Source organism: Acinetobacter sp. FY731 (genome assembly GCF_059515905.1).
In genome coordinates, this window is the sequence record NZ_JCAKNB010000003.1 from 230424 (window position 1) to 288094 (window position 57671).

Annotated in this window: 56 protein-coding genes and 1 tRNA gene (1 of these 57 only partly in view); 17 read left to right on the forward strand and 40 right to left on the reverse strand. The window is 38.2% G+C overall.

All coding sequences use genetic code 11. The annotated features are described in order from the left end of the window. The 14 genes from upp to ndhC form a co-directional block, all read right to left on the reverse strand. Positions 1-620, reverse strand: the 5' portion of a protein-coding gene (gene upp / locus AC5YC8_RS05245) for a uracil phosphoribosyltransferase (protein WP_496116509.1). 16 nt of this gene lie to the left of the window's left edge; only the first 620 of its 636 coding nucleotides appear in the window; its start codon is at positions 618-620; its stop codon lies off the left edge, out of view. Between the two features lie 120 nt (positions 621-740). Then, positions 741-2234, reverse strand: coding sequence for an NADH-quinone oxidoreductase subunit NuoN (nuoN, locus tag AC5YC8_RS05250; protein WP_496116510.1), 1494 nt, complete (start codon positions 2232-2234; stop codon positions 741-743). A 3-nt stretch (positions 2235-2237) separates the two neighbouring features. Then, the gene (gene nuoM / locus AC5YC8_RS05255) at positions 2238-3845 is read right to left on the reverse strand and encodes an NADH-quinone oxidoreductase subunit M (RefSeq protein WP_496116600.1); all 1608 of its coding nucleotides are present in this window, start codon (positions 3843-3845) and stop codon (positions 2238-2240) included. Between the two features lie 7 nt (positions 3846-3852). Then, a complete protein-coding gene (gene nuoL, locus AC5YC8_RS05260; protein WP_496116511.1) occupies positions 3853-5748 on the reverse strand; it encodes an NADH-quinone oxidoreductase subunit L in 1896 nt (631 codons plus the stop codon). Further along, positions 5745-6053: an NADH-quinone oxidoreductase subunit NuoK gene (gene nuoK, locus AC5YC8_RS05265; RefSeq protein WP_154772525.1), complete on the reverse strand. Its 309-nt coding sequence runs from the start codon at positions 6051-6053 to the stop codon at positions 5745-5747. The genes nuoL and nuoK overlap by 4 nt, the downstream gene beginning before the upstream one ends. After that, positions 6053-6571, reverse strand: a complete 519-nt coding sequence (gene nuoJ, locus AC5YC8_RS05270; protein WP_496116601.1) for an NADH-quinone oxidoreductase subunit J — start codon at positions 6569-6571, stop codon at positions 6053-6055. The genes nuoK and nuoJ overlap by 1 nt, the downstream gene beginning before the upstream one ends. Beyond that, positions 6571-7113 carry an NADH-quinone oxidoreductase subunit NuoI gene (nuoI, locus tag AC5YC8_RS05275; RefSeq protein ID WP_496116512.1) on the reverse strand — a complete coding sequence of 181 codons (543 nt, stop codon included), beginning with the start codon at positions 7111-7113 and terminating at the stop codon, positions 6571-6573. Before nuoI ends, nuoJ begins: the two co-directional genes overlap by 1 nt. Positions 7114-7131: 18 nt before the next feature. Continuing rightward, positions 7132-8148, reverse strand: coding sequence for an NADH-quinone oxidoreductase subunit NuoH (nuoH, locus tag AC5YC8_RS05280; protein ID WP_496116513.1), 1017 nt, complete (start codon positions 8146-8148; stop codon positions 7132-7134). Positions 8149-8151: 3 nt separating this feature from the next. Further along, positions 8152-10833 (reverse strand): NADH-quinone oxidoreductase subunit NuoG, encoded by a 2682-nt coding sequence (nuoG, locus tag AC5YC8_RS05285; RefSeq protein WP_496163795.1) that lies wholly within the window; start codon positions 10831-10833, stop codon positions 8152-8154. Between the two features lie 11 nt (positions 10834-10844). Continuing rightward, positions 10845-12173: an NADH-quinone oxidoreductase subunit NuoF gene (gene nuoF, locus AC5YC8_RS05290; protein WP_496116515.1), complete on the reverse strand. Its 1329-nt coding sequence runs from the start codon at positions 12171-12173 to the stop codon at positions 10845-10847. Next, positions 12170-12679, reverse strand: coding sequence for an NADH-quinone oxidoreductase subunit NuoE (gene nuoE, locus AC5YC8_RS05295; RefSeq protein WP_496116517.1), 510 nt, complete (start codon positions 12677-12679; stop codon positions 12170-12172). The genes nuoF and nuoE overlap by 4 nt, the downstream gene beginning before the upstream one ends. A gap of 14 nt (positions 12680-12693) precedes the next feature. Then, the gene (gene nuoC, locus AC5YC8_RS05300) at positions 12694-14481 is read right to left on the reverse strand and encodes an NADH-quinone oxidoreductase subunit C/D (protein WP_496163796.1); all 1788 of its coding nucleotides are present in this window, start codon (positions 14479-14481) and stop codon (positions 12694-12696) included. 86 nt (positions 14482-14567) lie between these two features. Next, a complete protein-coding gene (locus AC5YC8_RS05305; protein ID WP_496116519.1) occupies positions 14568-15245 on the reverse strand; it encodes a NuoB/complex I 20 kDa subunit family protein in 678 nt (225 codons plus the stop codon). Between the two features lie 6 nt (positions 15246-15251). Beyond that, positions 15252-15800, reverse strand: coding sequence for an NADH-quinone oxidoreductase subunit A (gene ndhC, locus AC5YC8_RS05310; RefSeq protein WP_496116520.1), 549 nt, complete (start codon positions 15798-15800; stop codon positions 15252-15254). A gap of 476 nt (positions 15801-16276) precedes the next feature. Here ndhC and AC5YC8_RS05315 point away from each other — a divergent pair, with 476 nt between their 5' ends. Next, entirely contained in the window at positions 16277-16633 is a 357-nt protein-coding gene (locus tag AC5YC8_RS05315; RefSeq protein WP_496116521.1) for a hypothetical protein, read from the forward strand. A gap of 71 nt (positions 16634-16704) precedes the next feature. Here the strand turns inward: AC5YC8_RS05315 and AC5YC8_RS05320 are convergent, their stop codons facing one another. Together AC5YC8_RS05320 and prpF are read right to left on the reverse strand one after the other, a co-directional pair. After that, on the reverse strand, positions 16705-17613 hold the full coding sequence (locus AC5YC8_RS05320; protein WP_496163797.1) for a polyprenyl synthetase family protein: 909 nt from the start codon (positions 17611-17613) through the stop codon (positions 16705-16707). A 207-nt stretch (positions 17614-17820) separates the two neighbouring features. After that, positions 17821-19011: a 2-methylaconitate cis-trans isomerase PrpF gene (gene prpF / locus AC5YC8_RS05325; protein ID WP_496163798.1), complete on the reverse strand. Its 1191-nt coding sequence runs from the start codon at positions 19009-19011 to the stop codon at positions 17821-17823. Positions 19012-19328: 317 nt separating this feature from the next. Here prpF and AC5YC8_RS05330 point away from each other — a divergent pair, with 317 nt between their 5' ends. The 4 genes from AC5YC8_RS05330 to AC5YC8_RS05345 all read left to right on the forward strand — a co-directional run bounded on the left by AC5YC8_RS05330 (position 19329) and on the right by AC5YC8_RS05345 (position 23873). Beyond that, positions 19329-20681, forward strand: coding sequence for an amino acid permease (locus AC5YC8_RS05330; RefSeq protein ID WP_496116526.1), 1353 nt, complete (start codon positions 19329-19331; stop codon positions 20679-20681). Between the two features lie 63 nt (positions 20682-20744). Further along, a tRNA-Arg gene (locus tag AC5YC8_RS05335) sits at positions 20745-20820 on the forward strand. 399 nt (positions 20821-21219) lie between these two features. Then, complete coding sequence (locus AC5YC8_RS05340; RefSeq protein ID WP_496163799.1) at positions 21220-22425, forward strand: OmpP1/FadL family transporter; 1206 nt, start codon at positions 21220-21222, stop codon at positions 22423-22425. Between the two features lie 308 nt (positions 22426-22733). Further along, positions 22734-23873: an OmpP1/FadL family transporter gene (locus AC5YC8_RS05345; protein ID WP_496163800.1), complete on the forward strand. Its 1140-nt coding sequence runs from the start codon at positions 22734-22736 to the stop codon at positions 23871-23873. A 56-nt stretch (positions 23874-23929) separates the two neighbouring features. Here the strand turns inward: AC5YC8_RS05345 and thrH are convergent, their stop codons facing one another. After that, the gene (thrH, locus tag AC5YC8_RS05350; protein WP_496163801.1) at positions 23930-24547 is read right to left on the reverse strand and encodes a bifunctional phosphoserine phosphatase/homoserine phosphotransferase ThrH; all 618 of its coding nucleotides are present in this window, start codon (positions 24545-24547) and stop codon (positions 23930-23932) included. Positions 24548-24744: 197 nt separating this feature from the next. Here thrH and AC5YC8_RS05355 point away from each other — a divergent pair, with 197 nt between their 5' ends. Beyond that, complete coding sequence (locus AC5YC8_RS05355; protein WP_496116531.1) at positions 24745-25479, forward strand: phosphoadenylyl-sulfate reductase; 735 nt, start codon at positions 24745-24747, stop codon at positions 25477-25479. Between the two features lie 175 nt (positions 25480-25654). Beyond that, complete coding sequence (locus AC5YC8_RS05360) at positions 25655-27031, forward strand: WS/DGAT/MGAT family O-acyltransferase (protein WP_496163802.1); 1377 nt, start codon at positions 25655-25657, stop codon at positions 27029-27031. A 43-nt stretch (positions 27032-27074) separates the two neighbouring features. Here AC5YC8_RS05360 and AC5YC8_RS05365 read toward each other — a convergent pair whose 3' ends face one another. From AC5YC8_RS05365 to AC5YC8_RS05390, 6 genes are all read right to left on the reverse strand, one after another. After that, positions 27075-27245 (reverse strand): PA1571 family protein, encoded by a 171-nt coding sequence (locus AC5YC8_RS05365; RefSeq protein WP_496163803.1) that lies wholly within the window; start codon positions 27243-27245, stop codon positions 27075-27077. Positions 27246-27380: 135 nt separating this feature from the next. Then, on the reverse strand, positions 27381-28835 hold the full coding sequence (gene rng, locus AC5YC8_RS05370) for a ribonuclease G (RefSeq protein WP_496163804.1): 1455 nt from the start codon (positions 28833-28835) through the stop codon (positions 27381-27383). A 39-nt stretch (positions 28836-28874) separates the two neighbouring features. After that, the gene (locus tag AC5YC8_RS05375; RefSeq protein ID WP_496163805.1) at positions 28875-29441 is read right to left on the reverse strand and encodes a Maf family nucleotide pyrophosphatase; all 567 of its coding nucleotides are present in this window, start codon (positions 29439-29441) and stop codon (positions 28875-28877) included. Continuing rightward, on the reverse strand, positions 29429-29920 hold the full coding sequence (gene mreD / locus AC5YC8_RS05380; protein WP_496116537.1) for a rod shape-determining protein MreD: 492 nt from the start codon (positions 29918-29920) through the stop codon (positions 29429-29431). The genes AC5YC8_RS05375 and mreD overlap by 13 nt, the downstream gene beginning before the upstream one ends. After that, complete coding sequence (gene mreC / locus AC5YC8_RS05385) at positions 29907-30764, reverse strand: rod shape-determining protein MreC (protein WP_496163806.1); 858 nt, start codon at positions 30762-30764, stop codon at positions 29907-29909. The genes mreD and mreC overlap by 14 nt, the downstream gene beginning before the upstream one ends. A 15-nt stretch (positions 30765-30779) precedes the next feature. Continuing rightward, positions 30780-31826, reverse strand: coding sequence for a rod shape-determining protein (locus AC5YC8_RS05390; RefSeq protein ID WP_496116540.1), 1047 nt, complete (start codon positions 31824-31826; stop codon positions 30780-30782). A 134-nt stretch (positions 31827-31960) separates the two neighbouring features. On the opposite strand from AC5YC8_RS05390, the gene gatC reads away from it, so the two are divergent. From gatC to gatB, 3 genes are read left to right on the forward strand one after another with little or no spacing between them, the layout of a single operon-like run. Continuing rightward, positions 31961-32275 carry an Asp-tRNA(Asn)/Glu-tRNA(Gln) amidotransferase subunit GatC gene (gatC, locus tag AC5YC8_RS05395; RefSeq protein WP_496116542.1) on the forward strand — a complete coding sequence of 105 codons (315 nt, stop codon included), beginning with the start codon at positions 31961-31963 and terminating at the stop codon, positions 32273-32275. Positions 32276-32323: 48 nt separating this feature from the next. Next, positions 32324-33802 (forward strand): Asp-tRNA(Asn)/Glu-tRNA(Gln) amidotransferase subunit GatA, encoded by a 1479-nt coding sequence (gene gatA, locus AC5YC8_RS05400; RefSeq protein ID WP_496116543.1) that lies wholly within the window; start codon positions 32324-32326, stop codon positions 33800-33802. Then, positions 33802-35277 carry an Asp-tRNA(Asn)/Glu-tRNA(Gln) amidotransferase subunit GatB gene (gene gatB, locus AC5YC8_RS05405; protein WP_496163807.1) on the forward strand — a complete coding sequence of 492 codons (1476 nt, stop codon included), beginning with the start codon at positions 33802-33804 and terminating at the stop codon, positions 35275-35277. Before gatA ends, gatB begins: the two co-directional genes overlap by 1 nt. Positions 35278-35306: 29 nt before the next feature. Here gatB and AC5YC8_RS05410 read toward each other — a convergent pair whose 3' ends face one another. From AC5YC8_RS05410 to sbmA, 3 genes are all read right to left on the reverse strand, one after another. Continuing rightward, positions 35307-36518 carry a GTP pyrophosphokinase gene (locus tag AC5YC8_RS05410; protein ID WP_496163808.1) on the reverse strand — a complete coding sequence of 404 codons (1212 nt, stop codon included), beginning with the start codon at positions 36516-36518 and terminating at the stop codon, positions 35307-35309. 229 nt (positions 36519-36747) lie between these two features. Next, on the reverse strand, positions 36748-37254 hold the full coding sequence (locus AC5YC8_RS05415) for a hypothetical protein (RefSeq protein WP_496163809.1): 507 nt from the start codon (positions 37252-37254) through the stop codon (positions 36748-36750). Between the two features lie 102 nt (positions 37255-37356). Beyond that, a complete protein-coding gene (gene sbmA, locus AC5YC8_RS05420; RefSeq protein WP_496163810.1) occupies positions 37357-38562 on the reverse strand; it encodes a peptide antibiotic transporter SbmA in 1206 nt (401 codons plus the stop codon). A 276-nt stretch (positions 38563-38838) separates the two neighbouring features. Between sbmA and AC5YC8_RS05425 the strand changes: the two genes are divergently transcribed. Further along, positions 38839-39045 carry a hypothetical protein gene (locus AC5YC8_RS05425; RefSeq protein WP_496116553.1) on the forward strand — a complete coding sequence of 69 codons (207 nt, stop codon included), beginning with the start codon at positions 38839-38841 and terminating at the stop codon, positions 39043-39045. A 44-nt stretch (positions 39046-39089) separates the two neighbouring features. Here AC5YC8_RS05425 and lysM read toward each other — a convergent pair whose 3' ends face one another. From lysM to AC5YC8_RS05455, 6 genes are all read right to left on the reverse strand, one after another. Next, positions 39090-39560, reverse strand: coding sequence for a peptidoglycan-binding protein LysM (gene lysM / locus AC5YC8_RS05430; protein WP_496163811.1), 471 nt, complete (start codon positions 39558-39560; stop codon positions 39090-39092). Between the two features lie 174 nt (positions 39561-39734). Then, positions 39735-39971 (reverse strand): acyl carrier protein, encoded by a 237-nt coding sequence (gene acpP, locus AC5YC8_RS05435; RefSeq protein ID WP_171501244.1) that lies wholly within the window; start codon positions 39969-39971, stop codon positions 39735-39737. A gap of 83 nt (positions 39972-40054) precedes the next feature. Beyond that, a complete protein-coding gene (gene fabG, locus AC5YC8_RS05440) occupies positions 40055-40789 on the reverse strand; it encodes a 3-oxoacyl-ACP reductase FabG (protein ID WP_496116556.1) in 735 nt (244 codons plus the stop codon). Further along, positions 40786-41772, reverse strand: coding sequence for an ACP S-malonyltransferase (fabD, locus tag AC5YC8_RS05445; RefSeq protein ID WP_496163812.1), 987 nt, complete (start codon positions 41770-41772; stop codon positions 40786-40788). The genes fabG and fabD overlap by 4 nt, the downstream gene beginning before the upstream one ends. A 189-nt stretch (positions 41773-41961) precedes the next feature. Further along, positions 41962-42144, reverse strand: coding sequence for a 50S ribosomal protein L32 (gene rpmF / locus AC5YC8_RS05450; protein ID WP_004279227.1), 183 nt, complete (start codon positions 42142-42144; stop codon positions 41962-41964). Positions 42145-42221: 77 nt separating this feature from the next. After that, on the reverse strand, positions 42222-42779 hold the full coding sequence (locus tag AC5YC8_RS05455) for a YceD family protein (protein ID WP_496116558.1): 558 nt from the start codon (positions 42777-42779) through the stop codon (positions 42222-42224). A 98-nt stretch (positions 42780-42877) separates the two neighbouring features. Between AC5YC8_RS05455 and AC5YC8_RS05460 the strand changes: the two genes are divergently transcribed. The 5 genes from AC5YC8_RS05460 to rluB all read left to right on the forward strand — a co-directional run bounded on the left by AC5YC8_RS05460 (position 42878) and on the right by rluB (position 47193). Further along, positions 42878-43540, forward strand: coding sequence for an elongation factor P hydroxylase (locus tag AC5YC8_RS05460; RefSeq protein WP_496116559.1), 663 nt, complete (start codon positions 42878-42880; stop codon positions 43538-43540). Positions 43541-43904: 364 nt separating this feature from the next. Beyond that, on the forward strand, positions 43905-44522 hold the full coding sequence (locus AC5YC8_RS05465; RefSeq protein ID WP_496163914.1) for an L-threonylcarbamoyladenylate synthase: 618 nt from the start codon (positions 43905-43907) through the stop codon (positions 44520-44522). Positions 44523-44766: 244 nt separating this feature from the next. Beyond that, entirely contained in the window at positions 44767-45561 is a 795-nt protein-coding gene (locus AC5YC8_RS05470) for a segregation and condensation protein A (RefSeq protein WP_496163813.1), read from the forward strand. Beyond that, positions 45558-46148: an SMC-Scp complex subunit ScpB gene (gene scpB, locus AC5YC8_RS05475; protein WP_496116563.1), complete on the forward strand. Its 591-nt coding sequence runs from the start codon at positions 45558-45560 to the stop codon at positions 46146-46148. The genes AC5YC8_RS05470 and scpB overlap by 4 nt, the downstream gene beginning before the upstream one ends. Before the next feature lie 40 nt (positions 46149-46188). After that, a complete protein-coding gene (rluB, locus tag AC5YC8_RS05480; protein WP_496116564.1) occupies positions 46189-47193 on the forward strand; it encodes a 23S rRNA pseudouridine(2605) synthase RluB in 1005 nt (334 codons plus the stop codon). A gap of 68 nt (positions 47194-47261) precedes the next feature. Here rluB and bioD read toward each other — a convergent pair whose 3' ends face one another. From bioD to AC5YC8_RS05505, 5 genes are all read right to left on the reverse strand, one after another. Then, positions 47262-47900, reverse strand: a complete 639-nt coding sequence (gene bioD, locus AC5YC8_RS05485) for a dethiobiotin synthase (protein ID WP_496163814.1) — start codon at positions 47898-47900, stop codon at positions 47262-47264. Next, on the reverse strand, positions 47901-48665 hold the full coding sequence (gene bioC / locus AC5YC8_RS05490) for a malonyl-ACP O-methyltransferase BioC (RefSeq protein WP_496163815.1): 765 nt from the start codon (positions 48663-48665) through the stop codon (positions 47901-47903). It abuts the gene before it with no gap. Beyond that, positions 48662-49819, reverse strand: a complete 1158-nt coding sequence (locus tag AC5YC8_RS05495; protein ID WP_496163816.1) for an 8-amino-7-oxononanoate synthase — start codon at positions 49817-49819, stop codon at positions 48662-48664. The genes bioC and AC5YC8_RS05495 overlap by 4 nt, the downstream gene beginning before the upstream one ends. Next, complete coding sequence (gene bioA / locus AC5YC8_RS05500; RefSeq protein ID WP_496163817.1) at positions 49816-51111, reverse strand: adenosylmethionine--8-amino-7-oxononanoate transaminase; 1296 nt, start codon at positions 51109-51111, stop codon at positions 49816-49818. The genes AC5YC8_RS05495 and bioA overlap by 4 nt, the downstream gene beginning before the upstream one ends. A gap of 89 nt (positions 51112-51200) precedes the next feature. Beyond that, a complete protein-coding gene (locus AC5YC8_RS05505; protein WP_496163818.1) occupies positions 51201-51941 on the reverse strand; it encodes a YqiA/YcfP family alpha/beta fold hydrolase in 741 nt (246 codons plus the stop codon). Between the two features lie 156 nt (positions 51942-52097). Between AC5YC8_RS05505 and phoA the strand changes: the two genes are divergently transcribed. Further along, the gene (gene phoA / locus AC5YC8_RS05510; RefSeq protein ID WP_496163819.1) at positions 52098-53516 is read left to right on the forward strand and encodes an alkaline phosphatase; all 1419 of its coding nucleotides are present in this window, start codon (positions 52098-52100) and stop codon (positions 53514-53516) included. Positions 53517-53568: 52 nt separating this feature from the next. Here phoA and ftn read toward each other — a convergent pair whose 3' ends face one another. From ftn to ligA, 3 genes are all read right to left on the reverse strand, one after another. Then, positions 53569-54033 (reverse strand): heteropolymeric bacterioferritin subunit Ftn, encoded by a 465-nt coding sequence (gene ftn, locus AC5YC8_RS05515; RefSeq protein ID WP_496163820.1) that lies wholly within the window; start codon positions 54031-54033, stop codon positions 53569-53571. A 384-nt stretch (positions 54034-54417) separates the two neighbouring features. After that, the gene (rlmF, locus tag AC5YC8_RS05520; RefSeq protein ID WP_496163821.1) at positions 54418-55380 is read right to left on the reverse strand and encodes a 23S rRNA (adenine(1618)-N(6))-methyltransferase RlmF; all 963 of its coding nucleotides are present in this window, start codon (positions 55378-55380) and stop codon (positions 54418-54420) included. A gap of 227 nt (positions 55381-55607) precedes the next feature. Next, positions 55608-57647, reverse strand: coding sequence for an NAD-dependent DNA ligase LigA (gene ligA / locus AC5YC8_RS05525; RefSeq protein WP_496163822.1), 2040 nt, complete (start codon positions 57645-57647; stop codon positions 55608-55610). Between the last annotated feature and the right edge of the window lie 24 nt (positions 57648-57671).

Below are 57671 nucleotides of genomic sequence, written 5' to 3' on the forward strand. Positions count from 1 at the left end.
GAACCAAAGATTTTATCGCCTGCATCACCAAGACCAGGAACGATATAACCATTTTCATTTAAACCATCATCAATAGAAGCAGTAAACATCACAACATCTGGATGAGCTTCTTCAACACGCTTAATACCTTCTGGTGCTGCAACAAGAACCATAACGCGAATATCTTTACAGCCACTTGCTTTCAACACATCAATTGCAGCAACTAAAGATGAACCTGTTGCTAACATTGGATCAATGATCATTGCAATACGGTTTTGAACATCTGGTACTAATTTTTTATAATATGTACGTGCTTCTAAAGTTTCTTCATCACGCTCTAAGCCAAGAACAGAAACTTTAGCACTTGGAATTAAGTTTAAGAAACCATCTAACATGCCAATACCAGCACGTAAAATTGGCACAACTGTAATTTTTTTACCTGCAATACGCTGAGTTGTTACTGGACCAGCCCAACCTTCAATTTCATGATCACACATTGGTAAGTCTTTTGTTGCTTCATAAGTTAGCAACATTGTTACTTCTTGAGCAAGCTCACGGAAGTTTTTAGTGCTAATTTCAGCACGTCGAAGCAAACCAAGTTTATGTCGAATTAATGGATGTTGAATTTCATGGATAGCCACGGGAGAACACCTAAAATGGTAAATAAATTTTTACCATTATAAAGGCATTTTGTCTTAGGAAAAAATAAAAAAGCCCCCAATTTGGAGGCTTTTTTTAATTATGTCGATCTTTTACGTAGATTAACGTGAACTCATCATCATATGTAATGGAGAAAGAATCTCAGATTGTACAGCCAAGCTAATAATTGGATCAGGATAAATACCAATCACCAATACAGCTAGAGTCGCTAACAATACCATGATGCCACCCACTTTTTGACCCCAGTGATCTACAGCATCAATACGTGGGTTTTCTGGTGGAGTCATGTACATTACGATAATTACACGTAAGTAGTAGTACAAGCCAATACCTGAACCCACAATGATCATTGCAGCAAGGAACCAATGTTGAGCTGTTACCGCAGCCATAACAACTAAGAACTTACCAATGAAGCCCGCAGTTAATGGAATACCTGCTAGTGATAACATCATTACTGTTAATACAGCAGTTAATACTGGACGACGCCAGAATAAACCACGGTACTCAGCAAGACTTTCAGCCTCATCTGTATTGTTATATGGGCTAGACATAAGCGCTACCGCACCAAACGCACCAATTGTTGTTAATACATAAGTAATAACATAAACAGATACGTTACCAAGGCTAGCAAACGTTAAGCTAATTAAACCAATTAACAAGTAACCAAAATGAGCAATTGAAGAGTAAGCTAAAATACGTTTTAAGTTCACTTGACGAACTGCAAGGAAGTTACCTACAAGAATAGATAACACAGCAATAATAGTTAATAGTGTAACTACTGATTGAACTGCAATTGCGCCTGAAGAAAGTAAGTAACGTACAAACAAACCAATTGTGGCAACTTTCGCAGCTGTTGCTAAGAATGTTGCAATTGGTGCTGGAGCACCTGCATAAACATCTGGTGTCCATTTATGGAATGGAGCAAGAGATAATTTAAATGCAACAGCAAAGATAATGAATGCGATACCAATCAACACAAGTGGTTGATGTAGATTTTGCAATAATGTTTGTACAGAATCATAGAATGATAATGAACCTGTGTAGGCATAAATATACGCCATACCCATTAACAACATTGCAGAAGCTGTAGCTGAAAGTACAAGATACTTCACACCTGCTTCTAAAGATTTAGAACGCTGATGCGTATACGCCAATAAGCCGTATACAGGAATCGACATTAACTCAAGGCTAATGAAGAACGAAGCATAGTTTGAACTTGCAACCATCAACATTGCGCCCGTTACCGAGCCCAACATTAAGATATAGAGTTCTTCACGTTGATCTTTATAAGTCTCAATATAAGCATGAGATAAAGTACAACAAGCAAGTGCTGCAATTAAAATTAACAATTGATAAAGCATCGTAAATGGATCAACCATAAACATGCCCATCACGTTTGATGGCGCAAATGAGCCACCAAACATTGTGAATAAAATTAAAACTACAGCAAGGTTTAAACCGACCACTGAAGCTGTCGCAATTAAATCATGATTACGTTTAATTGCGGTGAGAATCATCACGACGATCATAGTCAACGCTACGATCATCACAGGAGCCAATGGCATAAGCTCAGAAAATGACATTGTGAAGTTCATGACTTATTGGATCCCCACATTTTCAAGTTGAATAGTTGTTTGCTCAACAACTTCAACGACTTCTTGAACTGGGATATAGCTATTAGCTAACCACGCCATGCTTGAATTTGAAATATCAAGGAATGTTTGTGGGAAGAGACCAAGCCATACAAGACCAAGAGCACATACTAGAAGAATAACAACTTCACGCGCATTTAAGTCTTTTAACGGACTTGCATAATGTTGTTTCTGCTCTTCATTTGGCGTACCAAATAATGCTTTGTGAATCAGGATTAAACCGTAAAGACCTGCAAACACTAAACTTATAGCAGCAATAATTGTGAATACTGGGAACTTAGCAAATGAACCCATAAGAATCAGGAATTCACCGATAAAGTTACCTAAACCTGGAATACCCACAAGTGCAGCAACGAAGAACATTAAGAAGAATGGTAAATATTGGAATTGACCACGAAGACCGCCCATCAAACGTAAATCACGTGTATTTAAACGTTCATACACTTGACCACACATAATGAACAATGCAGCAGATGACAAGCCATGTGCCAACATCATAATCATTAAGCCTTGGAACGTAAGAAGGTTACCTGCATAAATTGCAAGTAATACGAAGCCCATGTGCGAAATAGATGTATACGCAAGTAAGCGTTTCATATCTGTTTGTTGGAATGCACACCAAGCACCGTAGAAAATACCAACCAAACCTAAAATAATTGCGATATCTGCAAATTGTGCAGAAGCCGCTGGGAAGAATGGAATTACGAAGCGAAGTAAACCGTAAGCAGCAGTCTTAATTAAGATACCTGCAAGGTCAACAGAACCCGCTGTAGGCGCTTGAGCATGTGCATCTGGTAACCAACCATGTAATGGGAAAACTGGAAGTTTTACCGCAAAACCGATGAATAAACACACCATGAAGCCATACGCTAAAGCTGGGAAGTTTGCTTCTAAGTAATGAGCAGCAAGTAATAAATCATTATAGGCAAAGCTAATTTGACCTGTTACAGCAATCGCATTAAAGATCACAAGACCTAAAATACCAATCAACATAATCAAGCCAGCAACTTGTGTATAAATGAAGAATTTAGTTGCAGCATAAACACGTGACTTACCATTTGCTCCTGAATGACCCCAAAGTGCGATCAAGAAGTAAATAGGTACTAGCATCATCTCCCAGAAGAAGAAGAATAAGAACAAGTCAATTGCTAAGAATACGCCAATTACACCACCTAATGACCATAAAAGGTTTAAGTGGAAGAAGCCAACATTCTTCTGAATTTCACCCCATGAACAACCTACTGCAAGAATACCAAGTAATGCAGTTAAGCCCACCATAAGAAGTGAAAGACCATCCACGGCTAAGTGAATGTTAATGCCAAGGCTTTGAATCCAAGGTAGATTGAATTCTGCAGCCCATGTAGGAGTCTGTTGTAAACTAAAGTCATACCCACCTTGTGCCCAAAGCACAAGAGTGAGAATTAAAGTTACAATCATACCAATGAGTGCGATGTAACGTGGTAAGTGTTGATCAAGCTTATCAACTAACCAACATGCAAAACCTGCAATGAACGGTACAAGGATCAGTGCGGGTAAAATCCAATTGTTTGTGATTTCCATCTTATTTCCCCACAACCTGAGTCACGATCAAAATCATCAATAACACAATAATGCCTAAAGCCATGCTTGATGCATATTCGCGTAAAGAACCTGTTTGACGTGAACTTGTAAAGCTATTACCACCTTTCACAATAGCTGGTAGTACTAACCACAAACCATCAATTGGATCACGACCAACAAGCTTCGCGAAGAACAAATATGGTTTTACAAACACAAGGTCATATAACGCATCGAAACCAAGCGCATTGCGACAGATATTTACCAGACCAGCACCCAAGCAAGTACGTGTAAATGCTTGAACTGCTTTGTATGCAAAAGCAAATAAGATAATACCAACCACTAAACCTGTAAGTGCAATTGCAGTAGCGACATATTCAGCGCCATGTGCACCTGCTTCTAAAGCTTCAGGAATAATAAATGCAGGAATGTGAGCAGCATCTAGAATGCTCATTACAGGTGCTTTCAATACAATTGCAACACCAGTAGAAAGCACAGCAAGAATTGATAAAGGCAACCAGTAAGTTACACCTTTAATTTCATGGTATGCAGTTTTCTCTTCGCCAAAGAATACAACCCAAATTAAACGGAATGTATAAATAGACGTTAAGAATGCACCAGCAACACCTGCCCAATATAAGCAGTTGTAAAGTGGAATACCTGCAATATGACTTTGTGTCCAAACTGCAGCTAAGATTGCATCTTTAGAGAAGAAACCAATCGTTAAGAATGGAATCGCTGCCAATGCACCACCACCAATCGCGAAACAAGCAAATAAGAATTTATTACGCTTGAACAAACCACCCATTTTGAAAATGTTTTGTTCGTGATGGTAAGCAAGAATCACCGCACCTGAAGACAAGAATAATAATGCCTTGAAGAATGCGTGAGTAAGCATGTGGAATAGACCAGCTTGGTACGCTTCAGCACCAACAGCCATAAACATATAACCGAGCTGACTCATTGTTGAGTACGCCAAAATACGTTTGATGTCTGTTTGAACCAATGCAGCAAAACCAGCAACCAACAATGTCACCGCACCTGTAATAGAAATGAATAACATCACTTCTGGCGCAAGTTCAAATACTGAGAACATACGGCAACATAGGTAAACACCTGCTGTAACCATTGTTGCAGCATGGATCAATGCAGATACTGGTGTAGGACCAGCCATCGCATCTGCAAGCCAAGTTTGCAATGGAATTTGAGCAGATTTACCAGCAGCACCCAAGAACAACATTAAAGCTGTCCAAATGGTAATAGATGAACTTTGTGTCATCACATTTGCAGCGTTATCTACAATAAATTGTGTATTTAATGTACCGAATTGTTGATATAACAAAAACAATGCGATCAGTAAGAATACATCACCAACACGAGTTACAGTGAATGCTTTAATTGCAGCAAAACCGTTTGCAGGTGTTTGGTAGTAGTAACCAATAAGCAAGTATGAGCAAAGACCAACGCCTTCCCAACCCAAGAATAACAATGCTAAGTTGTCGCCTAATACAAGAAGCAACATGCTTGTTACGAATAAGTTGAAGTATGAGAAGAAACGTGCGAAGTCTTCTTCACCACGCATATACCATGATGCAAAGATGTGAATTAAGAAACCCACACCTGTGATCATGCCCATCATCAATAATGATAGACCGTCTAAATGTAAGCTAAATTCTGGTGCAAAACCTGCAACATTGAACCAAGTCCAAAGGTACTGAGTTGTTGCTACCGAGCCATTATTTACAAAGTCGACACCAGCAATAAGTGCAAATAAAGCTGAAAGTCCAACAGAACCCACACCAATAATTGCTGCAATATTTTCAGGAAGTTTGTTACGTCCTGCCGCTAAAAGGATAAAACCAATGAGCGGAAATAATACTGTTAAATATAAATAACTCATCCGCGCATCTCACTAGCAGCATCCACATCCAAATGATGGAAGCGATGGTAAAACTGAAGCACGATCGCAAGACCGATACACGCCTCTGCCGCAGCAAGCGTTAAGATCAAGATGAACATGATTTGACCATCTGGTTGTGCCCATGCACTACCTGCCAATACAAACGCCAAAGCAGCAGCGTTCATCATGATTTCAAGGCTCATTAAAATAAACAATAGATTGCGTCGAACCATTACACCGTAAAAACCAAGTGCAAAAAGAATGGTCGCAACGATCAAACCATGTTCTAAAGGGATGTGGCCCATTATTCTTTTTCCTCTTCAGCACTTGGATCACGTTTACCGATATGGAAAGCAGCAACTAATGCAGCTAACAATAACATTGCGGCAACTTCAACCAATAATAGGTAGTGAGTAAAGAGCGCTTGACCAACCGCTTTAGGACCAACAATTTCCTGTCCCATAAGCGCTACACTTTGTGTGTAGTCTGAACCAAGCATCCAAACAAGTAACAAGCCCATTAAGAAACTCATTAATGCCGGATAAGCCCATGCAGATGATGCCAACCATTTACTTTCTTGCTCAACGGTATGTTGACCAAGGTTAAGCATCATCACCACGAACACGAATAACACCATGATCGCGCCAGCATAAACAATAATTTCAAGCGCACCAGCAAATGGTGCACCAACAATCATGAACATACCTGCAACAGCAAGTAATGACACGATCAAGCTTAGTAAAGCGTGTACCGGGTTCGTGTTTGTTACAACACGAACTGTAGAGACAATGGCCACAAGTGCCATCAAGTAAAATGGCCACATCATGGTAATAGACTCCGTACATCAACTGGCGCACTTTCACGTTGCGCTTGACCTTTATCTTTACCAGCAACAGCCATACCTGTTACACGGTAGAAGTTATAGTCAGGATATTTACCAGGACCTGAGATAAGTAAGTTTTCTTTCTCATATACAAGGTCTTGACGCACATACTCACCTAATTCGAAATCAGGTGTCATTTGAATTGCAGTCGTTGGACATGCTTCTTCACACATACCGCAGAAAATACAACGCGAGAAGTTGATACGGAAAAACTCCGGATACCAACGACCATCTTCTTTTTCTGCTTTTTGTAGTGAAATACAACCTACTGGGCAAGCAACCGCACATAAGTTACAAGCAACACAACGCTCTTCACCATCTGGGTCACGTGTTAACACGATACGACCACGGAAACGTGGCGGTACGATATCTTCGGCTTTCACTTCCGGATATAAAATGGTGTCACGTTTACGTGTCACATGGCTAAATACCATGAATAACGAACGAACGATTGACCCAAATCCAGCTAGAAACTTAAACATTTTATTCTCCCTGCTGTCTTAGGCCTGATTCATTAGAATCACAGCACCAGTAACCAAAAGGTTTACCAATGCCAATGGCAAGCAAATTTTCCAACCAAAATTCATTACTTGGTCATAACGTGGACGCATTAATGAACCACGTGCCAATACAAACATCATTACAAAGAATGCTGTTTTAATAATGAACCAGAACGCAGCTGGAATGAATGGAATATCTAAGTTGAATGGCGCTAACCAACCACCAAAGAACAAAGTTACGATCAGTGCTGAAATAAGAACAACGTTTACATATTCTGCAACGAAGAACATACCCCATTTCATACCACCGTATTCTACGTGGTAACCTTCTGCCAATTCTTGTTCAGCTTCAGGTTGGTCAAATGGATGACGGTGAGTTACCGCAACACCTGCAACTACAAAGATTAAGAAACCTAAGAATTGAGGAATTACAAACCAAACATCTTTTTGAGCTTCTACAATTTCACGCATGTTAAATGAGCCTGCAATTGCAACCACACCCATAAGTGAAATACCCAAGAATACTTCGTAAGAAATAGTTTGAGCTGCAGAACGTAAACCACCAAGCAACGCATATTTGTTATTTGATGCCCAACCACCGAAAAGTACTGCATATACTGCAATACCCGCCATTGCCATAAAGAACAATAAGCCAATGCTCATATCTGCAACACCTAAATAAGGTGATACAGGAATAACCATGAACGATAGCACCGCAGTTGCCATCGCAACTGCTGGAGCCATACGGAATGTTAATTTGTCTGCGAATTTTGGTGTCCAGTCTTCTTTGAACATGATTTTAAGCATGTCGGCAACAATCTGGAACATACCACCTGGACCTACACGGTTCGGACCATAACGGTCTTGCCATAAGCCCAGTAAACGACGCTCAATAAACGACATCAAAGCTGCAATCAATACGACAACAAGTAAGATTACAATCGCTTGCAGAACTGAATAGGCAATTGGCCAGTTTTCAGCCCAAATCGGCGTTTGACGGATTAATTCTTGTTCCATGAATTACACTCCTACCGCGACTGAAACAGGCTCTGCAAGAGATACCGTTGGTGCTAGACCAATTGGGTAACCAATATAACCTGTTGGTAAGTATTCAATTACTTGCACAGGAAGAACAATTGAAGTTTCCCCTGCTTTAACAGTAATTGTTTGACCATCTTTCACATTTAAACGTGCAGCATCTTGCTCACCTACTGCAAATACCGCATCAGGAATACGCGATTCCATTGCAGGTGTTTTAACAGTAAATTCACCAGAACCAAAGATATGATGCATAGGTACAAGGCGGAAACTTTCAGCATTCACAAGCACAGGTGCTGGAGCTATGAAAGTACGCGCAGGACGTTTAGCCAAACGATCAAATAAACGAATACCTGAATCACCACCTTTCAATGAGCCACCCACTTTATCTTGGAATTTGTTCCAAGCTTGTGGAGAGTTCCAACCTGCAGACCATGCAAATGGTACAAGCGGAGATGGAGTTTGATTACCTACATAACCTTCCATAGAGAATGTTAATGCAGAATCTTTATCCGTAGGTTGTTTAGGCTCATGAATAGACAATGGCGCACGCATAGATGTACGACCTGAGTAACGACGTGGTTCACGCGCAACTTTAAGACCATGTACACGGAAGCCAGCATCTGGTGCTACATCTTGAATTGCTTCTAAAGCAGGTACGTTTTTCGCAACTGTTTCAATCACATCATCAAGAACAGTCCAAGAAATCGCTTTGCCTTTCACGCCTGTTTCTAAAGCGTGTAACCAGCGCCAAGATTCTTTGATTGCAAGTTCAGGTTTGTAGTAGCTTGGGTCATACACTTGGTAGAAACGTTGTGCACGGCCTTCTTGAGATACAACAGTACCATCACCTTCAGCGAAGCTTGCAGCAGAAAGAACAACAGATGCTTTCTTCACAGTTGCTGTTTCAGCATGATCAAGCACAATAACATCTTTCGCTTTTGCTAAAGCTGCATCTACTTGTTTCGCTGGTAAACGACGGTAAAGGTCATTTTCAACAACAATAATTGCATCATAATCTTGTGCAAATGCTTGCTCTAAGCTGTTACCACCTAAAATTGCTAAGCCCATTGAGTTCACTTCAGGAACAGTCAATGTAAGACCTGCATTACCAAGGTTCTGTGCAACTTGTGCAGCAGCTTCCATAATGGCAGCATCTTGTAAGCTTGTACCAGAGATAATCAATGGTTTTTTCGCAGCTTTTAATGTGTCAGCAATGGTTTGAGCAAATGCTTTCGCATCATCATCTAAACCAAGTATCGCTTCACCTTTCACGCCAGCAGCAACAGCAAAACCTAAACGTGCGATATCGTTAGGAGAAGCAACAACTTCACCTGCAGCAACATCAGCTAAACGTGTTTGCGTTGCAGCTAAAATGTAAATCGGAGATTTAGCATCTTGAGCAATACGTTGTACAGGCTCTGCCAACCATTCCTGAGTACGTTTCTCTGCTGCCATTTCTTTGCCTTTATTTTTCGCAGCTTGGCGAACAGATAAAGCCATACGTGGCGCAGTTTGAGTTAAGTCTTCACCCAGAATTAACACAGCATCATAGCTTTCAATTTCACGCATACCAGGGTTATAAACACCCTCTGTTTGCATAATTGAAGCAGCTAACTCAACAAGGCTTTGTTCTTTTTGAGACATACCTGTTGAATAGTTTTCTTGACCTACTAATTCACGAAGTGCGAAGTTAGATTCAAGAGATGCACGTGGTGAACCAATACCCAATACTTTTTTGCCTTGGATATTTTCAATTACCGTATCAAGCGCTTGATCTACAGAAACTGTAGTTACATTATCACCATTACGGAATTGTGGTTGACGAGGACGATCAGCTTTATTCACATAACCTGTACCGAAACGACCTTTATCGCATAGGAAGTATTGGTTTACTTCACCGTTGAAACGGTTTTCTACACGACGTAATTCACCATAACGCTCACCCGGTGAAATGTTACAACCTGAAGAACAGCCTTGGCATACGCTTGGCGCATACTGCATGTCCCATTTACGGTTATAGCGTTCAGAATGAGTTTTATCTGTGAATACACCTGTTGGGCATACTTCAGTCAAGTTACCAGAGAATTCAGATTCTAAAGTGCCTGATTCTGGACGACCAAAGTAAACACGTGAAGCATTTGCATACACGCCAAAGTCTGTACCACCGGCATAATCTTTGTAGTAACGAACACAACGGTAACATGCGATACAACGGTTCATTTCATGAGAAATGAATGAGCCTAGCTCTTGGTTGTAATGCGTACGTTTTGTGAAACGGTAGCGACGACGATCATGCTGTGTCATCACAGTCATATCTTGTAAATGACAATGACCACCTTCTTCACATACTGGACAGTCGTGTGGGTGGTTTGTCATTAAAAATTCAACAATAGAAGCACGGAAATCTTTTGCTTCTTTGTCTTCAATCGAAATATAGGTATTGTCAGACGCAGGCGTCATACATGACATAACCAAGCGACCACGTGTATCTTCCGGGTTCGCATATTGGGTCACAGCACATTGACGGCAAGAACCGACAGAACCTAAGGATGGATGCCAACAAAAGTATGGAATATCAATACCCAAAGACAAACATGCTTGTAGCAAGTTCTCTGAACCATCGACTTCATACGATTTGCCATCGACATGAATTGTAGCCATAGTCGAATTCCTTAAGCTTGTTCTACGTTGCTAATTTGAGCAGCAGCATTCACTACTTTTGCTTCAAATTCGCCACGGAAATGTTTGAGTGCGCCCATAAGCGGTTCCATCGCACCTGGTGCGTGAGCACAGAAAGTTTTACCAATCCAAAGCTTACGAGTTAGTTCTTGTAAGTGATCGATATCTTCTTTCTTACCTGTGCCATCTTCAAGTGCTTTAAGCGCTTTAACAGCCCAAGGTAAACCATCACGACATGGTGTACAGAAACCACAAGATTCACGTGCAAAGAATTCTTCTAAGTTACGTGTTGCCGAAACCATACATTGAGTTTGGTCAACAACCATCAACAAACAAGTTCCTAAACGAGAACCCGCTTTCATGATTGTTTCCGCATCCATTGGTAAATCGATATGTTCAGCAGCTAAGAAGTCAGTCGAAGCACCACCTGGTAACCATGCTTTAAGCGTTAAACCATCACGCATACCACCAGCATGATCTTCAATCACTTCGCGCGCAGTTGTACCAAATGGAAGTTCCCATAAACCTGGGAATTTAACTTTACCTGATGCACCGTAAATTTTCGTACCTGGATCTTTCGACTTACCTTCAGATAAACCGATGTACCATTCAGGACCACGAAGCATAATTGCAGGTAAGTTGTTGTACGTCTCTACGTTGTTTACGATAGTAGGACGACCCCAAGCACCAGCAACTTGTGGGAATGGTGGTTTAGTACGAGGGTTTGCACGACGACCTTCAAGCGAGTTAATTAATGCAGTTTCTTCACCACAAATATAACGACCCGCACCAGTATGTACGTGTAAATCAAAGTTCCAACCAGTACCTAGGATGTTTTCACCTAAGTAACCTTTTGCACGAATTTGCTCTAATGCTTCATTTAAATAAGCAGCAGCTTCGATGTATTCACCACGAATGAAGATATAACCTTGTGTTGCTTCAAGCGTATAGCCTGCAATCAACATACCTTCGATCAATTGATGTGGAAGCTTTTCCATCAACAAACGGTCTTTGAAAGTACCTGGTTCCATTTCATCGGCATTACAGATTAGGTAACGAGGACCACCATCATTTGGCGCCATCAATGACCATTTAATCCCCGCTGGGAAACCTGCACCACCACGACCTTTTACAGTTGCAGCTTTAATTACATCTAGTACTTCAGCAGGTTTCATGCCTAATGCTTTTTTAAAGCCTGCATAACCTTCTAAAGCTTCGTAATCGTCTGCACTGCGTACTGCTTCCTGTTTACTCAAGCGCCATGTTAATGGGTGAGTTTCTGGGTTGCCGTCGCCATAAATTGGTTTTGGTTCAGTATTCATACATACTTCTCCAATAACTGTTTAACTGAAGAAACTTCCACTAAACCGTGGGTATCTTCATTAATCATTAAGGTTGGACCTTTGTCACAGTTACCTAAACAACAAATTGGTAAAATAGTGAAACGACCATCAGCGGTTGTTTGACCAAATGAAATACCTAATTCGCGTTGAAAAGCTTCTGCTAAAGTTTCCGCGCCCATTAAGAAGCATGCAATTGAATCACATAATAAAATTACGTTGCGACCTACAGGTTGGCGATAAATGCGGTTATAGAAAGTAGCAACACCCTCTAAATCTGCAACTGTCATACTTAACATTTGAGCAATTGCATTCATTTGCGCATCATCTACCCAACCATTACGGCGTTGTACACACTTCAATGCATCTAAACATGCAGCACGTGGGTACGGATAGTGACCAATGTGGTGTTCGATGTCATGAATTTCTTCCGAAGTTAAAATTCCTTCAACCGTCACACGTGGTTTTTTATCTGTCAAAATCATCATAATGCGTTTACCCCTTAGCGATCCACGTCAGCCATTACGACGTCAATTGTCGCTAAATAAATGATTAAGTCAGACATTAAGCTGCCGTTAATCACAGAAGGCATTTGCTGTAAATGCGTGAAAGTTGGTGTACGAATACGAGTACGGTAACTCATTGTTGACTTATCAGAAGTCAAGTAGTAGTTAGACGCACCTTTTACCACTTCAGCCATTACAGATGCTTCACCTGCAGGCATTACAGGACCCCAAGATACGCTCAAGAAGTGCGTAATTAGAGTTTCAATATCTTGTAATGTCTTATCTTTTGGTGGTGGAACAGCCAGTGGATGATCTGCTTTATATGCACCAGAAGGCATGTTATCTAAACATTGCTTAATGATTTTTAGTGATTCTTCAATTTCACGGAAATGAACCATCACACGTGCATAAGCATCACCCTCGTACTCTAATGGCACATCGAAGTCGTAGTTTTCGTAACCGCTATACGGGCGATATTTACGAACGTCGAAATCGATACCAGTAGCACGTAAGCCTGTACCAGTTACACCCCAAGCCAATGCAGATTTTGCATCGTACTGAGCAACGTTACGAGTACGACCAATGAACACTGAGTTTTTCAATGCTGCTGTGTAGTATTCGTTCATACGCTTTGGCATCCAATCTAGGATTTCGCGAATGAGATGCTGCCAGTTGTTTGGAAGATCGTGTGCAGTACCGCCAATACGGAACCAAGCTGGGTGCATACGGTAACCAGTAATCGCTTCAATCGCATCATAGATTTTTTGACGGTCAGCGAACATATAGAATACTGGTGTCATACCACCAGCATCTTGAATTGCTGTACCAATAAACAATAAGTGGTTATTAATACGGAACAATTCAGACATCATTACACGGATACATTGCGCACGGTCAGGAACAGTAATTCCTGCCATTTGCTCCACACCCATTACATAAGGCATGTTTTGAGCACAACCACCTAGGTAGTCGACACGGTCTGTATACGGAATAAATGAATGCCAAGTTTGACGCTCAGCCATCTTTTCCACACCACGGTGGTGATAACCAATATCAGGCACACAGTCTTTTACTTCTTCGCCATCTAACTGCAAGACAATACGGAATGCACCGTGCGCAGATGGATGGTTAGGACCCAAGTTCAAGAACATGAAATCTTCATCGTCATTTCCACGTTTTAGACCCCAATCTTCGGGTACAAAACGCAAATGTTCTTGTTCGAAATCTTGTTTCGCTTGGTTTTGCATGTACGGTGTATATTCAGTCGCACGTGCAGAATATTCTTTACGAAGTGGGTGACCTTCCCAATATGTAGGTAACAAAATACGACGGAGCATTGGATGCCCTTCGAAATTAATACCAAACATATCGTAAGCTTCACGCTCGTACCAGTTGGCATTTGGCCAAATGTTCGTTGCAGTAGGAAGATTTACATCATTCTCACTTAACGCAACTTTAATACGAATATCACTATTTCGTTCTAACGATAACAAGTGATAGAACACTGTAAAGTCAGATGCAGGTAAACCGTCACGATGCGTACGTAAACGTTCATCTACCGCAGATAAGTCAAATAACATCACATAAGGACGTTCGACTTTGCGCAAGAACATTAAAACGTCTTGTACACGTGCGCGCTCAACCCAGACCGTTGGTAAATCTTCAAAAGTCGTTTGCACATAGAAGTTCTCACCAAATTTGGTTTTGAGCTCTTCTACAATTGCAAATGCAGGGCGTGAATCAACTGGAGTTGATTCTGGCATAGCAATGTCAGTTTCAGCCATTGGCTTGGCTTCCTATTTAATACAAATTCAGTCAACTTAAACGACAATTACACCCGTACGGGTGCATCAATAATTTGTCACTTAAATTATTTAATTTCATCCATCGAGCGTAAGTTTTTCACAGCAATACGTTGTGCATTCTTACGATCACGTTCTGGCATCATCTTTGGCTTATACACTGGCTTAAGATCATCACCAATCACCGCTGAAAGTGGGCGGCGCTCGAGTTGAATTTGGTCTTGTAACAACATTAATGCTTGGATTAATGCTTCAGGGCGTGGTGGGCAACCAGGTACATAGACATCAACTGGAATAATTTTATCTACGCCTTGCACAACTGAGTAGATATCGTACATACCACCCGAGTTTGCACAAGCACCCATTGAAATAACCCATTTTGGTTCAAGCATTTGTTCATATAAACGCTGAATTACTGGCGCCATCTTAACAAAGCAAGTACCTGCAACAATCATCAAATCGGCTTGACGTGGTGAAGCACGGATTACTTCGGCACCAAAACGTGACAAATCGTGCACGCCTGTTAACGTCGTTGCGTACTCTACGTAGCAACAAGATGTACCAAAGTTGAACGGCCAAACTGAGTTCTTACGTCCCCAGTTTACTGCTGTATGTGCCAAATCCTCTAAGCGAGTCATGAACACATTTTTATTCACTTCTTCTTCAAGCGGATCTGTAACGATTTGACGCTCTTGAAGTGGATATTGATCAGCATCCGGATTCGCACGGGTTAAGGTGTATTTCATCCCGTATTACTCCTTGTCAGATGATGCAGTCGGTGTTTTAGATTTCACACGACCAGAAGATTGCGCTGGAATTTGACCTGTAGGGTCTACTACCAACTCTTCAATTGAATTAAAGCGTGTAATTTCAGCTATATCCATATTAGGGGAACCAATTTTAGCTTTAATTCCTGCTGCTTTACGTTTATCAGATGGTGCCCAGTTAAGTGCGCCAGTTGAAAATTCGTAAATCAAACCGATAAGTAAAACTAAAATAAATACAGCTGCTGTAGCAAAACCAACCCACCCTACTTCACGGACTGAAGTAGACCATGCGTAGAGATAAAGCGCCTCTAAGTCGAAAACAACAAAGAAAATCGCGACTAAATAGAATTTAGCAGACAAGCGAATACGTGCACCACCGGCACCTACAACACCCGACTCGAATTGTTCTTGCTTAGCTCGCCCCCATGACTTACCCCCAAGGAGTAACGGGACAGTGAGCATAAAAACGCATAAAAATGTAACGCCGATCACGAAGGCAATAATTGCCCATTCGTATGGAGTAATGGCACTCATGCGGGGATAACTCCTGGCAGGCCTATTTATTAACAAAGAATGTATGTATTGGCCTTCAAATACACCAAACACAAAATTAATCCCGCCAATTGTACCTGATTTATGATTTCACTTGCTAGCTTATAACGCTTAGTCTTTTGGATGATTTTTTCATCATTTTCCATATTTTTAGAAAATTAAGCACAGTTATAAGGCTTTGAATCATTTCTATTCCTAAAAAAAATAATATGTAAATTAATTTTCACCACGTTAAAATTTGTATTTTTTAAGTAATATTATTAAATAATGATTTTAAAACCAACAAAAAGGTGGTTATCTTTAAATTAATTAATAATTATTCTCATTAAATAATAATTAATATTATTTTATTTTTTGTAATATTTTGAAAAACCACAATGAAACAGTTTAAATCTTAAGTATAAATGTGCTATTTCTATATCAATCAATTAATAATCAAACAATAAGGGCGAAAATACATGAAGTTAGATATTTCTTATAAACCAAACTATTTTTTATACGCGCAGCTAATTATTCGCCATGTTGAAAACTACATTAGCAAGCATCCAGATGCAGAAAATGCAATTTTTGATTTACGTGATATTTATGAATTGTTCCGTCATGATAAAGCATCATCTACCACCAACTTAGATGGCATTCTAAATATTGCTGATGAATATAAAGTTGAAACGCTAAATGGTGATAAAAAACTCATTAGCAAATATGCTATTAATATCTCCGACAACTCACTACTCATCGATTTTGACCCCGATGCACTTCAGGCAATTAAAGATGGTAAAAAAATTATTGTTCCTGACGCAACAATTACAGAGTAAATAGTGAAAATAAAAAAGCGTGCTTCTATAGCACGCTTTTTTATTTCAAAAATATCATTCGCTTTTAAAATTTAGCTTTTGCGATCTAATAAAAATTTTGAAATTGATACCAATTCTTCAGCAGAATCACCAAAATACTCTAGTGTTGCAAAAGCCTGATCATGTAATTGTTTCGCATATTTAATAGCTTGATCTAAGCCCATAAGTGCAGGATAAGTTGATTTCTCCACCAATTCATCTTTACCTGCGGTTTTACCAAGCACTTCCGTTTCAGCAGTAATATCTAAAATATCATCTTGAACCTGAAAAGCTAAACCAATTGATTGCGCATATTCACGCAGCTTCGGAAGTGCAACATCCACTCCTTCAAAAATAGTCACAGCAGACATCATGACTGCTGCTGAAATCAGTGCACCAGTTTTATTGCGATGAATATTTTCCAAAGCATTCTGATCTACACGCTTCCCTTCTGCTTGTATATCTAAAACCTGACCACATACCATTTTAGAAGATGCTGTTGCCAAAATTTGCATTTGCTTCAAAACAATTGATGCATCTACAGCAGGTCCTTGATCAAACAAACGACTACCTAAAATCTCAAATGCCATAGATTGTAAAATATCACCTGCAAGCAAAGCAGTATCTTCACCATAAGCAACATGACACGTTGGCTGACCACGACGTAATAAATCATTATCCATACAAGGTAGGTCATCATGCGCTAATGAATAACAGTGAATAAGTTCTACAGCCACAGCAGCACGACGCACTGCCGCATAATTTGAGTTTGGCTTTATCGCTGCTGTTGCATACACCAAAGCAGGCCTAACACGCTTACCACCCAACATAACAGCATGATGCACAGCCCCTTTGAGAGGTTCAGGAATCGCAAATGCATCCAAAGCTGTTAATAAATCTTGCTGAATGCGCTGCTGTGCTGCGGAAAGTACATTATTCTGTATATCTGTTGATGATGACACGTGAGCCTCTATCGTTTTATAAATCCAGATGTAAATTAACTACTTTCAATATAGTCAACTTAACTGCTGGCTATTGTACATATAAATAGATCTTCTTACCCTTTTTTTGCGACATTCACCATGGACTTATCTACTCACTTTTTATTTTAAACTTGGTAAATAAAAACACCCCTATTTAAGAGGTGTTTGTATTTTCTAAACAACTACTTATTTCAAACTATCAGCAGGAATTCGAACCCAACCCTCCATTAAAACTCGAGCACTTCGACTCATGACTGCTTTTTTAACAATCCATTGACCATTTTCTTGCAATACCTGCGCTCCAACACGCAATGTCCCAGATGGATGACCAAACCGTACAGCTTCTCTTGCACCACCACCTGCAGCTAAATTTACTAATGTCCCAGGTATTGCAGCAGCAGTACCTATTGCAACAGCAGCAGTTCCCATCATCGCGTGATGAAGTTTCCCCATAGACAGAGCACGCACAAGTAAATCTACATCTTGAGCCTCAACAACCTTAGCACTTGAAGATGTATACGTTTTAGGAGGTGATACAAATGCTATCTTAGGTGTGTGTTGACGAGTTACTGCTTCAGAAACATCTTGAATTAAACCCATGTGTTTTGCACCATAAGCACGAATGATTTCTAATTTTTCTAATAATTTCCCATCACTATTAATCACATCTTGTAATTCTGTTCCATCAAAACCAAGTTCTGTTGCATTTAAAAATATTGTAGGAATACCGGCATTAATAAAAGTCGCTTGATATTTTCCAACGTTGGGAACATCTAAAGTATCGACTAAATTTCCTGTTGGAAACATCGCCCCCCCATCTTCACCATCATCGGCGGGATCTAAAAATTCAATTTGCACTTCTGCAGCTGGGAACGTCACTCCATCTAACTCAAAGTCACCCGTTTCTTGAACCTGCCCATTAGTTATTGGTATATGAGCTATAATTGTTTTTTCAATATTCTTTTGCCAAATATGTACAGTACAAATACCATTTTCTGGAATTTTACTCGAATCAACCAAACCATTGCTAATAGCAAAAGCACCCACTGCCGCAGTTAAGTTACCGCAATTACCACTCCAATCAACAAAGGGCTTATCTATAGCAACCTGACCAAACAAATAATCAACATCATGATGGGGTTGCGTACTTTTTGATAAAATAACCGTTTTACTTGTGCTTGAGGATGCCCCACCCATGCCATCTATTTGTTTTCCATACGGATCTGGACTACCAATAACACGTAGTAAAACTTGATCTCTTAACTTTCCTGCAATTTGAGCTTCTGTAGGTAAATCATCTAATTTAAAAAACACCCCTTTACTTGTACCGCCACGCATGTAAGTTGCTGGAATTTTAATTTGTGCTGCAAAACTCATTTTAATATCCTTTAGAACTTTATAATTACAGTTTTTCCTTTTTTCAGAACAAGCATATCGTGTTTTTAATTTTGTTGTATGCATACAGTACTTAAGTATAAAAAAACAACATACTCAAAAAAAAATTTGACCATTTTTTTGGTGATTTAAACCCATGGTTAAATTTATTTAATTGATTATATTGTATTTTTTAAACACTTCATTTATAAATATTTTTCATCAATATCATAACTTTAGTTCACTTTTAGCGTTGTACTAGGCTAAACGCAATCGATCTATTACAATCTCAACACTTATTCATCGTCGGGCTGAAAAACTTGAATAAAAATACTACTGAACTTCAGCGTGGCTTAAAGAACCGTCATATCCAATTAATTGCCATGGGTGGTGCAATTGGTACGGGCTTATTCTTAGGCTCCGCTCACGTCATTCAATCCGCTGGTCCATCAATTATTTTGGGTTATGCGATTGGTGGCTTAATCGCGTTTTTAATTATGCGTCATTTAGGCGAAATGATTGTCCATGAACCTGTTGCAGGCTCGTTTAGTCACTTTGCTTATAAATATTGGGGTAAATTCCCTGGTTTCCTTGCTGGTTGGAACTACTGGATTCTTTACATTCTTGTGGCAATGACCGAATTAACCGCTGTCGCAAAATATATTAATTACTGGTGGCCTCATATTCCTGCATGGGCTTCGGTTTTATTCTTTTTTATCGTGATTACACTTGTTAACTTAGGCAATGTAAAGTTCTACGGTGAATCTGAGTTCTGGCTTTCTATTATTAAAGTCACTGCCGTTGTAGCTATGATCATCTTTGGTTTATATCTAATCTTTACTGCAGGACCAGACTCAACTGCATCATTTAGCAACCTTTGGACTCAGGGCGGTTTCTTCCCGCATGGCTTTGAAGGCTTATTCTATATGCTGGCTTTCTTGATGTTTGCTTTTGGTGGTATTGAGCTAATTGGTATGGCTGCAGCAGAAGCTGAAAACCCAGAAAAAACCATTCCTAAAGCAATTAACCAAGTTGTGCTCCGTATTCTTGTGTTCTATGTCGGCTCACTAACTATTCTTTTATCTCTTGTGCCATGGAATCATTTAGAACTTGGTGGTTTAGACAAAAGCCCATTTGTGATGATTTTTAGTCAACTAGGAATTGGTTGGGCAGCTCACCTACTTAACTTTATTATTTTAACAGCAGCTCTTTCTGTTTATAACAGTGGTATGTATGCAAACAGTCGTATGCTTTTTGGCTTAGCAAAACAAGGAAATGCTCCTCAAATTTTTGCAAAAGTAAGTAAACAAGGTGTTCCTGTTCCTGCTGTCTTATTCTCTGCGCTCCTTATTTTTGGTTGTGTATTACTTAACTATTTCGCTCCAGAAGAAGCATTAAGCAACTTAATTTATATTGTTGTTGGTGCGCTAGTTTTAAACTGGGCAATGATCTGCTTAACACACTTAAAGTTCAAACAAGCAATGAACAAAGAAGCTACGGTTTCTAAATTCCCTGCTCTTTGGTCTCCTGCAAGTAATTACCTTGTTTTAGCATTCATTGGCGTGGTGTTATACATCATGTGGACACAAGGTCTTATGGGTGCAGTAATCATGATTCCAGTTTGGATTATGATTATGTTTATTCTATTTAAACTCTTATATAGAAAAGCTTAATTTTTATAAAAGTTATCACCTCGGTGGTAACTTTTTTATTTCTTTTATAAAATCTTTATTATTGCGCCCTTAGCTTAACTGGATAGAGCAGTTGCCTCCTAAGCGACCGACGTGGGTTCGAGTCCCGCAGAGCGCACCATCATTAATTTATTTTAATAAATAATATTTCACATAAAAATTATCTCTTTCTTGAAACCTCGCATCAAAATGTGACATATACATCATTTAAACGCACCTTAAAAATACATTTACAACAATTTTAATATTTTTTTTCTTTTTTTGCGACCATATAGTTCAAAAAATAAACTATTAAAATTCAATAATTAAGATACAAAACACACAAAAAAAATAGAGCTTAAACTCTAACATGCGCACAAAACACCCAATAAAATTTTTATAGAGTATTTACTCTTATTTTAATTGTGATATTTTTGTCGCATGGAGTAACTTTTGATTACGGTTTGTAAAGGCCGTTATCTCCAATCACCACAAACTAAACAACAAAGTGATGAGTATTACATTCAAGGGATAATGAACAATGAAATTAAAAACTCTTAGCACAGCAATGATTCTTGCAACTGTACCAATGACTGGTGCTTTTGCAGCAGCAATGGATCGCTCTGGTCAATCAATTTCGGCTTTTTTACAACCTGGAAACTATGCTGAAGCAGGTTTAATGATTTTAGACCCAAATGTTTCAGGTACTGCTTCTACAACACTAGGTGGTAAAAATACTGGCGACATGGCTTCAAGCTATCACTCAGCTTCTGCTGCTTTAAAAATCCAAGCGACTGATAATATTTCTGTTGGTTTATTATTTGACCAACCATTTGGTGCAAAAGCTGAGTATGATTTATCAAGTTCTGCCTTTTCACTCGATGGCGAAGGTACTTCTGCCGAAGTAACAACTGAAAACCTAACGTTGCTCGTTGGCTTCCAACCAAATGCGAATTGGAATTTTTATGCAGGCCCAGTATGGCAACAAGCGAAAGGTGATGTTCATTTACGAGGCTCTGCATATAGCGTACTTGGTGGAGCAGGTCTAGATAACCGTTACAATGCAACAATGAAAAATAATGATGCTTGGGGTTGGGCAGCAGGTTTTGCTTATCAAATTCCAGAAATCGCGTTAAAGGCATCCCTTACATACCGATCAAAAATCAAACATAATTTAGATTCGCAAGAAACATTTGGTACTTCATCATCACAGATTTTACTTCCTGTCGCCCCTGGTAATGCCGCAATTACACAAGGTAGTACTGAAGTTAAAACCCCTCAATCTGTAAACCTAGACCTCCAATCCGGTATAGCTGAGAATACAGTTGCATTTGCCAATATACGTTGGGTAAATTGGGATGGTTTTGCTATTCGCCCTCATGCTTTTGGTCAAGCAACTGCAACCTTACTACAAAAGCACGTAAATCTTGTCGAATATAATAAAGACCAATGGACTATCAATGCAGGCGTAGGTCGTAAATTTTCAGAAAAATGGGGTGCTAACGTATCTGTAGGCTGGGATTCTGGCGCTGGCGACCCTGTAACAACTCTTGGACCCACTAAGGGCTATTGGAGTCTTGGTTTAGGTGGTCAATATAGTCCAGCTGAAAACTATTTCGTACAAGCTGGTATTAAATATTTCTGGCTAGGAAATACTGATGCATTAACTGCAAATTCTCCTTATGTAGGTACATTCAAAGATAACCATGCAATTGGTTATGGCTTGAAATTTGGTTATAAATTCTAATTAAATATAAATCATTAAAAAGACCATTCACTTGAATGGTCTTTTTATTGTTTAAATTTTAATACCTATACAGCCATATTTTAATTGTTGATTTTTCAATCAAATAAACTCAATAACAAACAAATTCAATAATCATATAATTTTATCGAATAATCATAAACATAGCTTTATTTTTTAGGTCTTTTACTCTAGTTGAGCTAAATTTTGATCTCTTAAGTCAATATCTTTTAGCAAACCGAGTATTTACTCTTTTTTTATTTATGTTACTTTTCCACCACATTTAGTTACAAACAGCATCAGGGAAGACCATGAAGCTCAACAAAATTTATATTGCACTTACACTAATAACACTCCCACCATGCACAATGGCTGCAGGTTTAGACCGTTCAGGTCAATCTATTTCTGCATTTTTACAACCAGGAAATTATGCTGAAGCAGGTCTTTCTGTATTAGACCCAACTGTAAAAGGCACTGATAACAGCCCAAATAAAAATAAAGTAAGTGACATGGGTGATGACTATGTTTTTGCTTCTGCTGCTGTAAAAGTTCAAGCAACAGATAAAATTTCTTTTGGTCTATTATATGACCAACCTTTTGGTGCAGATGCTCAATATGCTGTAGATGGCTCAATTTTCAACAATGGTACTGAAGGAACTAGTGTAAAAGTTCGTACAAATAACATTACAGCTTTAGTTGGCTACCAACCAACTGAGAACTGGAATTTCTATGCTGGTCCAGTATGGCAAACCGTAAAAGCCGATATTTCGTTACGTGGTGCAGCATATGGATCAAATCCATCTCAAACACTTAGCGGTTATAACATCCAAGTAGACCAAAAAGAGGCTTATGGCTGGGCAGCTGGTTTTGCATATTCAAAACCTGAAATTGCTTTAAAAGCTGCGGTTACCTACCGCTCAGAAATCGAACATAATGCTACATCTACAGAAACTCATAATTTAAGCCCTGCATTCACAACAATTTCGAATATTAAAGCTGTTACACCTCAGTCTGTAAATATTGACTTACAAACTGGCATTTCACAAAATACTTTAGTTTTTGCTAATTTACGTTGGGTACACTGGGATCAATTTGTTGTTAGCCCAAATAAGTTAAGTGAGTTTGGTCAAGATCTTATTTCTTATTCAGATGACCAATATTCCGCAACTATTGGTGCATCACACAAATTTAATAGTAAATGGGCTGCAACTGCAGCTGTAGGTTATGACTCTGGTGCAGGCAACCCTGTTACTACACTTGGTCCAACTGAAGGCTATTGGAGTGTTGGTTTAGGTGGTCAATATAGCCCTGCTGAAAATTACTTTATTCAAGCTGGTGTTAAATACTTCTGGTTAGGTGATGCAACTGCACGTACAGGTACAACAGACGTTGGTGAGTTTACCAATAACCATGCAATAGGTTACGGTATGAAAATTGGTTACCGTTTCTAATTTTCAATATAAAAAAGGCGCTTAATGCGCCTTTTTTATTGCTTTATTTGTATAAATTAAGCAGGAATATCACGGTTTGATGCATTACGAATGGCTTCTTTCAATGCGGCATAACCATTTATTGGTGGAAATTGAGGAAATTCCGCTATTACATTTTCAGGTGCATCAAAGAAGAAACCCGCATCTGCTTCACCAAGCATAGTCGTATCATTATAAGAATCACCTGCTGCAATTACACGGAAATTTAGACCATGTAATGCTTGAACCGCCTTACGTTTTTGATCTGGTTGACGAAGTTTATAATTTGTAATAACGCCACTTTCATTGGTTTCTAATTTATGACAGAAAATTGTCGGCCAACCCAATTGCTTCATTAATGGATGAGCAAACTCATAAAAAGTATCGGACAAAATAATCAGCTGAAAGTGTGTACGCACCCACTCTACAAATTCTTTCGCACCTTCAAAAGGTCCCATTTCTGCAATCACATCTTGAATATCATTTATGCCTAAACCATGCTCTTTTAAAATATTCAAGCGCTGTGTCATTAACACATCATAATCTGGAATATCACGTGTTGTTGCCTCTAGTTCTTTAATTCTAGTTTTCTTTGCAAAATTAATCCAAATTTCTGGAACTAAAACTCCTTCTAAATCAAGACAAACAACTTCCATGGTATTCCCCTCTTCTCTGTTTAAAAAATTTTCACTATCATAGCCGAATGCATGTAAATACGGTGATGATTTTTAAATCTATTTTCTTCATAAGTATTTATTTTTTAGTGATAAGTCTACAAATTCATTTCTATTAAAATACCTGCGAAATAAATTAATATAGGTTTAGATGTACCAAGCCTATAGCCAGGATACTCATGACAACTATTCCCACAATCAATATTATCGATGCGCTAGCATTAGAATATGCAGATAAATCTCCTAACGAAATTTTAGAACTTGCACTAAACCAAGAAGGTGAAATTGCAATTTCATTTTCAGGTGCTGAAGATGTTGTATTAATTGATATGGCATCTCACTTAGGGAAGCCTTTTCGTGTATTTAGCTTAGATACAGGTCGCCTACATGCAGAAACTTATCAATTTATTGATCAAGTTCGCAAACACTATAAAATTGATATTGAAATTTGTTTTCCTGAAGCAGAAGCTATTCAAAACTTAGTCACAACTAAAGGCTTTTTCAGTTTTTATCAAGATGATCACAAAGAATGTTGTGGTATTCGTAAAGTTCAACCTTTGCGTAAAAAGCTTGCAACTTTAGATGGCTGGATTACAGGTCAGCGTAAAGATCAAAGCCCAGGGACACGTACAGAAATTCCTGTTATTCAGCATGATATTGGTTTTTCAGGAGATGGAAAACAGCTTATTAAGTACAACCCTCTAGCGAATTGGACAAGTGCCGATGTTTGGAACTATATCCGTATGATGGAAATTCCATACAATCCACTACATGAACGTGGTTTTACTTCAATTGGCTGTGAACCATGTACACGTGCTGTACTACCAAATCAACATGAGCGTGAAGGTCGTTGGTGGTGGGAAGAAGCAACGCATAAAGAATGTGGTCTACATTCAGGTAATCTCAAAAAATAACACCAAAAAAAGTATCTAAAAAACCACGTTTATCGTGGTTTTTTTAGACTTACAAATACATATTAATTCATTCTTTTTTATCAAATAACAGCTATACTTTATTTCTATTTTAAGAATACTTATAAGGCCGCTCATATAGGAGTAGCGTTAGCATTGCAGTGAGGCAACCAGCAATATGCGTCCATTACACCCAATTGATTTTATTTTTCTTTCTTTAGAAAAACGTCAACAACCTATGCATGTAGGCGGGCTTTTTTTATTTCAAATTCCAGATAATGCGCCAAGTTCTTTTATTCAAGATTTAGTTGCCGACATTCGCACATCAAAATCTATCCCAATCCCCCCGTTCAACAACAAACTGAATGGATTATTTTGGGATGAAGATCAAGAATTCGATTTAGACCATCACTTTAGGCACATCGCATTACCAAAACCTGGTCGTATTCGCGAGCTACTTACCTATATTTCTCAAGAACATAGTGCTTTGCTTGATCGAGCTAAACCATTATGGACTTGCAATATCATTGAAGGTATTGAAGGCAATCGATTTGCCATGTATTTCAAAATACATCATGCAATGGTAGATGGTATTGCGGGTATGCGCTTAGTAGAAAAATCTTTATCACACGATCCTAATGCTAAAAGCATTGTTCCACCATGGTGTGTTGAAGGACCACGTGCTAAACGCTTAAAACAACCTAAGGCAAATAAAATTAAAGGTTTACTTTCTACTGTAAAAAACCAACTAGAATCAACACCTGGAGTTCTTTACGAACTATCTCAAACCATTACTAAAGATATTGGTCGCAATCCTGACTACGTCTCTAGCTTTCAAGCACCAAGCAGTATTTTAAATCAACGTGTAAGTTCATCTCGTCGCTTTGCTGCCCAGTCTTATGAACTCTCACGCTTAACTACTATCGCAAAAGCGCTGAATGTCACCATTAATGATGTCGTACTTGCAGTTTGCTCAGGTGCTTTAAGAGAATACTTAATTACACAAAATGCTTTGCCTAAAAAACCACTTATCGCAATGGTTCCAGCATCTGTACGTGATGATAATTCTGAAGTTTCTAACCGTATTACAATGATTCTGACAAACTTAGGAACTCACAAAGAAGAACCTTTAGAACGATTGCAAATTATTCGTCGTAGTATGTTAAATGCGAAGAAAAAATTTAAACGCATGAGCTCTAGTCAGATTCTAAGTTACAGTGCTTTTGTTTATAGTGCTGCTGGTTTAAATATTGCTTCTGGACTAATGCCAAAACGCCAAGCATTTAACCTTGTCATTTCTAACGTCCCAGGACCATCCGAACCATTATACTGGAATGGCGCTAAGTTAGATGCTTTATACCCTGCTTCCATTGTTCTAGATGGTCAGGCACTAAATATCACCATGACGAGCTATTTAGATAAATTAGAAGTAGGTTTAACTGCATGCCGAAATGCTTTACCTAAAATGCAAAACCTACTCACACACTTAGAAGATGAAATTCAACGTTTTGAATCTATTATTCAAAATGATGAACCATTAAAAAATGTAGGGTAAGCCTTAATCACTCAAATAAAAAAGGGACTATAAAGTCCCTTTTTTATTTATTAATTTTACGACATTGATTTAGTAATTGATGGCACACATTAACCACCATAGTTGAAGTAATTTGTACTTCTTTACCGTCAGAATCGACTAAATACGAATGATCCTTTTTTGTCGAATCTAAAACTTTTAAGCTTTTTTTTACGATTGCTTTACTCATACTCATTTTTAACCTCACTTGCTCAAGCTATTTCGAATAAATGAAATAGCTTTGGCTATTACATGGGGTAAGTATTGTAAATTCACAAATAAAAGTAAAATTGGATATGTAACAACTGTTTAGCGATATTCTGTTACAATTTTAACTTAAAATGATATCATATTGCTCTTGCGTATATAAATTCTCAACTTGAAATTTTATTACACGATTCACAAAATGCTCTAAATCTGCGACAGCTGTCGCTTCTGCCGTTAAAAGCCGATCAATTACAGATGGATGAGCAACAACAGTAAAGCCACTCTGAGATTCGAATGCACGAGCATATCTCATAATTTCTCGAAATATTTCGTAACAAATTGACTCTGCTGTTTTCACATATCCACGACCTTGACAGGTTGGACACGACTCACAAAGCAAATGTTCCAATGATTCACGTGTGCGCTTACGTGTCATTTCAACCAAACCAAGTTCAGAAACTTGCGTTATTTTAGTTTTTGCATGATCACGCTCAAGCATCTTCTCAAACTGAGCCAATACCTCTTCACGATGATGCGCTTCTTGCATATCAATGAAGTCAATAATAATAATGCCACCTAAATTTCTTAGGCGTAGTTGACGCACAATAACTTGTGTCGCTTCCATATTGGTTTTAAATACTGTGTCTTCTAACGAACGACCACCAACATAAGACCCCGTATTAACATCAATTGTGGTCATTGCCTCGGTTTGGTCAATCATTAAATAACCACCCGACTTCAATGCGACGCGTGTTTGTAAGGCTTTTTGAATATCTTCTTCAACATTGTATAAGTCGAATATTGGTCGCTCACCCGGATAATGAAGTAAACAATCACTCATACTCGGCACAAATTCTTCAACAAACTCTTTAAGTTTAGAGAAAACTTCACGCGAATCTACATAAATTTTTGACGTATTTTCATTTGCTAAATCGCGTATAACACGCTGTGGAAGTGGTAACTCTTCAAAAATTAAAGAGGGTACGGAAAGGCTTTTCTGTTTACGTTGAATATATTCCCAAAGCTTTGCAAGATAAGCCATATCTTGTGCAATTGCTTCTTCTTCAACACCATCTGCTGCTGTTCGAACAATCACGGAACCAGGAAGCTTATGCGCCTCTTGAATATGTTCAATCATTGTTCTTAGTCGATCACGCTCTTCGCTTGATTCAATACGTTGCGAAACACCAATATGATTGCCATACGGCATAAGAACAAGATAACGCGAAGGAATTGATAAGTCTGTACTTAAACGCGCCCCTTTCGTCCCAAGCATGTCTTTCATTACTTGAACAGTTAATATTTGTCCCACATGCAAAAGATCAAAAACATTCGGCGCTGGCTGATTTTTAGGCCAAACCATATCGTTAATATGTAAAAAAGCAGTGCGAGATAAACCAATATCTACAAATGCAGCTTGCATGCCCGGTAAAACACGAACAACTTTGCCTTTATAAATATTACCAACCAAACCACGCTTAGCATCACGTTCAACAAATAATTCATTGACCGTGCCATTTTGAATTAATGCAACCCGACATTCCATGGGGGTTACATTAATCAGCAACTCTTCAGACATAACTAAACTCAAAACATTATAAAATTCTTTTTCCAGCAGTTAATTTAGTACCTTAACTCTCTGTAATAACTGTGCGGTTTCATGTAATGGTAGCCCAACCACATTGGTATAACTACCAATAATATTTGGAATATAGCGAGCTGCAACCCCTTGAATTGCATAGCCACCTGCTTTACCCATTGGCTCACGTGTATCCCAATAACATTCCATATCATTAAGACTGAGCACTTGAAACTCGACTTCTGTACATACCACTATACTCAATTTTTCTTGTTTTGTACGTACACACACGCTGGTCAGCACACGATGCTTACGACCCGAAATAAGTTCCCACATTTTAAAAGCATGCTGCTTAGATTCGGGCTTACCTAAAATATGCTGATCTACAGCGACTGTTGTATCTGCGGCAATAATAATTGTATTTGGATATTGCTGAAAAATAGCTTCTGCCTTTGCACAAGCCAATCGTTCAACATATTGCTCAACAGATTCTTCTGCTAAAACTGACTCATCAATATCTGGACTATGAATTTCAAAGTCCAGACCTAACTGTTGTAAAAGTTCACGTCTACGCGGTGAACTTGATGCCAAAATTATATTCGCCATTTTTTAAGTATGTAATAAAAAAATGGCCACACTAAAACAGTACTTAGTAACGGTTGCCAATGACGTGCAAGCGGAAAATCCATCCCCCATAACATTTGTAATAAGAATATAAATGCAATGTGAGCCGTAATAGCGAATAACGCAATGACCCAAAGATTTGCAAATGTCAAAATTCTGCGTTCACGCGTGAAATAACGTGCAATAAATGTAATACATACAAAACTTAAAGCATTTAAACCTAAAGGCGCATCCATCAATAAGTCTGCAAACAAACCTGTTCCAAATGCAAACCAAACCCCACACCATGTTGGCTGACACATCACCCAAAACAGCATAACCATAAACATAAATGCAGGGCGCCATCCTGAAATATCATAAGACAGCGGATAAACCGTTAAAACAGAAGCAATAATGACTGAAAATATAATGGGAAATAATGGATCTGATGGCTTTTTCATGGATAGCTTAGCGATCGGCATCTGGTTGCTCCTTCGCTAAAGAATTTGAAAACAACACCACAACATGATGACCACCAGCTAATTGAGCTGCTGGTGCAATATCAATATGTGCAAACTCACCCGTATTATGTCTACTGACTTTTGCCACAGTACCTACCAAATAGCCCGCAGGGAAATGCTCTCCCAAACCAGAACTATAGACTTTTTCGCCTACTTTAATATCTGCACTTGTTGGTACATATTCCATTTTCAGCATACCTAAGTCACCAGTACCAGATACGATTGCACGCATACCGCTACGCTCTAAACGCACAGACAATGAATGTTCTTTATCTGACAACAACATAACACGGCTACTACGTGGCAAAACTGAAACAATTTGCCCCATAATCCCTTTATCATCAAGCACAGTTTGACCAACCTTGAGCTGACTATTCGAGCCACGGTTAATCACAATAATATGACGTAAAGGATCTGCATCTGTACCAATCACTTCAGAGATTTCCATACGACCATCAATAATCAATGGTGTATCTAGCAAACCTCTTAAACGCGTATTTTCAGCAGAAAGTTCAGAAAGTTTTTGTAAACGTACATTTGCCTGTAAAAGTTCAACTTGCATCGCAGTATTTTCACGGCGCAATTGAGCCTCAGACTTACTTTGTCGACTTAGCCATTCTCGCGACAATACAGGATAACTTGCAACGGCATAAATAGGATTATATGCCGTGTACAAGACATCTCTTGCGGGTTGAACAATGTGTGGCATGCGCCAATTAAAAAACAGCACCACCAAACACGTTATTACCGCAATAATAAAAGAGCGAAAAGATGGCGGTTGTCTAGAAAACAGATTTGCTTGCACCCGCCTTTTCCTTTTTTAGCCTACAAACAACATGTCATGGTTCGGGTTATCGAATAATTCTAATACCTTACCACCACCACGTGTTACACAAGTAAGAGGCTCTTCTGCAACAACTACTGGCAAGCCAGTTTCTTGTGCAAGAAGTTTATCTAGGTTGCGAAGTAACGCACCACCGCCAGTTAATACAATACCGCGTTCTGCGATATCTGAAGACAACTCTGGAGGCGTTTGTTCAAGTGCAGATTTTACTGCTTGAATAATACTTTGTAACGGATCTGAAATTGCTTGAGAAATTTCATCTGAAGTCACCGTAATTGAACGCGGTACACCTTCTGCAAGGTTACGACCACGAACTTCAATTTCTAGTGGCTTTTCACCTTCATCTGGCAATGCCATACCCACTTCTTTTTTAATGTTTTCTGCAGTTGTTTCACCAATTACACAACCATGTGCTTTACGTACATAATTAATAATTTGTTCATCAAATACATCACCACCAATACGAAGTGAATCTGCGTATACACAACCTTGCAAAGAAATAATTGCAATTTCAGTTGTACCGCCACCAACATCTACAACCATAGAACCACAAGCTTGCTCTACTGGCATGCCTGCACCAATAGCAGCTGCCATTGGTTCTTCAATTAATCGCACATCACGCGCACCAGCATTGTATACTGCTTCACGAATTGCGCGACGTTCAACTAAAGTTGATTTACATGGAACACATACAACCACTCGCGGCGCTGGTGGAAATAAACGTTTTTCATGTACTTTACCAATAAATTGGTTCAACATAGTTTCTGTGACTTCAAAGTCTGCAATAACACCGTCTTTCATTGGACGAATTGCAGAAATATTCGCTGGCGTACGGCCGAGCATTTGTTTTGCATCAAGACCTACAGCGGCAACGATTTTTTGAGAACCACTATGACGGATTGCCACAACTGTGGGCTCATTTAATATAATGCCTCGTCCTGGAGCATAAATAAGTGTATTAGCTGTACCTAGGTCTATGGCCAAGTCTGGTGAAAACAAGCCAATTAGTCGTTTTAGAATCACGGAGTCGTTCTCTATTAATCGTTATGTGAGCGCAAGCGACAACTTTAACTAAATGTGATGATTTGAACAAGTCAATCGCTTATTATATCGCATGATATTTTGATTTTTTTTTAATACTGATTTTAGGTGATGTTATGTCTACATCAGATGCACAGCATTCTGAAGATTTAAATGCACAAACCGTATCACAGATTGCACACCTTGCACGTCTTTCTTTAAACGATGCACAATCTACTGAATACGCTGAAAGTTTAAATAAAATTCTAGGAATGATGGACACTTTAAAGAGCATCAACACTGACGGTGTAGAGCCATTAAAGAGCCCATTTGATAATCCTCAACCATTACGTGAAGACGTAGTTTCTGAAAATAATCACCGTGAAGAATATCAAGCTGTAGCACCTGCTGTTCAGGATGGCTTGTACTTAGTTCCTCGTGTGATCGAATAATTTTCAGTCCTATCGTTTACTTAACTCATACGTAAAAGAATATTTCTTATGTCAGATTTACATCGCTTATCGATTCGTGAACTTTCAGAGGGTTTAGCACAAGCCAAATTCTCTTCACGAGAACTTACCGAACATTATTTAAAACGCATCGCAAAAATTGATGCGCAAGTTCAATCATACGTTACTGTTACACCTGAACAAGCTTTAGCTCAAGCAGATGCAGCAGATATAGCACTTAAAGCGGGTAATGCAACTGCGCTTACGGGTGTGCCTATTGCACATAAAGATATTTTCTGTACCCAAGGCATTAAAACCACTGCTGGTTCTAAAATGCTGGACAATTTTATCTCTCCTTACGACGCAACCGTTGTAGCGAAAGGTAAAGCTGCGGGCTTAGTGACTTTGGGTAAAGTAAACATGGATGAATTTGCCATGGGCTCTACCTCAGAAAATCCACATTTTGGTTCGACCAAAAACCCGTGGAACTTAGAGCACGTTCCGGGTGGTTCTTCAGGTGGTTCTGCTGCTGTTGTCGCTGCCGATTTAGCACCATTTGCAACTGGTACAGATACAGGTGGTTCAATTCGTCAACCTGCATCTTTCTGTGGTTTAACGGGTCTTAAGCCTACATACGGTCGTGTATCTCGTTTCGGTATGATTGCTTACGCATCATCTATGGATCAAGGTGGTCCAATGGCACGTTCTGCGGAAGACTGTGCATACCTTATGAACGTAATGGCAGGTCATGACGCGAAAGATTCAACTTCGGTTGAAAAAGACGTTGATAACTACGTTGCAAACCTAAATGGCACATCTGTAAAAGGTCTACGCATTGGTATTCCTAAGCAATACTTCAATGTTGCAGGTTTAGATGCAGACGTTAAAGCACGTGTTGAAGAGTCTCTTAAAAAGTTAGAAGAAATGGGCGCAATTCTTGTTGAGATTGATCTCAACATGACTGAAGCCTATGTTCCAACTTACTACCTGATTGCACCTGCTGAAGCATCTTCAAACTTACAGCGCTTTGATGGCGTTCGTTATGGTTACCGCTGTGAAAACCCAGTGGACTTAATGGACTTGTACAAGCGTTCGCGTTCAGAAGGTTTTGGTGCAGAGGTTCAACGTCGTATTTTAATTGGTACATACGCACTTTCTGCGGGTTACTACGATGCATACTATGTAAAAGCACAAAAAGTACGTCGTTTAATTCAACAAGATTTCTTAAAAGCATTTGAATCTGTAGATGTGATTGCCGCTCCTGCTGCACCTACAACTGCATACAAGATTGGTGCAAACCTTTCTCCTGTAGAAATGTACTTAGGTGACATCTACACCATCGCAGTGAACTTGGCAGGCTTACCTGCAATTAATGCGCCTGTTGGTTTTGACAAAGACAACCTACCTGTTGGCTTACAGCTTATTGGTAACTACTGGTCAGAATCTCAATTGTTGTCTGTGGTACATCAATACCAACAAGCAACTGATTGGCACACTAAACGCGCTGCAATTGCTGAGGAGAATGCATAATGTCTAAGAATGCCGCTAAACCGAAATCAAACTTGATTGATGGTTGGGAAGTTGTCATTGGTATCGAGATTCATACTCAGCTTGCGACAAATTCTAAAATTTTCTCAGGTTCTTCTACTGAGTTTGGTAATGATCCAAATACACAAGCGAGCCTTGTAGATTTGGCAATGCCGGGCGTGTTGCCTGTTTTAAACAAAGAAGTGGTTGATTTAGCGATTCGCTTTGGTTTGGGTATCGATGCGTACATCGACCAAGCTTCTGTATTTGCACGTAAAAACTACTTTTACCCTGACTCGCCTAAAGGCTATCAAATTAGCCAAATGGACAACCCAATTGTAGGCTTGGGTCATATCGACATTCAACTTGAAGATGGCACAGTTAAACGCATTGGTGTAACACGTGCGCACCTTGAGGAAGATGCTGGTAAATCAATCCATGACCAATTCGAAGGCATGTCAGGCATTGACTTAAACCGTGCTGGTACACCACTTCTTGAAATCGTATCTGAACCTGATATGCGTTCGGTGGAAGAAGCCGTTGCCTACATTAAAGCGATTCACACGCTTGTGCGTTGGTTAGGCATTTCTGACGGTAACATGGCGGAAGGTTCTTTCCGTGCGGACTGTAACGTGTCTTTACGTCGTCCGGGCAATGAGTTTGGTACACGTTGTGAGCTTAAAAACCTCAACTCATTCCGTTTCATTGAACAAGCGATCAATGTTGAAATTGAACGTCAAATGGAAATCTTGGAATGGGACGGTACAATCGACCAAGAAACTCGTTTGTTCGACCCTGTGAAGATGGAAACACGTTCAATGCGCTCAAAAGAAGAAGCGAACGATTACCGCTACTTCCCTGACCCTGACTTGTTACCTGTGATCATTGCAGATGCACAAATTGAAGCGGCACGTGCTGCCCTTCCTGAACTTCCTGCTGCACGTCGTGAACGTTTTGTTGCTGACTTTGGTGTGACTGAATACGATGCGCACGTTCTTACGCTGACTCGTGAAATGTCAGAGTTTTATGAGGAAGTTGTAAAAGCTGCTGGCGGTGTTGCACAAGGTAAGGTGTCTGCAAACTGGGTAATGGGTGAATTCTCAGGTGCTTTAAATAAAGCAGGCTTAGAGTTGGCAGATTCTCCTGTAACGGCTGAAAAATTGGGTGGCATGATTGCACGTATTGTGGATAACACTATTAACGGTAAGATTGCCAAACAAGTATTTGGCTTTATGTGGGAAGAAGGCAAAACTGCGGACGAGATTATTGCGGAGAAAGGCTTGAAACAGGAAACTGATACAGGCGCAATTGAAGCGATTATTAAAGACGTGCTTGCTGCCAACGAGAAGATGGTTGAAGAGTTTAAATCTGGTAAAGAGAAAGCTTTTAACGGTCTTGTTGGTCAAGTGATGAAAGCAGCGAAAGGTAAAGCCAACCCTGCACAAGTAAATGAATTGATGAAGAAATTGATTGGTTGATCTGATCTTTCTTTAAAAGAAAACCCGCTTTAGAGCGGGTTTTCTTTTACTAATTTTCTTAATTCACTGTGATAAATTTCTTCAAGCTTTGATAAATCCACTATTTCAAGATTAAATTCATGCAATTTTTCTCGTAGCTCATTTTCAGCATAATATTTCAACATAATTTCATAGGTAGATTTCTTAATAAACCCAAAATCCTTATAGAAACTTAAATATTTTGTTAAGTCCTCCAACATAAAGACTCTGAAATAAGGTGGAGTTAAATGAATAAACTCCTTCCAATCCTCATTTATCTTTATTGCATTTTTTAACCAAATTTCTTCTATATCTTTTATTTTCTGACAATTATACATTTTATAAATTTGATATAAAAAATTTTTCTCCTCATCAAAATTTTTTATTGAAAAATTTTTAGGATTTAATCCTTTTTCAATAAATTTTAAATTCAAGTAACTAATCAAGCTGAGCCTGTTTATATCTAAATCAAGCAAATCTTCCAAATTTGATGATTTTAATTTTTCTTTATATTTTTCAATTTCTTCTGTAAGCCTATTAAACTCTAAATCTGCAGATTCCAATAAACCAGAAAGTAAATTAAATCTACGTTTCAAGTGTGCTGGTAATTCTCCACCTAACTTATAACCACGATCATGTTCAATTTCTGCCCAAGCATGAGATAAAGCAGTTCTAATTTGTATTTCAAAACATAGATCTTTATAAAGAATAAATTCTGGAAGCTTCTCTCTTTTTTTACCTATATCACATACAAAATGGATTGAGCGGTAACCAAATTTATCAGCTCCCAATAAATCTGCTTTATCTCCTGAATCTTCTTCATGCACATTGAAATTTTCAGAGATAATTTTTGATACTTTATCTAAATCACTTTCTACAAGTGTGATTATTCTTAAGCCCGCTAAATCAGTCATATCTTCAAAGGATGTATAATCACTTTTCTTTTTTAACTTTCCAATACAACTATCTTGTGTTTTTATGCGATAGGGAACATCAACGAATGAAATTTTTTCGGCTTTCATAATACTTTTAAGTATTTGAACAACTGACTGTGCCAATGAATCATAAAGATGAGCTTTTTCTGCATACCATTGATCAAAATTTTTATGATCCATTGTTCCCCCAAAGTAAATAGAAAAATAAGTAGTGTATTTTATGTTTATCTTCAATATTATCTTGCTTTTAGTATAAATTTCCAACCATATTTCATCTAAATTAATCATCTAGTTATGTAACATGACCATCAAAAATGTATCCTCTGTCGCCAAACTCGAAGACTTAGGACGTGTTTAACTTTCAAAGTCATTCTTTATGCGTAACTTCTAATACCCTCATCCCCCGCCTTCTCCCAAAAGGAGAAGGAGCTTTCATTACGTATCAAATACCATCATAAATTCTATAATGGATGTTCCCTCTCCTTTAAGGAGAGGGCTAGGGAGAGGTTTAAAAAACTTACTTCCCTCGAATCACACCCAACTTATTAAACAACTCAGGCGTTAAAAAAGTTGTCACCAACTTACTCAAATCTAAATAACGAACCAAACCTTTATACTGATCTTTAATTTCAGGCGTTTTTAAAATTTGTTCACCTGTTTGCTGACCTAACTCTTGAAAACTATCACCCACTGCTTGAATACCATCAGCCTGAATAACAGCTTTAGTTTCAGCAGAACACTGATCCACCAAAATACGTTGTAAAACTTGCGCTAAATTTTTATCCAATGCATCTTTCTGTTCAGTAGTTACCTGACTAAATACTGTTAAATCCGGATGTGCAGACAACGCCACAAACGTCCATTGCAAAACTACTTTTTTGTCTGCATCTGTAGTAGATTTAATCAAACAATCACTCAACTTATCTACCGTAACACTTGCAGATGCCATTTGCGTTGCACCCATTAAAGCCGAAACAACCAATAAAGATGAACCGAAATATGTGCATTTTTTTGTAAAATTCATAAAGCCAAAACCATTCATTGTTCTAATTCCAAAATAAAATAATATGCTTAAAAGCTACATTCAATATAAAACAAAAAGCCCGCAATATGCGGGAAAATTCTTTTAGTTTTGTTTATCTTCAAGTACAGATTCAAATGCTCGTAAACGCTTATAAATAGAAAGTAATTCAATAATCGTCGGCCAAGACTCAATTAAGTATTGGAATGACTCACGCACTTTTCCAAATACATTACTAATCTGCATCATTAAACCAAGTGTAATTGCACCTGCTGCAATACTTGGGAATAACACAAATAAACCATATAAATTATCAAGTTGCATATACCAAATACGTACCATATTAAAGTATGCGTAATGGAAATATAAGCGGAAGTAATTAAAACGAACCTTAGAAAATAAATCTTTTAATATTTGCGGCTCAGCACGGTCAAAATGATCTTCACCATAAACCAATTCTTTTCGGTAAGCCGCTTCCACTTTTTGGTTATTAAACTCCAAACCTGGTAGTTTTATACCCACCAACATTAGAACAACCGTACCAAAAATAGCCCAACTTACTGCCGCCCACATAAGTGCATGTGGAATTTCACCAACAATAGGTAAAGATTTTACATGCTCAGACAATTGAAAAAGTACAGGTAAAAATGCAAGTAACGTCATTAAAGCTTGAATAAAACTAACGCCCAAAGATTCTGTCGTTTTTGCAAAGCGCATCGTATCTTCTTGAATACGTTGTGATGCACCCTCAATATGACGTAACTTTTCCCAATGGGTTGTATAAAAGTCATTCATTGCTGTACGCCAGCGGAAAATATAATGACTTACAAAAAATAGATTAAACACAGCAATAGTGACATAGACCATAGCAATATATAAGAAAGTCAGCGTACCTGTATAAAGATCTTGAATATTTCCCCCACCGCTGCTGAGCATTTTTTGAATAAGATCATAAAATGGGTTGTACCAAGCATTAATCACCAAACTGGTTTGTACTGAAAACCAAATATTAAATAAAATAAATGCAGATCCCCAAACAGACCAACCCTGCCAAGGATTGTTCGATTTAAGCTTCCAAAACATTGCAAAAATGGCAGTAGACACAAAGAACCACAAATAAAACCATAAAAATTGTGGTGACCAAAAACGTGCAACACTAATTACTAATGGTGTTTCAAAGTATCCTTGTGCGAACCCAATATACTGCCCCCATGTGTTACCTCCCGTGTACCACAAGGTAATATTGATAATGAACCACAGCACAAGCGAGCTAAAAAACCATTTCGGATTTGGAAAGAAGGATTTAAACATTTATTTGGCTAGACCTTTATTATTCATGAATAGAACTCATGCATCATAATGCCAAAAAACAAAATCGATAGAAATGAATTATTTTGATTTGTATATATTTGATTAATTTGACTTCTTAACCCCAATATTTAACCTACATTTCACTTTTAAATTACCTTATTATTTTTTTAAAATCTTAATAAAAAGTATGACATATTTCACATTTTAAAAATAAATAGTATATAATTCATTCTATATAAATATTTTAAAAACTCCACCCAATATCTAGAGGTATTTATGGAAACATATCTTATAGAATTATTAGAAGAAATCGTGCTTACAAAAGAAGACTGCCCAGCTATTACTTTTGAAAAAGGTACAATTCTTAAAGTTCTTATGCAAACACCATCAGCACTTATCGTATCTTCTGACTCAAACTTCAACTTCACCATTCAAGCTTCAGGTGAAAATAAAGTGTGGCGTAATTTTAAAGAACAAGTATAAAACACTAAAAAAAGGCGCTATATGCGCCTTTTTTATCACTCATTTTATTCAGGAATACGAAGCACTTGCCCTGGAAAAATATCATCTGCATTTTTAAGCAACGGTCTATTTGCTTCAAAAATTTTATTGTATTTATTAGCATCACCATAAAATTCTTTTGAAATTTTAGATAAATTATCACCCGATTTAACAGTATAAAATTTACTTTCAAGTTCTGGAGTCACAACTGTAAGTTGGTCATCTACCTGTGCAACATGGTCTATATTACCTACTGCAAGAATAATCTTTTCTTTATCTGCCTGACTTTGAACTTGTCCTGTTACCGTAGCCAAGTCGGTAGTCGCATTATATGACACACTTAAACCCGAAATAGGCAAACCTAAACTCTTAATATGCCCAAGCAATTTATTTGCAACTTCTTGTGCTGTTGGCTCTACTGCCACTGGTGCAGCCTGTGGTTCAGCTGCTGCTGTATTTTTCTTACCAATGCCTTTTACAAAATCAAAAAGACCCATTTTTATTCTCCTTATATTATTTTGAATACTTATTGCTCTATTTTTATAACCATTAAATATGACATTGGATACATACATTAAAAAAAGAAACGTAAATTTATGTAAAAAATATTTTAAACATAAAAAAACCACCTAAATGGTGGCTTTTTTATTCAGCAAAGCTGAAATCGGCAATTAACCTAGTTTCTTAGAAACGTAGTCAATAGCAGATTGAACAGTTGTGATTTCGTTAGAATCTTCATCTGGAATAGTAATATCGAAATCGTTTTCGAAAGACATTACTAATTCTACTAGATCAAGAGAGTCTGCACCTAAGTCATCCATGAAAGATGCTTCGTTTTTAATCTCTTCTGCTTTAAGACCAAGTTGTTCTGCAACTGCTTGCTTAACACGTAGTTCGATATCGCTCACAGGAATTCTCCTCATTGCTTGTGGCGTTTTTAATGCCGTTAGTTTAATTGAATATAAAAAAATTTGAAAGTTTATACATAAGCTTAGCTCATGTATAAACCACCATTTACATGTAAAACAGTTCCAGTGATGTAACTTGCCTTTTCACTTGCAAGAAAACTCACTGCATTTGCGATATCTTGCGGATCACCTAAACGGTTTAATGCCACTTGATCACTCATTTTTTTACGAATTTCTTCGCTTAATTGTTCTGTCATTTCCGTTGCAATAAACCCAGGAGCCACAGCATTTACTGTAATTTGACGACTACCCATTTCTTTTGCAAGGCTACGACCAAATGCTTCAATGCCTGCTTTTGCAGCTGAATAATTCGCTTGACCCGGATTTGCAAAATGCGCCACAACCGAACTGATATTCACGATGCGACCAAATCGAGCCTTTGTCATGCCTTTTAAAACACGTTTAGATAAACGATAAACGGCTTTTAAATGAATATTCAGGATGTCATCCCAATCATCTTCCGACATACGCAACAACAAATTGTCTTTGGTAATACCTGCATTGTTTATTAAAGCAAGGACTGGACCATAGTTTTGTTCAATATCTGTTACTAAAGCATCAATAGCAGCGCCATCACGTACATCAAGTAATTTACCAACGCCATTTTCAGCAAATGTATTCGATAATTTTTCAGCACCCGCTTCAGATGTTGCAGTACCTACAACAAAATAACCATCTTGGATAAGTTGTTGAGCAATAGCTGCGCCAATTCCGCGGCTTGCACCCGTCACCAATGCGACTTTGCGTTCCTGTGTCATGCAATTTTTCCTTCAGCCACTAAAATGGCATTTAGTGCATCTTCCAAACGAGCTTTAGTATCGAGTGGATATGCTTTCTCAATTTGTGGTAAACGTTTCGCTAAGTTTGCTAATACATTTCCTGGACCACACTCTACAATGTACTCAACACCTTCATCTTGAAGAAATTGTAGTGTTTTTGTCCATTGTACAGATTGGTATAATTGTGCTGTTAATGCTTGGCGTAATCCTGCAACATCTGTTGCAATTCCCGCACTTACATTTTGTATAACTGGGATGCTTGGTAGCTCAATAGCTGTTTGCTCCAATGCCTCTGCAAATTGTTCCGCAGCAGGTTTCATTAAAGAACAATGTGAAGGCACAGAAACAGGCAAACCAATTGCTTTTCCGCCATTTTCTTTAGCAGCAGTCATAACTGCCTCAACTAAAGTTTTATCACCAGCAATAACCACTTGACCATTGGCATTATAGTTAGCAGCTTCTACCGAACCACGTCCCTGAACATTAATTTGTTCACAAAGTTCAAGAACTTTAGCATCTTCTAAACCAAGAATAGCAGCCATAGCACCTTGACCTTGAGGCACCGCAGATTGCATTAACTTACCGCGTAAGTTTACCAACTTTACAGCATCGCCTAAGCTTAAGCTGCCTGCCGCTACCAATGCGCTGTATTCACCTAAGGAATGACCTGCAAGATATTTAGGTACAACACCACCTAACTCTAACCATACACGCCACAATGCAATACTTGCAGTAAGTAACACAGGTTGTGTGAATTCTGTCTGATCTAAACCTTCACCAGTTTGCGCAATGTGCCATAAATCGAAGCCAACAGCTTTAGATGCTTCAGCAAAAGTTTCTTGAACACTACTAAATTGTTCTGCAATTTCAGCGAGCATTCCTACCTTTTGTGAACCTTGACCAGGAAACACAAATGCAGTTTTTGTTGCTTGAGCTGCTTGTTCTAGTTGGTTAGCAGACATAAAAAATCCTTGAATGAAGAGTCATTATTACTTAACAACCGATTAAATAATCAACAAACTCTTATGTAAGCCTATTTTCGGAAAGAAATTTAACACTTAATTTTTATTTTGGTAATTGCCAAATGCAACAAAAAAAGGGAGCTTTCGCTCCCTTTTTTTCATTAAGCTTGACGCTTAATACATCTTCAATTATTCAGCAGATGCTTTAGCGAATAATTGACGACCACGGTAGATACCGTCTTTAGATACGTGGTGACGACGATGAGTTTCACCAGTAGCTTGGTCTACAGTTAATGCATTCTCAGTTAAAGCGTCATGTGAACGGCGCATGTCACGGCGAGAGCGACTTTTACGGTTTTGCTGAACGGCCATGATGGCTCCTTACAAATATCGAAAAAATGGATCAGAACAAATTCAGTTGTCTTATACTTCTCAGTATAACACAAAAATTAGTTAAGTTTACCCTTCAAACTTGCCAAAATATCAAACGGATTATCTCGTTTCTCTTCAGTAAGCTCTTCTACGGCAGGTTGATGCTTATGTTCACAAAACTCATGTTTCGGAGACAACGGCATCAACAATAACAACTCATCTTCTATGAGAGAAAGTAAATCAGCGGTTGCAGGCGCATCAAAGCTACCTTTAGTCGTTGCTTCACTTTCACCTAGTACGATGAAATCAGCATCCTCATCCAAGCGCTCTATCAGTGACTCATCATCAACAAGAGCTAAATGAAAATCTGAAACGAGGTCAATTTCAACAGGACTCAAACAACGTTGACATTCTACTGAAACTTTCGTTTCAACATGACCACTTAGCCATACAATACGATGATATGCATCCATTGATAGCTTACAGTCTATGTTAATCAATTGATCATCAATTGATCCAACAGCTTCACGGGATATACGAACAAAGCGTGATAGTGGCAGTGTTCCTGCCCACACAAAGCCTTGTTCGGCCCATTTAAACGGCTCAATCTGTGCCGGAAAGGTATTTGCTGACATAATTAAGGCGGCAATTCTACAAATTCATAAGTACTCTGTCAAAGATTAAGATACAATTTTGTACTTATTTAGACAGACCAATTTTGGGTAACACAGTCATGCATCTGTTGCAGCCGCAAACAGAAGTGAATATTTCATCACTTGTTAGCACACTTCCAACCTCTGATTCTGACAGTTCACTCGAGCAAGTGCAACTTTCTTCATGGGTGAATTTATCATCAGAAGCAGAACAGGTTGATTGGCTCATCTTACACTTTAATTGTTGGTTTTCCCACCTTAATGTAACGCTTGTTAAAGGTGATTTTGAACCTGAATACTTTCCTGCAAGTCAAAATGCACCTGCACGCATTCAATTTGCACATGGTTTCTTTAATAGCGCACTACATGAAATTAGTCACTGGACTATTGCTGGAGATAAACGTCGTCTCCTTCCAGATTTAGGCTATTGGTATGCACCAGACGGTCGTACAGCCGAACAACAATCTTTATTTGAACAAGTAGAAATTAAACCTCAAGCCATAGAGTGGTTATTTGCTAAATCTTTTGGGCGAAAGTTTCGTGTGTCTTTAGACAACCTCACTGGTGATGGTGGTGATGGCTCAACATTTAAAGACAATGTATTTTCTCAAGTTCAGCATTATTTTTCAGGAGAGGCAAAACTCCCACGTGATGCAGCCTTATTTATTGAATACATTTGTACCTGTACTAGAGGTGGCAAAAGGTTACAAAATAAAGAGTTTCTTCGAGAAGAATTAGATTAAGAAAGATCAACGATTGATAATGCAGGCTTTAAAGAGTTCTTATTTGATATTTAATCTCTATTTAAAACGATGATTACTGACTTTTATCGCCTGTTCTCTCCACTACTTTATCTGAATTTTATAAAAATTTAGTCCATATTTTTAATATGCATCCTTATTTATCAAGCATAAGCTCAATATGATTAAAAATATTTTGTAAATCTTTTTTTACTTCCCGACAAGAGTATTCATTTTTTGACTTTTTAATGTCACTTATATTTGCTAAAACCACTTTAAATACATAGATAAATTACAAATTGTGGTGTTTAAACACCATTAACTTCACTATGATGTGTAAAAGAAGATTTAAACGAGGAGAATAATGATGCTGCATTTAAGAATCCATCCTGAAGATCCTCAAGCAAGACTGATTAGTCAAGCCGTTGAACGTATTCGGGCAGGTGATGTAATTGTTTACCCAACCGATGCCGCTTACGCCATTGGTTGCCAAATTGGGAATAAAAGTGCAATGGAGCGAATTTCACAAATTCGCGGTCTAGGGCCAAAACATCAATACGCTATTATTTGTGCCGATCTTTCCGATATTTCAACTTATGCCAAAGTTGATAATGCTATGTATCGACTACTCAAAAACAACACCCCTGCAGTAACCACATTTATTTTACCTGCAACAAGTGAAGTCCCTCGCCGACTTATGCACCCAAAAAAGAAAACAATTGGTTTACGTATTCCAAGTAATCCTATTTGCCAAATGCTATTAAAAGAATTAGGTGAGCCTTTAATTACGAGTACGCTTATTCTTCCTGGGCAAACAGATCCAATTGATGATCCGTACGATATTGATCTTCAACTTTCAAAACGTATAGATGTTTTAATTGATGGTGGCTTAGGTACACTTAATACCACAAGTATTATCGACTTATCTGGTAACAATCCTGAAATTATTCGTCGTGGTGTGGGCGATGTAAGTGCTTTTGAATAGCAACACTTAAATTAAACCATTAAAAAATCAGTAAAAATATACAAACTGCACATCATCACGGAAATAAATATTCTGTATTTATTTCCATTTTTTATACAAATGTTCGACTAATTTGATTTATTTAACAACAAAAATCCATTAAACTGCACATGTTTTATTTCTTCGCTATTTCTCTCGGCACTCTCTCATCAAGCTGAGTAAATAGCTTTCATGCCTTTGAAAATTCGCGTGGCTCACAATTGTAATGAATCAAACTGTCCATGAACCAATGGAACAACCACAACAAATCCGTGTGATGGATGAGTGGCAAGATACGATTCCTGAGGATTTATACATCCCCCCTGCTGCATTCGAAATTCTTTTAGAACATTTCGAAGGACCACTCGATTTTCTAATTTACCTGATTCAAAAAAGCGGCTTCGATTTATTACAACTGGATATCGCACCTATTGCATCTCAATATCTTTCTTATATGGATGCAATGAAAACTTTAAACATTGAGTTAACAGCCGATTATATGGTGATGGCAGCGTTATTGGCAGATTTAAAATCTCGCTTACTACTACCAAAGCCACCGTCGTTATCTGCAATAGAAAAAGACCCTAAACAAGAATTAATTGATCGCCTAGAAACATATTTACGTATTAAACAAGCCGCTGAACGCTTAGGGCAAATGCCTGTTCTTGATCGAGATACTTTTGATACCAATGTGAGTTTCGGTCAAATTACAGTAAATAACGTGGGTTATGCAGCAGATCAATTACGTGATGCATTACTGTGTGTATTTAACCGTCCAGAGCCTGCAACTCATCAAATTTTACAAGAGCCTGTTGTTCTTGAAGAACGCATTGCCTATATCGAATATAAAATTCAAAGTGGTGAAGTTTTACAATTTGAAGAACTTTTAAAACCGAGCCAAGGTCGTATGGGTATGGTTGTCACTTTCATGGCAATTTTAGAACTCACTCGCCAACAAAAAATTTCAATTGTCGCAACAGGTATAGATGCACCGCTTGCAATTCAAGGAGCACAAATATGAATGATGAACAGATTAGCCCTTTAAGTGAAGGTGAAAATCATCATGAAATTTTAATGCAGCTTGAAGCCATTATCTTTGCAAGTGAATCTCCTGTGTCTTTAGCTAGACTTAAAGAGGCGTTTCAAGATCAATTTACAAAGAAACAATTAAGTCAATTTTTACAACAGCTCGCGATGTTGCAACATGGTCGATCTATTGAATTAATTGAAACTGCACAAGGTTATCGTTTCCAGGTGAAAGCAAAGTATAGAAATCTTATTGCTCAAACTTGGCCTGAACGCCCTGTGCGCTTATCTCCAACAATGTTGGAAACATTATCTGTAATTGCGTACCACCAACCTGTTACGCGTGCAGATATCGAACAAATTCGTGGAGTTACGGTTAATAGTCAAATTTTACGTACATTATTTGACTGGAACTGGATTAAGGAATCTGGTTTTCGTGAACTCCCTGGAAGACCAGCGTTGTTAGTCACAACGCCACAATTTTTAAATGCATTTGGCCTGTCTTCACTTGGTCAATTGCCTCCCTTACAGGATGCCAAGGAAGCTTTTATGGCGCTCGATGCAAATGCACCGAAGTCGTAAATAGGTGAACTGTTATGATTATTTCTAAGGTTATGCTGTCATGAGTGAAAAATTGCAAAAGGTGCTTGCACGTGTTGGTTTGGGTTCTCGCCGTTATATGGAAGAAGTCATTGCCGCGGGTCGTGTAAGTGTCAACGGTCAAGTAGCCCAAGTGGGTGAACGTATTGAACCTACAGATGAGCTTCGCATCGATGGGCGCAAAGTGCAGTTTCAAATTGAAGATGAAATTCGTCGTCGTGTTCTGATTTACTACAAACCAGAAGGTGAAATTTGTTCTCGTAACGACCCTGAAAACCGTCCTACTGTATTTGAACAATTACCTCAAATTCCGGGTGATCGTTGGGTTATGGTGGGTCGTTTAGACATCAACTCTACTGGTTTATTACTTTTCACGAATGATGGTGAGCTTGCCAACCGCTTAATGCACCCTTCCAATGAAATTGAACGTGAATATGCTGTTCGAGTAATGGGTGAAGTAACGCCTGCGATTATTAAAAATATGACCACTGGCGTTGTATTAGATGATGGTCCTGCAAAGTTTGAATCTTTCTCTGAAATTGGCGGTGAAGGCATTAACCGTTGGTTCCAAGTTGTTGTAAAAGAAGGTCGTAATCGTGAGGTGCGTCGTATTTTTGAATCTCAAGGTTTAAAAGTAAGTCGCTTACTTCGTACACGTTATGGCACAGTCATTCTTCCACGTGAATTACGTACAGGTCGCTGGATGGAGCTCGATAAACAAGATATCGATAACTTAACGAAGTCTGTAGAGCTTAAACCACGCCAAGGTACTGGCTTGTTTGGTATGGCTAAACGTCGTAACGAACGTATGCAAGATAAACCAATGGCTGCACGTCGTGGTGGTTACTTACGTCAACAACGTCGTGATACAGATGAAGTTGAATCTAAGCCAAACTTTGACCGTCGTGGTGACAATGCTCCTGCTAAACGCGAACGTCGCGATGACAACTTTGGTAACCGTGAACGTCGTGATGAAAATGCACCGCGCAAACCATACGGAATGAACAAAGGCTTTAAAAAGTTCTAATTCAAATAGAACTTAAAAAGTAAAATGCCACTCCTTTGAGTGGCATTTTTATTGGATATCTTTCATGTTTATAAGACAGGGATATCAATCCATCTTGCACATGGAAAATGCTGCGTTAAATAAGTTTTCAAATATTCTGCTGTATCTTTTGAAATTAAAGCATCTTGAGATTCATGCGCAAGATTATAAGCTAGCGCATATAGTTCTATACCTCGCGCTTTTAAAGCTTCCAAGCTCAGTAAAGTATGATTAATACTACCTAAACGCCCTGAACTCACTAAAATAACGGGTAAATGATGCTGTTGAATATAGTCAATGCTCAGTATATCTTTCGTCAAGGGCACCATTAAGCCCCCAGCACCTTCTAATAAAACTCGATCATATTTACTTGCTAGTTGCACAGTCGCATCTTCAATTTTAGCAAAATCAATTTCACGACCATCTATTTGTGTCGCTAAATGTGGAGAGGCAGGATAACTAAAAATTTCAGGCATCGTGAGTTTGCTATCATCTTCAGAAAACCACCCCATATTCATAATTTCACGATGTTTTTCAATATCTTCCGAAATATCAACATTACCTGTTTGCACAAGCTTTTGTGTAATGGTTCGAATACCCTCTGAATTCCACAATTTTGCTAAATAGCCAGTGCTATAAGTTTTACCAATCCCTGTATCAATCCCACTCACAAAAATAACATTCGACACTTACATACTCCGTGCAATGCAATAAATAGGATGATAAGTCAGTGAATATTGCTGATTATTCATCTTATATTGCTCATAATTTTTACAAAAATCTGTCAAACTTTGCTTTGTCCAACGGAACTGATTTGACGTTGCTGTTACGCCTGTCGCTTTTAAATGTTGTAAAACACTTTTAGGATGATCAAAACCAATTTGCAATGTTTCTTCCCGCATAAGAAGCACATTAAAACCTACCTGATTCAATTTTTTCTGCAAAGTTTGGGAGGATAAATAACTTAAACCCTGCCCCGTTAGTTGCTTAATTTCCTGTAGATTTTTTTCACCAAAGGTCGAAAAAATAAAATATCCTTCGGGTAATAATGCCTGCTTAGACTTCTCAAAAACAAAATTTAAATCATTCACCCATTGCAACGCAGACGTAGAAACAATTGCATTTAGTTCTTGAGGGAAATCTAATTGTTCAATATCACCAATTTTCCACTCTATATGTTGCTGTGAATCATCTAAAAAATGAGTTCTAACTTCGGCATATAAATCGTTCAGAATATATTTTTGGCTAGCAAAATACTGCCACATTAAACGGGTTAAATTTCCTGTGCCACAACCAATTTCAAATATTCGATCTTGTTGGTTCCGTATTTTTTGCTCTTCAATAAACGCCAATAGCTGTTCACAAATTTGCTTTTGTACAACTGCATTTTCTGTATAACTTTCATGTGCACGTGCAAAGTGTTGTGCAACTTTTACATGATTTATAACGGTCATAATAAGTGAACCAATTTCGCCAAATCTGCATCTTGAATATTTGTGTTTAAACAAATACGTAATCGCGAACTTCCTTTGGGTACCGTTGGCGGACGCACAGGCATAATATAAAAACCTGCTTGCTGTAAGTACTGTGCTTTTTCTACCGTAGTTTGAGAATCACCAATAATTACAGGAACAATTTGCGATGTAGATGGACAATTAAACCCTTTCTGTTTCACTTGATCTATTAATTGCTTACTCATACTTTGCAAATGCTTTCGCTCTGCTTGCATAGTAGTCATGCGCTTTAGAATGAATTGTGTCCATGCCATTGAAATAGGTGGCTGCGCTGTACTAAAAATTAATGGGCGCATAGTATTAATTAAATAGTCTCGAATAATGTCATGACAAATTAAATAACCACCAACCGACGCAAGTGCCTTCCCAAAAGTTCCAACTAAGAAGTCGATATCATCAATAACATTATACTGTTCTGTACAACCTAAACCCTGTTGCCCACGTACGCCTATTGCGTGCGCCTCATCTACATAAAGCATAATATTTGAATATCGATGCTTAATATCAACCAAAGCACGTAAATCGGTTTCATCACCATCCATACTAAAAATGGATTCTGTCACTACAATAATGCGCTGAATACTTTCATCCGCTTGGTATTTTTCAATTAATACGCTCAAATGTGCTAAATCATTATGACGATAGCGTACATATTTCGCAGAAGATAAACGAATACCATCAATAATACTGGCATGCACTAATTTATCGGCTAGAACCAAAGTTTTACTGTCACAAATAGCAGGCAATATTCCAATATTCATGTGATAACCACTATTAAATAGCAGTGCAGATCGACCATGAAAAAGTTGACTTAAACTGTGTTCAAGTTGTTCATATTCAGGAAAATTACCTGTGAGTAATCTTGAAGATGATGAACTCATTAAACGCTGAGCATTTGGTGTTTCATCAAAAAACTGTTCACGTAATAATATATTTGAAGCTAGCCCTAAATAGTCATTTGAAGATAAATTCAGCATATTTTTCTGATTTATTTCAATATAACGACCACATTGAATATTCGGTTTAAACTGTCGAAAATTACCTTGTTGCTTAAGTATATCTAACGCTTCGGCATAGTGATTCAACAAGCTCATTGCACTTGCTCCTGCATAGTTTGTACAACATGAACCACTCCCTTTAACAATGCTGTTAATTCATTATCACTAATAACATAAGGCGGCATCACATATACCAACTTCCCAAATGGTCTGACCCAAACTCCCTGCTCAACAAATTGTGCTTGTAGTGTTTTCATATCTACCGAAGTTTTCAGCTCAACCACACCTATTGCACCTAAAACACGGACATCTTCAACATAAGAAAGTGATGCTAAACATGCTAATTTTTCTTTGAGATTTCGCTCAATTCTTTGAATATTTTCCTGCCAATTTTGTGACAATAATAATTGCGTACTTTTTAAAGCAACAGCACATGCAAGCGGGTTTGCCATAAAGGTTGGTCCATGCATAAACACACCCGCCTCACCTTGGCTAATCGTCTCGGCAACTTCAGTAGAAGCTAATGTTGCTGAAAGTGTCATATATCCACCTGTTAAGCCTTTACCTATACACATAATGTCTGGCTGAACTTGAGCATGTTCCCAAGCAAATAATTTGCCTGTACGCCCAAAACCTGTGGCAATTTCATCAAAAATCATCAACACATTATATTTTTCACATAGCAATTTAGCTTGGCGTAAATATTCAGGATGATAAAAGCGCATACCTCCTGCACCTTGTACAATTGGCTCTATAATTAAAGCGGCAATATTTTGATGATGTTGCTCGAAAGCTTGTTCTAGTTCTGCAATATCTTGCGCATTCCACTCATCATCAAAACGAGTTTTAGGCGCAGAAACAAAAATACGATTCGGTAAACTTGTACCAAATATTTGATGCATACCTGTGACAGGATCACATACAGACATCGCATTCCAAGTATCACCGTGATAACCCGAACGTGTTGTTATAAAATTGGTTTTTTTAGGTTGTTTTCGAGCCGACCAATATTGCACTGCCATTTTCAGTGCCACTTCTACCGCAACTGAACCTGAATCTGCATAAAATATTTTAGTTAAATTTGGTGGTGTAATTTCTAGAAGTAAACGCCCCAATTGAATTGCAGGATCATGGGTTAAACCACCAAACATGATATGTGACATTTTTTCTAGTTGTTCTGTCACTGCTTTATTCAGTTCAGGATGGTTATAGCCATGAATTGCACACCACCAAGATGACATACCATCTATTAAAGTGCGCCCATCTTCGAGTTCAATAGTCGCACCATACGCTTGTTTTACCTTAAAACAAGGCAAAGGTTGAGTCATAGATGTGTAGGGATGCCACAGATGCTGCTGATCAAACTCTAAATCTGTTAATTCGGTCATCCCATGCTCCATGCAGATATGTTTCTTTCATTATTCGCATCTTAAACCTGCATGAAGAAGAAATAAATTGCGAGAAAAGTCAGTTATGTTCAGATTTGTTTATTTTTATTTAAATATTGGGAGATTTTGCTAGTTACATCTTCAATATTAAATAATGGAAAGCCATGTGATCCTGAAATCAACTCAACCTCTAAAAAGTTTGCAGCCAATTTTTGAATATTTCTTGCAACTTTGTAACTAACTAAAAAATCTTGCTTTGCAAATATATGTAGCTGATGCCCTGTGTAATTTTCTAAGATACTTACATTATTTAATTGTTCCAAGCAGTTTAATCCTGCATTGAGTACATCCAAATTTTGTGGCTGTATTAAACTTTGTAAAGTTAAAAAATCTTGCTTGGTTGTATCTGTACCTTGACACACCATAAATCCAAATTTCTTTAAGGTTGCAACTGCATCTGTTTTAAATGATTGTTTAAAGGCTTGAAATGTCGGTTGATCCATTGCAGTGTGCCACGTTTCATTAGCAACAAAACACGGATTTGAAGCTAAAGTGATAAGAATTTTATTTTGTTGATATTGTTTTGAAATTTCATCTGCCAAAATTGTGGCAAGTTGACCACCTAAAGACCACCCCATCAATACATCATATTCTTTTGCGATTTTAATATTTTTCTGCAAAGTTCCTGCATCTGAAACATCAAAAATATTCAACAATTTAACCTGAAAATCTATTGCTTCAAGTTGTTGTTTTAACGGCTGTAAAAGTTTGGTTCCACCACCCCAGCCCGTAATTAGCAAAATACTTTTTTTCAAAATAATTCCATTCATTTAAAACTGTTCTATCTATTGATTATCTCAAGAGATATAAACAACAGCAAAGCATAAAAGCTCATTTAATTAAAAATTATAAACACTCTTGTAATCGTTTTTAAACATAAAGCTTTTAGCCTAATTTGAAAATATTCAACTAAGTTTATGGCACAAATGAAATTCAAATTATTATTACTTCCTGTTTTAATCGCTAGTTTCTCTGCTTGTACTACGGTAAAAACACCTACAAATATAACCAATGGGCAGTTACTTCAGCCCGCAACAAAAGGTGATTTAACAAGTTTTGGTGGTGCAACCCGCTTAAAAGAAGATCGCACAGAAGCATTAAAAGCATCTATTAATAATCGCCCTGCAAAACATGTCATTTTATTTATCGGCGATGGTACAAGCGATTCAGAACTTACCTCTGCACGTAATTATGCAGAAGGTGCATCTGGTTATTTTAAAGGTTTAGATGTTTTACCTTTTACAGGTTCATATACTAACTATTCAATTGATAAAGATAAAACTATTAACTACGTGACAGATTCTGCAGCCTCTGCTTCTGCTTGGGCTACTGGGACTAAAACCTACAATGGTGCTTTAGGTATCGATATTTTTGCAAAACCGCATGAATCCATTCTATCCTTAGCGAAAAAAGCAGGCTATGCAACAGGTAATGTCACAACAACAGAACTTCAAGATGCAACACCTGCTGCCTTAGTGGCACATGTTACATCTCGCAAATGCTATGGCCCCAAAGCAACCTCTGAAAAATGTCCTACAAATGCACTAGAAAATGGTGGATTAGGCTCTGTAACAGAACAGCTTCTACAAGCACGTGCCGATGTTACTTTGGGCGGTGGATTCACAACATTTCAAGAAAAAGCCAAAGCAGGAAAATATAAAGACCAAACACTGTTAAATCAGGCAAAAGCTTTAAATTATCAAGTCATTACCGATTTAAATGGCTTAAATTCTGTGAAATCTGCAAATCAAAATACGCCTGTTTTAGGTCTATTTGCAGAAGGAAATCTACCTGTATCTTGGGTAGGACCAAATGCAGAATTAAATGGTAACTTACGTGCTGCGGAGAAATGTAAAATTAACCCAGAACGTAGTGCATCTACCCCTAGCTTAAAAGCAATGACAACTAAAGCAATTGAGTTACTTCAACAAAATGATAAAGGATTTTTCTTACAAGTTGAAAGTGGATCTATTGATAAAGCAAACCACATTGCCGATGCTTGCGGTCAAATTGGTGAAACTGTCGCTTTAGATGAAGCGGTTCAAGTTGCACTTGAGTTTGCAAAGAATAATCCTGACACCTTAATTATTGTGACAGGTGATCATGCACATACAAGTCAGATCATTCCAAATGAATCAAAAAGCCCTGGTAAAACAGTCAAATTATTAACAAAAGACAATGCGCCAATGACCATCAACTATGCAACGTCTACAACAGAAAGCCAAGAACATACAGGTGCTCAAGTACATACCGCTGCTTATGGTCCGTATGCTGCAAATATTTCAGGACTAATTGATCAAACAGATATGTTCTTTATTATGAAAAATGCATTAGGTATTAAGTAAAAGCTCCCCTATAAAAAATCCCGCACTTAGCGGGATTTTTTATATCTCAATTTTACATTTGAGATTGAATATAATTCTGTAAACCAATAAGTTCGATTAAGCGAAGTTGCTTTTCCAACCAATAAGTATGATCTTCTTCTGTGTCCGCCATTTGTTGACGAAGCATATCACGCGTAATGTAGTCGCCTTTTTCTTCACACAGCTTCACGCCTTGCGCTAATTTTTCACGAACATGATACTCAAGTTTTAAATCTGCTTTTAAGCAAGAAATAACATCTGTACCAACTTCAATCTCTTCACACTTCATGTTTGGTGTTCCTTCTAGGAACAATACACGGCGGATGATTGCATCAGCATGTTGTGCTTCTTCTTGCATTTCATGATCAATACGTTCGAAGATTTTAGTTAAGCCCCAATCTTCATACATACGTGAATGAATAAGATATTGGTCACGAGCAGCCAGTTCACCACCAATTAACATATTTAGATAGTCTACGACTTCTGGATTGCCACGCATTTTTAAAACTCCATACCTTTATGACTCTATTATGGAGAAAAACACAACAATATGCAAAATTAAATTATCCGTAAATATATGATTTTTATATAATTAAAATGAGAAGTACTTGCATTTGCAGTTATGTTTAATGAATACCCGCTTATAAAACAACATGTTGCAAATCATGATGTTTATTTCAACAACAAAAATCCTTAATTTTAGGATTGGTTAAAATTTGTAATATTCATAACACATACTCGAAGAAGCCCAATACAAGAGATTTTTATCAATGCGTATGGTTTTCTGAAACCAGATTCAAAATCATGATGCATATATTCAAACAGCGGATACAAATCAAAAACGCTAAGTGTTGCTCAACATGACTAAATACCTACGCTGAAGTCAACGTGCATTTTTCCATGCTTGCTGTTGCTTTGAATCTAAAAAAGTCCAAGCCACAAAGCGACTTTCTTTTTGCCCTTGCGTCATTTTAATCGTTTTCACATCTACTGCTCCGCTCTTACGCAAGGTATTTAGGAGCATAGGCAATGTTTTTTTCTTGGAAACAAGTGTACTAAACCACAAACATTGTTCAGCAAATTGTGTGCTCTCTTGTACCATCTGACAAACGAACCGCTCTTCACCACCGTCACACCATAATTCGTTCTTTTGCCCACCAAAATTTAATATCACCTTAGTGCGATCAGCAGGCTTGCCAAGTTTTCGTAATTTTAGCGTTGCGGTGGCATTTGCTTCATCTTGTGAAGCATGAAATGGTGGATTACACAGGGTTAAATCAAAACGATCTGTAGGTTTAATCACACCTTTGAAAATATTACTCTGTGTCTTCTGCAATCGAATTTGAATCCCTTTTCTTAGATTCGGATTTGCCTCCACAATAAATTGAGCACTTTTAACCGATGCAGAATGAATATCTGAACCGACAAATTTCCAACCATAGCTTTGATGCCCAATGATCGGATAAATACAGTTCGCACCCACCCCAATATCTAATACGTGAACGGCATGTCCTGTTGGAATCTGCCCCTTATTGTTCAGACTCAACAAGTCAGCCAAATAGTGAATATAGTCTGCTCTACCTGGAATAGGTGGACAAAGATAATCTTGGGGAATATCCCAATATTGAATATTATAAAAATGCTTGAGCAATGCTTTATTAAGCATTTTCACGGCGTTTGGATCAGAAAAATTTACTGAAAGATCGTTATATTGATTGGGGCTGACAAAGGGTGCAAGTTCCGGACAGCTCTTGATTAACTGAGGAAAATCATAACGACTGCGATGCAGATTTCGTGCATGTAATTCCGATTTTTGTTGCGGAAAAGATTTCTTTGCTTGCGCCATGTGGATGCCAATAATCAACGGGAGAACAAAATCAATAAGACAGAATCTATATCTGCCAATGAATCGATATTGTACGTGAATTCAACTCACAATAACGATCCCTCTTTTTTTATTTGTCTATCCTATACCCCACTCATAAAACTCTAGCATTGAAGTAGCAATAAAAAAGACACCTCAAGATTCATGATCCTCGGTGTCTTTTTTATTTACATTATCTTCTAGATAGATCAGTCTTCTATTTGACCATATTCTTTCATCAACGCAATGAATTGTTCTTCATTTAAGACTGGCACGCCAAGTTTCTCAGCTTTGTCTAATTTAGAACCCGCTTTTTCACCTGCAACAACACACTTTGTTTTAGCTGAAACGCTTCCACTTACGCGAGCACCTAAGCTTTGTAATAACTGCGTTGCTTCATCACGCCCCATAGATGACAGTGTACCTGTTACCACCCAACTTTCGCCATTCAATGGCTGACGAGTTGGTGCAACAGGCGCATCCCAATGAATACCTGCCGCAATTAAACGATCAACCACTTCTAAATTATGTGGTGCTTGGAAAAAGTCGATAATCCACTCTGCCGTAATACCACCAACATCGGGCGTTTTCTTTAAAGCATCTAAATCTGCTGTTCGAAGCGCTTCTAAAGTTTGGAAGGTATTGGCAAGCATACGTGCTGTTGTTTCCCCCACACCACGAATGCCTAAAGCAAAAATAAAACTCGCAAATGTCGTTTTCTTACTATTTTCAATTGAATCAATCAGGTTTTGAACCGATTTTTCACCCATTTTTTCAATCGTGAGTAATTTTTCACGATGCTCATGCAAATGGTAAATATCGGCAACATCTTTGAGTAAATCTAAATGTAGTAAAGATTCCGCCCAACGATCTCCCAAACCTTCAATATCCATGGCTTTTCGTGAAACGAAGTGACGAATCGCTTCAATTCGTTGCGCTGCACAATATAAACCACCCGAACAACGTGCGAGCGCTTCGCCTTCAGGCATGACAACAGGAGATGAACACACAGGGCAAGTTTCAGGTAAATGAACTTCCACCGTATCTAAAGGACGAAATTCAGGCCAAACTTTTTCAACCTTAGGAATTACATCGCCACTACGGTAAACACTGACTGTATCGCCCACACGCACATCTAAACGGTGGATTTCACCAATATTGTGTAAGGTCACATTTGAAACCGTCACACCACCAACAGCAACAGGGTTTAAACGTGCTACAGGGGTAAGTGTTCCTGTACGTCCAACTTGCCAATCAATATTCTCCACTGTAGTTAAAGCCGCTATAGCAGGAAATTTATAGGCTGTTGCCCAACGTGGTTCACGACTTAAAAAACCCAATTGTTGCTGTTGTTTAAGATCGTTGACTTTAATCACCATGCCATCAATTTCAACGCTGAGATTTGGACGTTCTTCATTGATTTGTTCATACGCTTTTTGAACATCTTCAATGCTTTCACATACAAAATGACGTTCACCTACAGCAAAGCCAAATTGAGTGAGCCACTCCAAACTTGCAGACATAGTTGTTTGACCATGGTGCGGTTCACACTGAGCAATACCATAAGCATAAAATGCAAGTGGACGAGATGCCGCAATATTTGGATCAAGCTGACGCAGACTACCCGCAGCTGCATTACGCGGATTAGCAAAAGTCTTTTCGCCTTTTGCTTCATTTTCAGCATTCAGTTTTTCAAAGCCCGATTTCGGCATAAGTACTTCGCCACGAACTTCTAACAGTTCAGGAATCGCACCCTTTTCAGAGCTTAATACCTTTGGCAAATTACGAATCGTTTTTACATTTTGCGTAATAACTTCGCCTGTTTCGCCATCTCCACGAGTTACGCCACGTACCAAAACACCATTTTCATACCACAATGAAATAGCTAAGCCATCGAACTTGAGCTCGACATCGTATTCAATTTTTTGATTTGGTAAACGCTCTTCTGCACGTCGAGCAAAAGCAAATAAATCTTCCTGATTAAAAACATTTCCCAAGGACAACATTGGAACAACATGCGTAATATTTTCAAATTTTGATAATGGCTTTCCACCTACTTTATTTACAGGTGAATCGAGCTGAACTAAATCTGGATGCTGTTGTTCTAAAGCTTTAAGTTGATGAAATAACTGATCATATTCACTGTCTTCAATAGTTGGTTGATCCATTACATAATAGGCATGATTGTGTTGAGCCAGTAATTGAATCAATTGACGCATTTGCGCAACGACAGCCGAATTTTGTGTCATATATTCACCATAAAAAAGGGCGGT

Bases quoted from the DNA above. Each gene is read 5' to 3' on its own strand.
- nuoN (WP_496116510.1), bottom strand. From the start codon at position 2,234: ATGAACTTCACAATGTCATTTTCTGAGCTTATGCCATTGGCTCCTGTG.
- nuoL (WP_496116511.1), bottom strand. From the start codon at position 5,748: ATGAGTTATTTATATTTAACAGTATTATTTCCGCTCATTGGTTTTATC.
- nuoK (WP_154772525.1), bottom strand. From the start codon at position 6,053: ATGGGCCACATCCCTTTAGAACATGGTTTGATCGTTGCGACCATTCTT.
- nuoJ (WP_496116601.1), bottom strand. From the start codon at position 6,571: ATGTGGCCATTTTACTTGATGGCACTTGTGGCCATTGTCTCTACAGTT.
- nuoI (WP_496116512.1), bottom strand. From the start codon at position 7,113: ATGTTTAAGTTTCTAGCTGGATTTGGGTCAATCGTTCGTTCGTTATTC.
- nuoH (WP_496116513.1), bottom strand. From the start codon at position 8,148: ATGGAACAAGAATTAATCCGTCAAACGCCGATTTGGGCTGAAAACTGG.
- nuoG (WP_496163795.1), bottom strand. From the start codon at position 10,833: ATGGCTACAATTCATGTCGATGGCAAATCGTATGAAGTCGATGGTTCA.
- nuoF (WP_496116515.1), bottom strand. From the start codon at position 12,173: ATGAATACTGAACCAAAACCAATTTATGGCGACGGCAACCCAGAAACT.
- nuoE (WP_496116517.1), bottom strand. From the start codon at position 12,679: ATGATGATTTTGACAGATAAAAAACCACGTGTGACGGTTGAAGGAATT.
- nuoC (WP_496163796.1), bottom strand. From the start codon at position 14,481: ATGGCTGAAACTGACATTGCTATGCCAGAATCAACTCCAGTTGATTCA.
- AC5YC8_RS05305 (WP_496116519.1), bottom strand. From the start codon at position 15,245: ATGAAATACACCTTAACCCGTGCGAATCCGGATGCTGATCAATATCCA.
- ndhC (WP_496116520.1), bottom strand. From the start codon at position 15,800: ATGAGTGCCATTACTCCATACGAATGGGCAATTATTGCCTTCGTGATC.
- AC5YC8_RS05315 (WP_496116521.1), top strand. From the start codon at position 16,277: ATGAAGTTAGATATTTCTTATAAACCAAACTATTTTTTATACGCGCAG.
- prpF (WP_496163798.1), bottom strand. From the start codon at position 19,011: ATGAGTTTTGCAGCACAAATTAAAATTCCAGCAACTTACATGCGTGGC.
- AC5YC8_RS05340 (WP_496163799.1), top strand. From the start codon at position 21,220: ATGAAATTAAAAACTCTTAGCACAGCAATGATTCTTGCAACTGTACCA.
- AC5YC8_RS05345 (WP_496163800.1), top strand. From the start codon at position 22,734: ATGAAGCTCAACAAAATTTATATTGCACTTACACTAATAACACTCCCA.
- thrH (WP_496163801.1), bottom strand. From the start codon at position 24,547: ATGGAAGTTGTTTGTCTTGATTTAGAAGGAGTTTTAGTTCCAGAAATT.
- AC5YC8_RS05355 (WP_496116531.1), top strand. From the start codon at position 24,745: ATGACAACTATTCCCACAATCAATATTATCGATGCGCTAGCATTAGAA.
- AC5YC8_RS05360 (WP_496163802.1), top strand. From the start codon at position 25,655: ATGCGTCCATTACACCCAATTGATTTTATTTTTCTTTCTTTAGAAAAA.
- AC5YC8_RS05365 (WP_496163803.1), bottom strand. From the start codon at position 27,245: ATGAGTATGAGTAAAGCAATCGTAAAAAAAAGCTTAAAAGTTTTAGAT.
- rng (WP_496163804.1), bottom strand. From the start codon at position 28,835: ATGTCTGAAGAGTTGCTGATTAATGTAACCCCCATGGAATGTCGGGTT.
- AC5YC8_RS05375 (WP_496163805.1), bottom strand. From the start codon at position 29,441: ATGGCGAATATAATTTTGGCATCAAGTTCACCGCGTAGACGTGAACTT.
- mreD (WP_496116537.1), bottom strand. From the start codon at position 29,920: ATGCCGATCGCTAAGCTATCCATGAAAAAGCCATCAGATCCATTATTT.
- gatC (WP_496116542.1), top strand. From the start codon at position 31,961: ATGTCTACATCAGATGCACAGCATTCTGAAGATTTAAATGCACAAACC.
- gatA (WP_496116543.1), top strand. From the start codon at position 32,324: ATGTCAGATTTACATCGCTTATCGATTCGTGAACTTTCAGAGGGTTTA.
- gatB (WP_496163807.1), top strand. From the start codon at position 33,802: ATGTCTAAGAATGCCGCTAAACCGAAATCAAACTTGATTGATGGTTGG.
- AC5YC8_RS05410 (WP_496163808.1), bottom strand. From the start codon at position 36,518: ATGATTAATTTAGATGAAATATGGTTGGAAATTTATACTAAAAGCAAG.
- AC5YC8_RS05415 (WP_496163809.1), bottom strand. From the start codon at position 37,254: ATGAATTTTACAAAAAAATGCACATATTTCGGTTCATCTTTATTGGTT.
- sbmA (WP_496163810.1), bottom strand. From the start codon at position 38,562: ATGTTTAAATCCTTCTTTCCAAATCCGAAATGGTTTTTTAGCTCGCTT.
- AC5YC8_RS05425 (WP_496116553.1), top strand. From the start codon at position 38,839: ATGGAAACATATCTTATAGAATTATTAGAAGAAATCGTGCTTACAAAA.
- lysM (WP_496163811.1), bottom strand. From the start codon at position 39,560: ATGGGTCTTTTTGATTTTGTAAAAGGCATTGGTAAGAAAAATACAGCA.
- fabG (WP_496116556.1), bottom strand. From the start codon at position 40,789: ATGACACAGGAACGCAAAGTCGCATTGGTGACGGGTGCAAGCCGCGGA.
- fabD (WP_496163812.1), bottom strand. From the start codon at position 41,772: ATGTCTGCTAACCAACTAGAACAAGCAGCTCAAGCAACAAAAACTGCA.
- rpmF (WP_004279227.1), bottom strand. From the start codon at position 42,144: ATGGCCGTTCAGCAAAACCGTAAAAGTCGCTCTCGCCGTGACATGCGC.
- AC5YC8_RS05455 (WP_496116558.1), bottom strand. From the start codon at position 42,779: ATGTCAGCAAATACCTTTCCGGCACAGATTGAGCCGTTTAAATGGGCC.
- AC5YC8_RS05460 (WP_496116559.1), top strand. From the start codon at position 42,878: ATGCATCTGTTGCAGCCGCAAACAGAAGTGAATATTTCATCACTTGTT.
- AC5YC8_RS05465 (WP_496163914.1), top strand. From the start codon at position 43,905: ATGCTGCATTTAAGAATCCATCCTGAAGATCCTCAAGCAAGACTGATT.
- AC5YC8_RS05470 (WP_496163813.1), top strand. From the start codon at position 44,767: ATGAATCAAACTGTCCATGAACCAATGGAACAACCACAACAAATCCGT.
- scpB (WP_496116563.1), top strand. From the start codon at position 45,558: ATGAATGATGAACAGATTAGCCCTTTAAGTGAAGGTGAAAATCATCAT.
- rluB (WP_496116564.1), top strand. From the start codon at position 46,189: ATGAGTGAAAAATTGCAAAAGGTGCTTGCACGTGTTGGTTTGGGTTCT.
- bioC (WP_496163815.1), bottom strand. From the start codon at position 48,665: ATGACCGTTATAAATCATGTAAAAGTTGCACAACACTTTGCACGTGCA.
- AC5YC8_RS05495 (WP_496163816.1), bottom strand. From the start codon at position 49,819: ATGAGCTTGTTGAATCACTATGCCGAAGCGTTAGATATACTTAAGCAA.
- bioA (WP_496163817.1), bottom strand. From the start codon at position 51,111: ATGACCGAATTAACAGATTTAGAGTTTGATCAGCAGCATCTGTGGCAT.
- AC5YC8_RS05505 (WP_496163818.1), bottom strand. From the start codon at position 51,941: ATGAATGGAATTATTTTGAAAAAAAGTATTTTGCTAATTACGGGCTGG.
- phoA (WP_496163819.1), top strand. From the start codon at position 52,098: ATGAAATTCAAATTATTATTACTTCCTGTTTTAATCGCTAGTTTCTCT.
- ftn (WP_496163820.1), bottom strand. From the start codon at position 54,033: ATGCGTGGCAATCCAGAAGTCGTAGACTATCTAAATATGTTAATTGGT.
- rlmF (WP_496163821.1), bottom strand. From the start codon at position 55,380: ATGGCGCAAGCAAAGAAATCTTTTCCGCAACAAAAATCGGAATTACAT.
- ligA (WP_496163822.1), bottom strand. From the start codon at position 57,647: ATGACACAAAATTCGGCTGTCGTTGCGCAAATGCGTCAATTGATTCAA.